The sequence below is a fragment of the Lysobacter sp. M15 genome (assembly GCF_022662515.1).
Lineage (GTDB): Bacteria > Pseudomonadota > Gammaproteobacteria > Xanthomonadales > Xanthomonadaceae > JAKPBU01.
Window position 1 is genome coordinate 112,748 of sequence record NZ_JAKPBV010000012.1, and the last position, 57,671, is coordinate 170,418.

Consider the following 57,671-nt stretch of genomic DNA (forward strand, 5'->3'; position numbering starts at 1 on the left):
TTATGCCTCGAACACAGGACGAACGCGGACAGGGGAATGGGATGACGGTGGAGGAGTACACGTCCGGCGCAGCGATCGAGCCGGGTGGCCCCGATGCCGAAGATCCCTACCGCGTGCTCATCGTCGAGGACGACCGTAGCCAGGCGCTGTTCGCCGAGAGCGTGCTGCACGGTGCGGGCATACGCACCTTGTGGGTGGCCAAAGCCGATGAGCTGATTCCGGCCCTCGACGCCTTCGCACCGGACCTGGTGCTGATGGATCTGCACCTTCCGGATTCCAACGGCACCCAGCTGACCGCGGCCATTCGCGGCCAACCGGAGCATGCGCACCTTCCGATCGTGTTCCTGACCGGCGATCCGGACCCGGAAACCGAATTCCGCGCGCTCGATTGCGGCGCCGACGATTTCCTGAGCAAGCCGATCCGTCCGCGCCATTTGATCTCCGCCGTACTGAACCGGGTCAAGCGTGCGCGGGCCGCACGCCCCACCAAGGGCGACGGCCGCGATCCGTTGACCGGACTGTCGCGCCGCGACCGGATCCTGCCGCGACTTGCGCAGGCGCCCGGCGCCCTGCTGGTGGAAGTGCAGCACCTGGCCGCGCTGCAGCAGCGCCTGGGCTATACCGGCAGCGAGAACGCGCTGCGCGCAGCGGGCAAGCTGCTGGCCGCACTGGCGCCCGAGGCCGCACGCCTGAACGACGCCAGCTTTCTGGTCCTGAGCGATGAGGGGGGCCAGGACGCGCTGGCCGGGTTCGCGCGACGGATCCGCGACGGCCTGTCGCAACCGATCGAGCATGAAGGCCTGCCGCTGCGCCTGCGCGCCGCGGTCGGCTACGTGGCCCAGGCCGATTCGGGCGACGATCCGATCGACGCGCTGGAGCAGGCCCTGCGCCGTGCACGCAGCGAAGCTGCCGGCATCGCCGGCTTCCAGCCGCGCGAGGGGGTGATCGTCGAACCCGGACACGCCTCGGCGCTGCGCGATGCGCTGGAACACGACCGGTTCGAACTGGCCTTCCAGCCGATCGCTGCGGTGGCCGGCGGAGACGAGGCGCAGTTCCAGGTCCTGCTGCGTCTGCGCGACGACCACGGCGAGATGCTCACCGCGGGCCAGATCATCGCCCGCGCCGAGGCGGCGGAGCTGCTGGGCGCAGTCGATCGCTGGGTGATCGAACACGCGCTCGCGCTGCTCGCGCGGCCCGACGGGCCCAAATGCCTGTTCGTGTCGCAATCCCCGCAGGCGATCGCCGAGGATCCGCATGGCGAATGGCTGCGCCAGGCATTGAGCGACCGTGGCGTCGACCCGGGCGCGCTGATCATCGACCTGCGCCTGGACGATGCGCTGGTGCATGCGCTGGCGGTGGCCGAATTCTGCGAGCACCTCGCGCCGCACGGCGTGCGCTTCTGCCTGGGCCATTACGTGCATGGCGACGAAGCCGCGGCGCTGCTGCAACGCCTGCCGCTGGCCTATGTCCGGCTGGCGCCGCGCTATTCGCAGCTCGATGCCGATCCGGCCCTGCCCAGCGAATTGCACGCCCTGGTCGCCGCCGCACATGCCGCGGGCCTGCGCGTGATCGGCTCGCGGGTCGAAAGCCCGTCCGCGGCGGCCACCCTGTGGATGAGCGGCATCGACTACATCCAGGGCAATCTGGTACAAGGCGCAGGCAAGGATCTCGACTTCGACTTCCACCATTCGGTGTTGTAGCGGTGGGGTCCGGGCCGATGATGATCGTGGGGGACGATCATGTGGAGACACCCGGAAACGCGAAGCGCAATGCGGATGCGACGTCGATGACGTCGCCACGCACGAGCGCGCCATCGATGCCACGCACGCCGGCGCCCGTCGCACGGCCGGGCTGGCAACCCTGGCTCGCCTTCGCCGCGGCCTGCGGCGTGGGCGCGGCACTCCTGCTCGAACACAGCGGCCCCGCGGGGCCCTGGCAGCAGGCGGCGCTGTGGCTGGCCGGCGGCACCCTGCTGTGCCTGGCCGCCTATCTGGCGGTGTTGCAACGGCGCGAACGCGATAGCGTGACGCGCGCGCGGCATGGCGAAGCCACCGTGTCCGCGCTGCAGCGCGAGATCGACCGGCATACCGAGCTGGAGAACCAGCTGCTGCAGGCCAAGCAGGTGGCCGAAGCCGCGGCGATGGCGAAAGGCGAATTCCTAGCCACCATGAGCCACGAAATCCGCACCCCGCTCAACGGCGTGCTGCCGATGCTCGACCTGCTGCTGCACGCCCAGCTCGCGCCCGACCACAAGGAACTGGTGCGCACCGCCTTCGCGTCCTCGCAGCAGCTGCTGCGGATCGTCGACGACATCCTGGACTACTCCAAGCTGGAAGCCGAACGCCTGGTACTGGAGAGCACCGCCTTCAACCTGCGCGAACTGCTCGACACCGTGCTGGAGATGATGGAGCGTCCGGCCGAGGCCAAGGGCCTGCGCCTGCACCTGCAGATCGATTCGAACGTGCGCCTGCCGGTGCGCGCCGATCCGGTGCGGCTGCGCCAGGTGCTCGCCAATCTGGTCGGCAACGCGATCAAGTTCACCGAGCGCGGCACGGTCACGGTGGCGGTGCGCAAGCTGAGCGAGACCGCGGCGCAGCACCGGCTGCGCTTCGAGGTGCGCGATACCGGCATCGGGATCGAGCCGGCCGCGCAGGCGCGCCTGTTCCAGGCCTTCAGCCAGGCGGACGCCTCGACCACGCGCCTGTACGGCGGCACCGGCCTGGGGCTGGCGATCTGCAAGCGCATCGTGGAACTGATGGACGGGCGGATCGGAGTCGAGTCCGAGCCGCGGCACGGCTCGACGTTCTGGTTCGAGGTCCCGGTGCTCAAGGTGCACGGCGACATCACGGCGCCGGACGCCGCCAGCGCCGGCGAGCGCCTGATGCTGATCAGCAACGATGCGCGCCTGCGCTCGCGCCTGGGCATGCTGCTGCCCAACTGGGGCTTCCGCGTGAGCATGGTGGAAACCACCCAGGAAGCGCTGGACCGCCTGCGTACCGGGGCCAGCAAGGGCAGTCCGTGGTCTTACACCGTGGTCCTGGCCGATTTGACGGGCATGCGCAGCACCGCGCTTTCGCTACGCCGCAACCTCGAACGGCAGGCAGTTTTTGGCAACGTGCGCCTAGTGTGCCTGTACGGCGACGACGATGTGCCGGAGGAACTGCGGCGCAACACCACCCTGCTCAGCCGCCAGGCACCCGATCCGGACCTGCGCCAGGCGCTGTTGGCGCGCCCTGTCGCCGGCGCGAGCGAACACATTGCCGTGCCGCAACGTACCGGCGATGCCGCTGCATCGATCCGCAACGCGCGGGTGCTGCTGGTGGAGGACAATCCGGTCAACCTGATGGTCGGACAGCGCCTGTTGGGCGTGCTCGGTGTGAACTGCGACACCGCCGGCAACGGCGAAGCCGCGCTCATGCGGATGTCCGCCTCGCGTTACGACCTGGTGCTGATGGACTGCCAGATGCCGGTGCTCGACGGCTACGCCGCGACCCGGCAGTGGCGGGAGAACGAAGCCGCCGGCGGGCCTGCGCGGCGTCTGCCGATCGTGGCCATGACCGCGAACGCGATGGCCGGCGACCGTCAGAAGTGCCTCGATGCCGGGATGGACGACTACCTCGCCAAACCGGTCACCCGGGCCGAACTCGAGCGTTGCCTGCACCGCTGGTGCACCCCGCGGTCCGCGCCCGCCAATGACGCCAACGCCGGCCCGGCGAGCACGCACGTCCGCGGCGCAGGCGCCCAGGGGCTGATGGCCGCGATGCCACCCGCGCCCACGCCGATCTCACCCGCAGCCTCCCTGGAGCCTCCCGTGATGGCGCCCACATCCTCCCCGGAGGCTTCCGCGATGCCAACGCCCGGTTCGGACAACCCAGCGGATGCGGCACTGGATGTTGCGGTGCTCGACGAACTACGCGAAGTGCTCGGCAGCGACGTGCGGGCGTTGATCGATGTGTTCCTGGACGATGCCCCGCAGCTCATCGCAGACCTGGAAACCGCGGCGACACGGCCGGATTACCCCCTGCTTTATCAGGCTGCGCATTCGCTCAAGTCATCCAGCGCCAATCTGGGCGCGATGAGCCTGTCGGCCGCCGCGAAACGGATCGAACTGGGCGCGCGCGCCGAGGCGCTGGACCGGCCGGCTGTCGCGGTGACCCTGCTGGCGGGCGAATTCGAGCGCGCGCGCGATGCGCTGCGCGCATACCTGCACAGCGCATTCGCGTAACGACCTGGCGCTCAGTCCTCGAGCTTGGTCTGCAGGTAGTTCTGCTCGCCCAGGCGGGCGATCAGGCCGAGCTGGGTCTCGATCCAGTCGATGTGCTCTTCCTCGGATTCGAGGATGTCGGCGAACAGTTCGCGACTGACGTAATCGCCGACGCCTTCGCAGTACGCGATCGCAGCCTTCAGGTCGGGCACCGCTTCCAGCTCCAGCGCCAGGTCGCATTCGAGCAGCTCGCGCGGGCCTTCGCCGATCCGGAGTTTGCCCAGCGCCTGGAAATTCGGCAGGCCATCGAGAAACAGGATCCGCTCGGCGAGCTTGTCGGCATGCTTCATCTCGTCGATCGATTCCTTGTACTCGTGCTCGGCCAGTTCCTTCAGCCCCCAGTTCTTGAGCATCTTGGCGTGCAGGAAATACTGGTTGATCGCGGTCAGCTCGTTGTAGAGCGCCTTGTTGAGGTGCTGGATGACGCCTGCATCGCCTTTCATGTGCGCGGTTCCGTTGCGGCCGATGGCGCGACTCTAGCGAGTGCGCGCGCGCAATGGCGAAACGCGAATCGAATGCATTCGCGTGCAGGCGGATTCAATGGCCACCGGCGCAGCCGGCGGTCAGGCTGCGTGCGAGAGCACCGGCAGGGGCAGCGGCACGGTCCTGGCGCCGTGGACCTGCGCGAGCACTTCGCTCGCCGTATCCAGGCAACTGCCGCAGTTCGCCCCCACGCCGGTGCGCATGGTCAGCTCGGACACGCTGTGGCAGCCGGCTTCGGCGACTTCGCGGATCTGGCGTTCGGTGACGCCGTGGCAGAGGCAGACGTACACGGTGGTGGCAGGCCGGTAGGGAACTCGCCTAGTGTCGCCGTGAATGAGAATGATTGTCAATCACCCGCCTGAATGCCGGTCCGGCGCCGGTACCCGAAGACCGGCTCAGCCCTGATTGGAGTCGGACTGGTTCGGCCCGGACCGGCCCCCCGGGCGCCCGCTCGGGCGCGGCCGTCCATGCGCGCGCCATCGACGCGGGTCCACGCCACGGCGTTCCGGGCCCAGTGGCGGGATCGCCTGGCCGCCGGCCACCTGGCGGGCGAACGGCGCCAGATGCCGCAGCGCGCTCATGTAGACCCCGCGCTTGAACGTGACCACGTGCTCGAGCGGGTACCAGAAATCGACCCAGCGCCAGTGGTCGAACTCCGGCTTCTCGGTCAGGTCCAGGCGCAGGTCGCGCTCCTGGCCGGTGAACTGCAACAGGAACCAGACCTGCTTCTGGCCGATGCACAGCAGCTTCTCGTGGCGCCGGATCGCCCGTTGCGGCAGGCGGTAGCGCAGCCAGCCGGGGGTGACGCCGAGCACGGCCACGTGGTCCGGGAGTAGCCCGGTTTCCTCGCGCAGCTCGCGGTACATGGCCTCCAGCGGGGTCTCGTCGGTATTCATCCCGCCCTGCGGGAACTGCCAACCGTCGCGACGCACGCGCCTGGCCCAGAACACCCGACCATCCGGGTGCATCAACACGATGCCGACATTGGGTCGGTAACCGTCCGGATCGATCACGATGCGGACTCCGAAATCTACTGTGTCCGACTCTGCCACGGCCGGCGCGGGGGGACAAGCCATTACCCCGTCGATTGACGCAGCCGGAGGCCCAGCGCAGAATGCGCGGCTCGCCGAAGGCCGGAGCCTTCCGCAGCCCACGGCTATGTAGCTCAGCCGGTTAGAGCACAGCACTCATAATGCTGGGGTCGGTGGTTCGAGTCCACCCATAGCCACCACTGCCAGGCGACCTGACCCCGCGGACTTGCGGGGTTCTTTGTGCCTCAAGGCCGCAGTTTCCGATCAGGGTGGCCGCCGCCGGGCCCGCTCGTTCTCGATACGCGCCTCCCGGCCGCCACGCGTCCCGGCTGCGGACACGACGCCTGCTCGGGCACCGGCGCATTTGACGCCAGTCAAGGCGCGACCCGGGAACACGCCCTACCGTGCGGTCCATGGCAACCGACACCACCGGCCTCGATCCCGACCTGCTGCGCCGTTACGACCGGCCGGGTCCGCGCTACACCTCCTACCCCACGGCGCCGCAGTTCCACGCCGGCTTCGGCGAGGCCGCGCTGCGCGAGGCTGCCACCGCGAGCAACGGCGATCCCATCCCGCGCCGGCTGTCGCTGTACGTGCACGTCCCGTTCTGCGCCAGCCCCTGCTTCTACTGCGGCTGCAACCGCATCATCACCCGCGACAAGGCCCGGGGCGAAGCGTATCTGGCCCGGCTCTACCGCGAGATCGCGCTGACCGCGCAACTGTTCGACCGCGATCGGGAAGTGATCCAGCTGCATTTCGGCGGCGGCACGCCCAACTTCCTCACCCCGCAGCAACTGCGCGAGGTCGTGGACACCCTGCGCAGCCATTTCCACTTCTCCAGCGCGCGCGAACGCGATATCTCGATCGAGCTGGACCCGCGCTTCGTCTCGCCCGAGGACATCGCGGTGCTGGCCGACATCGGCTTCAACCGCGCCAGCTTCGGCGTGCAGGATTTCGACCCGGACGTGCAGGCGGCGGTCAACCGCATCCAGAGCGTGGAGGAAACCCGGGCGGTGGTGGATGCCTGCCGCGCCAACGGCTTCCGCTCGGTCAACGTGGACCTGATCTACGGCCTGCCCAAGCAGAACCACGAGGGCTTTGCGCGCACGCTGGACATCGTCACCGACATGCGTCCGGACCGGATCGCGGTGTACAGCTACGCGCACCTGCCGCAGCTGTTCAAGCCGCAGCGACAGATCGTGGCCGAAGACCTGCCGGATGCCGAAACCAAGCTGGGGCTGCTGCAGCTGGCGATCACGAAACTGACCACGGCCGGCTATGTCTACATCGGCATGGATCATTTCGCCCTGCCCGACGACGATCTGGCCACCGCCCAGGCGCGCGGTGGCCTGCACCGCAACTTCATGGGCTACACCACCCACGCCGACAGCGACCTGATCGGGCTCGGCGTGAGTGCGATCAGTCATATCGGCGACAGCTTCAGCCAGAACCCGCGCGACCTGCCGAGCTGGCAGATCGCGCTCGACGAAGGCCGGCTGCCGGTGTTCCGCGGCATGCGCCTGGACGAGGACGACCAGCTGCGCGCCGACCTGATCCAGGCGCTGATGTGCCAGGGCGAGGTGCCGGTGCGTGCGCTGGAACGGCGCTACGCCATCGACTTCGACGACTACTTCGCCGATGCCATCGCCAAGCTGCAGCCCCTGGCCGAGGACGGCCTGGTACGGCTGGAGCCCGACCGGATCGCGGTCACGTCGCGCGGACGGCTGCTGTTGCGTAACATCGCCATGTGCTTCGACCGATACCTGGACCAGCCTGCAGCCCCTGTCGCCTCGCCGCGCTTCTCGCGCGCGATCTGAGCCGACCCAGGAGCGTTGCTTGAACGACGCGGCGTTCCCGCGGAACGACTCGCGCACGCTGGCCGACGACGGCGACGCCCTGCACTTCTGTTCCACCTGCGCGTTCTCGCAGGCATGCCTGGCCGAAGGCATGGACAAGCGATCGCTGATGGACCTGCATGTGCTGGTCGAACACGTGGGTCCGTTCCATGCGGGCGAACACATCTTCCGTGAAGGTGATCCGTTCGAAGCGATCGCCGCGGTGCGCGCGGGCACAGTGAAGACCTATGTGATCGATCGCGACGGGCGCGAACACGTGCTCGGCTTCCATTTGCCGGGCGAGGTGATCGGCCTGAATGCGATCGATGGCGAGCACTATCCGTGCAATGCGATCGCGCTCGACACGGTGATGCTGTGCCGCTTCTCGTTCCCGAAGATCGCGGTGCTGGCGACACGCCTGCCCGGCCTGCAGCGACAGCTGTTCCGCCTGTTGAGCCGCGACATCGGCCGCGCAGCGCTGCTGGCGGGCGACTGGTCCGCCGACCAGCGCATGGCCGCCTTCCTGATCGGGCTGTCGCGCAGGCTGTCGGCACGCGGCTTCTCTCCCAACCGCTTCCAGCTGACGATGGCGCGCACCGACATCGCCAATTACCTGCGTCTGGCACCGGAAACGGTCAGCCGCGTGTTGCGCCGACTCCAGGAAGACGGACTGCTGCAGGTGGACCGGCGCGAGCTGCAGATCCTGCAGCGCGAGCAGCTCGAGGCGCTGGCGGGGCCGGTTCTACGAGACTGACCTGCGCGACTGACCTACTACGACGGCATGCGTACTTGACGTGCGTCACCGATCCGCACGATTGACCCGCAGCCGCCTTCCTCGACACGGCCGTTTTACACGGCTCGATGCACGGTCGAGGCACGCTTGATTTGCGTCAAGGCACCCGTCTACACGCGGACCGACCATACGCAGGACGCAATAGGAGTACCGACATGAGCAATACCAGGAAGCTTTGGCTTGGCTTGGGGGCCTTGCTCGTCATCTCGTTCGGGGTGCTGCTGTGGGCCGGAGGCGAGATCTTCCGCGCCGCGCCGCCCATGCCCGAACGCGTGGTGAGCGAGAGCGGCCAGCTGGTCTATACCCGTGCCGACATCGAGCGCGGCCGCCAGGTCTGGCAGTCGATGGGCGGCATGCAGCTGGGCTCGATCTGGGGCCACGGCGGCTACGTCGCCCCGGACTGGAGCGCGGACTGGCTGCATCGCGAGGCGGTCGGCGTGCTGGACCTGTGGGCGCGCAGCGAAGGCGCACCGACCTATGCGCAACTGCCGGAGGAGCGGCAGGCCGCATTGCGCGGGCGCCTGAAGCAGGTCATGCGGACCAATACCTACGATGCGGACACCGGCACGATCACGCTGCCGCAGGACCGCGTCGCCGCGCTGTCGAACGTGGCCGCGCACTACGAAAGCCTGTTCGGCAACGATCCGGCCACCGCCGAGCTTCGCGAAGCCTACGCGATGAAGAACAACACCGTTCCCGACGCCGACCACCGGCGCGCGCTGACCGGCTTCTTCTGGTGGACGGCATGGGCCGCCGGCACCGAGCGCCCGCACGAAGCGGGCGATGCACTGGTGCCGGACAAGACCGGCGAATCCGACAACCAGGTGACCTACACGAACAACTGGCCCAGCGAGCCGCTGATCGGCAACACGCCGCCGGCACCGCTGTGGCTGTGGTCGGCCTTCAGCGTGCTGTTCCTGCTCGCGGGCATCGCCCTGCTTGGTTGGCATCACGCGCGTGCGCATGCCGCCGGCGAGCCACCGCACCAGATCCCGGCGAGCGACCCGATGGCCACCCTGCGGGTGACGCCGTCGATGCGCGCCACTGCGAAATACTTCTGGGTGGTGCTGGCGCTGTTCCTGGTGCAGATCCTGCTGGGCGCGATCACCGCGCACTACCAGGTCGAAGGCCAGAAGGCCTACGGCTTCATGCTCTCCGACGTGCTGCCCTACTCGATCACGCGCACCTGGCATACCCAGCTGGCGGTGCTGTGGATCGCGGTGGCATGGCTGGGCACGGGCCTGTACATCGCACCGGCCATGTCCGGGCACGAACCGAAGTTCCAGCGACTCGGCGTCAATTTCCTGTGGGTCTGCCTGCTGGTGATCGTGGTCGGCTCGTTCGCCGGACAGTGGCTGGCGGTGATGCAGAAGCTCGGCCTGGAACACAACTTCTGGTTCGGGCACCAGGGCTGGGAATACGCCGACATGGGTCGGTTCTGGCAATGGTTCCTGTTCATCGGTTTGTTGCTGTGGCTGACCCTGGTCGGCCGCGCGCTGTGGCCGGTTCTGCGCGGTCCGCAGACCGATACCAAGACGATCGTCGGCCTGCTGTTCCTGTCCACGGTGTGCATCGGCCTGTTCTTCGCCGCGGCGCTGATGTGGGGCGAGCACACCCACATCTCCGAGGTCGAGTACTGGCGCTGGTGGCTGGTGCATCTGTGGGTGGAGGGCTTCTTCGAGGTGTTCGCAACCGCGGTGATGGCATTGATCTTCACCCGCCTGGGGCTGATCGAAACCAAGACGGCCTCGGTCGCGGTGCTGTTCGCCACGATCGTGTTCATGGCCGGCGGCGTGCTGGGTACGCTGCACCACCTGTATTTCGTCGGCACACCGACCGCGGTGGTGGCGCTGGGCGCGAGCTTCAGCGCGCTGGAGGTGGTACCGCTGGCCTATATCGGCTTCGAGGCCTATCACACCTACAAGCTGGGCAAGGCCACGCCCTGGATGGTGCGCTACCGCTGGCCGATCCTGTTCTTCATCTCGGTGTCGTTCTGGAACCTGGTCGGCGCGGGCCTGTTCGGCTTCCTGATCAATCCGCCGCTGTCGCTGTACTTCATGCAGGGCCTGAACCTGACCCCGCTGCATGGCCATACCGCGCTGTTCGGCGTGTACGGCATGCTCGGCATCGCGCTGGTGCTGTTCTGCATGCGCGGGTTGCGTGGACAGATGCTGTGGGACACCCGCGCGCTGAAGGTAGCGTTCTGGTCGTTCAACATCGGCCTGGCGATGATGGCGCTGCTGACCCTGCTGCCGCTGGGGACGATGCAGCTGCTGGCCGCGATCGAGCACGGCTACTACTACGCGCGCTCGGCGGAATTCATGCAGAAGCCGATCGTCGACATGCTCATCTGGATGCGCGTGCCGGGCGATACCGTGTTCAGCGTGGGCGCGTTGGCGCTGGCCTGGTTCATGCTGCGGCTGTGGGTGGCGCCCCGGCGCGATCCGGCGCTCGCAGGCCAGACCGAAGGCATCGAACGCTGAACCTGACGACGGCCCGGCGCCGCCGGGCCGCTCCCCACCCACACGGGCCAAAGACCATGCAATTCACCCTACGTATCCACGGCGAGGCGCCGGACCTCGCGGCGATCTCGCGCGAACTGGCCACGCTCGATCCGGCCGCACTGGTCGATATCGACGCACGCGGGCAGGCCGTGCGCATCGCCACCTCCGCAACCGAAGCCGAGCTGCGCAGCAGCCTGCGGCGGGCCGGCATGCCCGCAGCGCCGCACGATCTCATCCAGCTTCCGTCGGAATGCTGCGGCGGTTGCGGCGGCTGACGGGTGGCGTCTTCGGTCTCACCGCGCCTGCTGGCGCAGGCACCGCACCGGCTGATGTTCTTCGTCGGCGCCAGCAACGTGCTGCTGGCGATGCTGTGGTGGGCGGCCTGGCTGGTATCGGTACGGTGGCCGCAGTTCCAGATGCCGCAGCCGCAGCCCTATGCGGGTTGGCTGCATGCGTTCGTGATGCAGTACCAGGTGCTGGCGAGCTTCATCTTCGGTTTCCTGCTGACGGTCTTTCCGCGCTGGATGGGCCTGCCCGAATTCGAGCGCTGGCGCTACGTGCCGGTGGGTCTGGGGCTGTTCGGCGGGCAGCTGGCAACGCTGCTGGGCGCGATGGGTTGGGAGGCCGGCATCACGGTCGGGCTGCTGCTGACCCTGGCCGGATGGATCGCCGTGCTGGCGACGCTCGCACCGCTGCTGTGGCGGGAAACCGGCACCACCTGGCACGCACGCTCGTGCTTCGCGGCGCTGGCGCTCGGCCTGTTCGGGCTGCTCGCCTGGATCGCGTTCGTGCTGGGCGCTGCGCCGATCTGGGCCTTCGCGGCCATCAAGATCGGCAGCTTCGGGCTGCTGCTGCCGGTGTACTTCACCGTCGCGCACCGCATGTTCCCGTTCTTCGCCGGTAGCGCGGTGCCTGGCTACGTGGCATGGAGGCCATTGTGGCTTCTCGCCGGGTTCTGGACACTGGCCCTGCTGCATCTGGTGCTCGAAATCGCGCACGCCTACACCTGGCTCTGGGTCGCCGACGTCCCACTGTTCGTGCTGCTGTTGACCGTGCTGTGGCGCTGGTGGCCGCGCGGACCGGCGCCGGGCATCCTGACCGTGCTGTTCCTGGGCCTGACCTGGCTACCGCTGGCCTTCGCGCTGTACGCCTTCCAGAGCATCGCCTATCAATTGACGGGCGAGTTCCTGCTCGGGCGCGCGCCGGCGCATGCGCTGTTCGTCGGCTTCTTCGGCAGCATCCTCGTGGCGATGGTCACGCGGGTCACGCAGGGACATTCCGGCCGCAAGCTGGTCATGCCGGCGGCGGCGTGGTTCGCATTCGTCGCGATCCAGCTGGTGGCGGTGATGCGGGTGTTCGCCGAAGTGATGCCGGACGGCATGGCCTGGCAGGCGGCCGCGGCGATCGGCTGGGTGGTGGCGCTGACGCCGTGGCTGATCCGCATCGGGCGGATCTATCTCTCGCCACGCCTGGACGGGAAGCCGGGATGATCGAGTTCTATCCGCAGATCAAGCAGTTCCACATCATCGTCGCGCTGCTCAGCGGCGCGTTGTTCTCCCTGCGCGGCGCGTTTGTGCTGGGCGGCGCACGCTGGCCAATGGCATTGCCGGTGAAGTGGCTCAGCTACGCCATCGACACCGCACTGCTCACGGCGGCGCTGATGCTGCTCACCATCCTGCCCGGCGCGATGTTCGCCAACGGCTGGCTGACGGTGAAGGTGACCCTGATCGTGGTGTACGTGGCGCTGGGTGTGTTCGCGCTGCGGCGGGGTCGTACCCGGCGCATGCGTGCGCTTTGCTATGTGCTGGCGCTCATGGTGTTCGGGACGATCTACAGCATCGCCCGCGCCCATCACCCGATGGGGATCCTGCTGCGCCTGTCCGGCTGAGCGTAGGCGCAGTCCTCCGCGCATCCGCATCCGTCCGTCGACCCGGTGCTGGCCGCACAGCCGGCACCGCTGTCCAGGCCTGCCGCGTCCAGGGCTTCGAGCAGGCGCCCCGCACACTGCGGGCAGCACTCGAGTTCGGTCATTTCCGCCCGCATTGCGCACATCGCCGCGTCTCCTCCAGTTTCGATGCCCTACCGTGCACGCGTCGAGGCGGCACGGCCCTGATCCTGGTCAAGCACGCGGCCGCACAGCGCTCCTGCCCCAAGGCGCGCATCTGACTCAGATCAATGCTCCGGGGCGGCGGGTGCCGGAGCATGGCGGCATTCGGACGCATCGTCCGCAACCGTCGTCCGGAACCGCCATGCGCGCTCCGACGGAGCCACGCACATGAGCACCGGCCAGGTTCCACTCGACCGCCACGCACTCGATGCGTGCTTCCTGGGCCCCTACGGCGAGAACGACACACTGCTGGAAAAGCTGGTGATCGAGTTCCTGCGCGACCACGTCTACTGGCGGCGCAACTTCCATCCCGAGGATCCGCCTGCGATCCCCACCCGCGCCACCCAGCATCCGTCGTACCAGGCGTTCGAGGCGCGCATGCGCCGGGAGCTGCATGCGCTGTCGGCGGCGCTGAAGAAGTCGGTGCCGTTCCACAGCCCGCGCTACATCGGGCACATGGCCTCCGACCTGCTGCTGCCGGGGCTGGTGGCGCAGATGCTGACCCTGCCGTACAACCCGAACAACGTCAGCGAGGACGCCGCGCCCGTCACGGTCGAGATGGAAGTGCGGGCCGGGCTGCAACTGGCACGCATGTTCGGCTACGTCGATGACCCGACCCGCCCGGACTGCGCCTTCGGCCACCTCACCTCCGGCGGCACGCTCGCGAACTACCAGGCGCTGCGGCTGGCGCTGGCGTTGAAGGCGTTTCCGGTCGCACTGCGCGCCGCGCGGGTGCCACTGGAACTGCCGGACGACGACTGGGCGGCGTTCAATCTAGGCCGCGATGGCGCGATCGCATTGCTCGATCGCTGGCATGCATGGCTGGGCACCCTCGCGCCGCGCGAGCGAAGACTGTGGCAGACCCTCGTGCAGGCCGAACGCCTGGAGCATCTGGGCCTGGTCGACTTCTTCGCCCGCCGCCCCCGGCTGCAAGCCCCCAAGGTGCTGGCCCCGGTCACCGCGCACTACTCCTGGAGCAAGGGCATGAAGCTGCTCGGCCTGGGACGGGCGCAGCTGGAACTGCTACCCGAGTGCGGCATGCGCCTGGATATCGACGCACTGCACGACGCGCTCGAACGCTGCCTGCGCGAGCGCCAGCCCGTGCTGCTGGCGGTCGCCGTGCTCGGCACCACCGAATACGGCACCGTCGATCCGGTCGATGGCGTCGTTGCCGCACGTGCGGCGATGCAGGCGCATGGCCTGGGCTTCGGCGTGCACGTCGACGCCGCCTGGGGCGGATATCTGGCGACCCTGTTCCGCAATCCGGACGGCAGCCTGCGCACGCGCGACGAAGTCGGCGCCGGCTTCGCCCGTTTCCCGCAGCCCGAAGTGCATGCCGCCTTCGCCGCACTGGGCGCAACCGACTCGATCACCGTCGATCCGCACAAGCTCGGCTACTTGCCCTACGGGGCCGGCGCGTTCGTTTGTCGCGACCAGCGCGCGATGGCACTGCTGGCCGAGGAAGCCGACTACGTGTTCGACGGCGCGGCGGCGCCCGATTACATGGCGCGCTACCGACGCCTGGGCCAGTTCATCCCGGAAGGTTCCAAGTCCGGCGCCGCAGCCGCCGCGGTGTATGTCATGCACCAGGTGCTTCCTCTGGATCATCTGAACTTCGGCCAGTTGCCGCGGCAGACGGTGCTCGCGGCCGAGGCCTTCGCCGATCGCGCCCAGGTCTTCGCCACGGAAGTCGCGGACGTGGCCCACGCCTGCGTCCCTTTCGCGCCGGACAGCAACCTGGTGTGCCTGGCGCTCAATCCGGCAGGCAATCGCGATGCGGGCGCCGCCAGCGCCTTCGTGCGCCGGCTGCACGAAGAGCTGCGCTGCGATCCACGGCAACCGCTGCAGCTGAAGGAGTTCTTCGGTTCGATCACTACCCTGCGCGCCGAGGCCATGGGTGAGGATGAGCTGGCGCGCATCGCGACCACGCTCGGCCTCGACTCCAGCGGGTTCGACGGAGAGCGTCTGGTGATCCTGCGCCACACGCTGATGAATCCGTACCTGCTCGATGGCGAGAACGGCATCAGCTACATCGACCGCTATTTCGAGTTCCTGGCGACGCGCGTACGCGCGTTACTGGCACCCGCGGTGCGCGCGGCGTGAGCGCAACGGCGATCGATGCGTCGATCCGCGGCGGCGATGCGGCGCGCGACTGGACGCTTGCGGCGCTGGCCACGTTGCGCCAGGAAGCCGCGCGCTCTGCCGACACCCACCTGCTGCGGCTGGACTTCCCCGGATTCCCCGGCATCGCCTTCTACTTCAAGGACGAAGCCTCGCATCCCACCGGCAGCCTCAAGCATCGTCTCGCGCGGTCGCTGTTCCTGTACGCGCTGTGCAACGGCCGGCTGCATGAAGGCCAGAGGGTGGTCGATGCCTCCTCCGGCAGCACCGCCATCTCCGAAGCCTGGTTCGCGCGCCTGCTCGGCCTGCCGTTCGTGGCGGTGATGCCGGCCTGTACCGCACCGCGCAAGATCGCGGACGTCGAAGCACTGGGCGGCACCTGCGATCTGGTCGGCGATCCCGCCCAGGTGCACGCGCGCGCAGCGTGGCACGCCGCGCGCGGCGCCTGCCACCTGGACCAGTTCGGCCTGGCCGAGCGCGCCACCGACTGGCGCGGCAACAACAACATCGCCGAATCGATCGTCGGGCAGATGGCGCAGGAGCCCGCCCCGGAACCTGCATGGATCGTCTGCGGAGCGGGCACCGGCGGCACGTCGGCGACGATCGGGCGTTACCTGCGCTACCGCGGGCTGCGCACGCGGCTGTGCGTAGCCGACCCCACCGGCAGCGGCTTCGCCAACGGCTGGCGCACGCGCGATCGCGCTGCAACCGCAACCGGGTGCACGCTGATCGAAGGCATCGGCCGGCCGTGCGTCGAACCCGGATTCGTGTTCGAAGTGGTGGACGCCGTGGTCGAGGTGCCGGACGAACATTCGATCGCCGCGGCATGGCTGCTCGAAGACCTGTTCGGGCGCCGCTACGGCGGATCGTCCGGCACCAACCTGATCGCATGCCTGCAGCTCGCGGCCGCGATGCGGGCGCGCGGCGAGCATGGCAGCATCGTCAGCCTGCTGTGCGACCGCGGGGAGCGTTACGAGGGCACGTTGTTCGATCCGGCATGGCTGCGCGGGCGTGGGGTCGATCCGTCCGGCGCGCTCCAGCATTTGCGCGCGTGCCTGCGCAGCGGCGAGCCGCCGTTGTCCGCATAAGCAGGTGGGGCGCGGCGGCCGTCCTGACCGGTACCCGCATTGGGGCCCGCCCGTTGGATCCAGGCATGGGCAACCCCGCTGCTCTTGACGCGGATCAACCGCCAGGCGCGCCGGCCGGCTCGTTCGCATGCGGTTGACCCAGATCACGTCGGTCGCGATTGCGGGGGCTCAGACTGCGCGACATTGAAAGTCCGTCCATGCTGCAGCGCCAGGAACCCACAATGAAAGCCGTCACTCCACACCAACGCCTGCTCATCACCGCCGTGCTCGCGGCCGTGCTGGCCGCCGTGATCACCGTGCATGCCGGAACCTCCGGCAGCACTCCTCCACTCGTCGCGGGCGCGCAATCCGCGGGGATGTCCGTCCCGTTCTGAACGCAAGGGAGTTGGCAATGAAAGCTGTGATCGGGAATCCTCGTTCGTTGTTCCTCGCCGCCGCACTTGCTGCGTTGGCCCTTGCCGGTTGCGACCGTCAACCGGGCGAGACGGCCACGGCAGCCACATCGCCGGCTGCCGATTCCGGCGGCTCGCAAAAGGGCGATTTCGGTCCGCCACAGGGCCCGGAGATCAAGGCCGTGGTCACCAGCCCGCCGATGGTCCCACCTGCAACCGGCCGCAAGGCGCCGGCCAAGGTCATCGTCCAGCTCGATGTGGTCGAAAAGGACATGGCGATTTCCGAGGGCGTCACCTACACCTTCTGGACGTTCGGCGGCACGGTGCCGGGCAGTTTTATCCGCGTACGCCAGGGCGACACGGTGGTGTTCCATCTGCGCAACATGCCCGACAGCAAGATGCCCCATAACATCGACCTGCACGGCGTTACCGGCCCGGGCGGCGGCGCGGCATCCAGCTTCACTGCGCCCGGCCACGTCAGCCGCTTCACGTTCAAGGCGCTCAACGCCGGCCTGTACGTCTACCACTGCGCGACCGCGCCGGTCGGCATGCACGTGGCCAACGGCATGTACGGTCTGATCCTGGTCGAGCCGCCGGAAGGCATGCCGCCGGTCGACAAGGAGTACTACGTGATGCAGGGCGACTTCTACACCACGGGCAAGTACCGCGAGAAAGGCCACCAGCCCTTCGACATGGAGAAGGCGATCGAGGAGCACCCGACCTACGTGCTGTTCAACGGCCAGGAAGGCTCGCTGACGGGCGACAAGGCGCTCAAGGCCAAGGTCGGCGAGACGGTGCGCCTGTACGTGGGCAACGGGGGACCGAACCTGGTGTCGAGCTTCCACGTGATCGGCGAGATCTTCGACAAGGTCTGGTTCGAGGGCGGGACGCGCTTCCAGGAGAACGTGCAGACCACCCTGATCCCCGCCGGCGGCGCAGCGATCATGGACTTCCACCTCGAGGTCCCGGGCAGCTATGTGCTGGTCGACCACTCGATCTTCCGCGCCTTCAACAAGGGCGCGCTTGCGATCCTCAAGGCCGACGGCCCGGAGAACAAGGCCATCTACTCGGGCAAGGAGGTCGATGCCGTGTACATCGGCGATCGCGCGCAGCCGAACATGGAGGCGGTGGCGACCGCCGCCGCGGCCGCAAAGACCGGCGAGCTGACCGTGGAAGAGCAGATCGACGCCGGCAAGGCGCTGTTCGCCGGCACCTGCTCCACATGCCACCAGCCGGAAGGCCAGGGCATGGAAGGCGTATTCCCGCCGCTGGCCAAGTCGGACTACATCGCCGCCGATCCCAAGCGCGTGCCCAATGCGATCCTGCACGGACTGGTCGGGCCGGTGACGGTCAACGGCAAGGACTACAACTCCAACATGCCGCCGATGAGCCAGCTCACCGACGACGAAGTGGCCAACATCTCCACCTACGTGCTCAACAGCTGGGGCAACCCGGGCGGCCGCGTGACCAAGGAAGAGGCCGCCGCGATCCGCGCGCAGAAGCCGGCCAACGCGTCCGAAGGCCACTAGCCATGCGTGCGGCCTGGCTTGCCCTGCTGATCGCGCTGCCCGTCGCCGGCCTTGCCGGCGACGTGGCCTCGCGTTACGCGGGCATGCCAGGCGGTCTGTTCCAGTCCGCACTGAGCTACGAGGATGCCAAGGACGGCGTGCGCGTCGCGCCGTTCGCGCTGATGCGCAGGCCGGTGACGAATGCGCAGTTCCTCGCCTTCGTGCGCAGGCATCCGCAATGGCGGCGCGACCGCGTCGCCGGGATCTTCGCCGAGCAGCGCTATCTCTCGCACTGGCTGTCCCCGGTCGAACTGGGCCCCAGGGCGCAGCCGCAACAGCCGGTGGTGTGGGTGAGCTGGTTCGCCGCCAATGCCTATTGCGAATCGCTCGACGCGCGCCTGCCGACGTGGTCGGAATGGGAATACGCAGCCGCGGCGGACGAAACCCGCACCGACGCGCGCCAGGACCCGGCCTGGCGCGCGCGCATCCTGTCCTGGTATTCGCGCCCGTCGAACACCGCGCTGCCGCGCGCCGGACTGCAGGCGCCCAATGCCTATGGCGTGCAGGACCTGCATGGCCTGGTATGGGAATGGACCGACGACTATTCCTCGCTGCTGGTCTCCGGCGACAACCGCGAGCAGGGCGATCCGGACACCATGAAGTTCTGCGGCGCCGGCGCGCTGTCGATGGACGACCGCGAGAACTACGCCGTCCTGATGCGGGTGGCGATGCTCTCGTCCCTGGAAGCCAGCCATGCGACCGCCAACCTCGGCTTCCGCTGCGCCAGGAGCGCGCCATGAATCTTCGAACCGTGTTGCTGACCGCGTGCGCCGGCATCGCGCTGACGCTGTCCCAGGTCGCACTCCCGGCGGCGCCTGCCGCCCTGCCCGCCGACTCGGTCTACCAGCTGCCGCTCAGGCTCACCGACCAGGCAGGGCGCAGTTACGACTGGTCGACGCGCCGCGGCAAGCCGCAGCTGGTCTCGATGTTCTACACGTCCTGCCAGTACATCTGCCCGTTGATCGTCGAGTCGGGCAAGGCGATGGAAAAACACCTGACTCCGGCGCAGCAGCGGAATCTGGGCATCCTGTTGCTGAGCATGGATCCCGAGCACGACACGCCCAAGGCGCTGCAGGCCGTGGTCGACAAGCGCCGCCTCGACACCGCGCGCTGGACGCTGGCATCGCCGCCGCCCGGCCAGGTGCGCGCGCTCGCCGGCGTGCTCGGCATCCGCTACCGCCAGCTCGCCGACGGCGAGTTCAACCACACCAGCGCGCTGGTCCTGCTCGATGCCAACGGCCGCATCCTCGCCCGCACCGAGCAGGTCGGAAGCCGGCCCGACCCGGAGTTCCTGGCCGCCGTGCGCAAGGCGACCGGCCCCTAGGGCCTGTCGATCCGGCACTCAGCCCCACCGCGCGGCCGCGGCAAAGGCCGCGACCATGCCCAGGATCCCGGGCATGAGCCGCAGTGCGTAGGCGCGTCCCCCGGTGAGGAAGGCCAGTACCAGTTTGCTCACCGAGTTGGCCAGCAGCGCGAGCGCGATGCCGGGCACCGCGGTGTGCGTGTCGATGCGCCCCACCGCGACCAGCTGCGCAGCCGAAGCCGCGGCGGCATGCGCGTCGGCCAGGCCGGACGCGGCCAGCGACCATTCCAGACCGGCATCGCCCAACCAGGCCAGCATGGCCGCCGACAGCAGCATCACCGCAGCGACCACGGCGACGAACACCAGCGCATGCCGGGGCTCGAACGCGCGCCCGGCCAGGCTGGTGCCCTGCGCGTCGACCTTGTGCGTCGCCCGCGCGGCCACCAGCGCGAAGCCAACGATCACCGCGCCGGCCGCGGCCAGCGGCAGCCACAGCGCCTGGAGCAGCGGTAGCGACAGGGCGCCGGCGATCACCGCCAGCTGCACGATCGTGCTCACGTTGGACACCACGCCCGCGCCAGCACAGGCGGTCGCGAGTTCCGGGTGTTCGCGCGCGCGCGTGCCCATGCTGGCGATCGTGGCGGTGCTCGAGGCGAAGCCACCCGCCAGTCCCGCCAGCAGCAGGCCGGTGCGTGCGCCGAATGCGCGCAGGGCGACGTGGCCGGCGGCATTGATCGCCATCACGATCACCGCCAGCAGCCACAGCTTGCGCAGGTTGAGCACCTGCCAGGGATCGATCGCGCGGTCCGGCAGCAGCGGCAGCACGATCGCGGCGGCGGCTGCGAGCAGCAGCGCATCGTGCAGTTCCTGTTCGGTCAGCACGGTCCGGGCGAAGCGGTGCACGCGCGACTTGGCCGAGAGCAGCAGCGTCACCGCCACGCCCAGCCCCGCGGCGAGCGCGACTTCGCGCATCGCCAGCACGCCCAGCAGGAACACCACCAGCATCGCCACTTCGGTGGTCAACCCCGGGTCCCGCGCCCGGCTGGCGCGATAGCTGGCCAGCGCGGCCAGGGCCGTGAACGCGCCCGCCACCGCGATGCCGACCCCACCCACGCGCTCGGCCACCGCACCGGCGAGCGCGATCAGACCGAAGGTGCGTACACCCGCAGCCCCGCGCGTAACGCCCTCACCCTTGCGCCGCTCGCGCTCGATCCCGACCAGCAGGCCGATACCCAGCGCGGCGGCCAGGCCGAAGAAGCTGTCGATGTCCGCCATGGCGGCAGCTTCGGCGACACGTCCAGGCAGCGCAAGCCACGATTGAACGGCAGCGCCTGCACTCCCAACGGGGCAGTTTGATCTGGATCAAGAAGCCCCGGGACCCCGCACCCAACACTACGCGGCGTCGAACCGAGCCCTTGCCCATGACTCCCAATGACGCGATTTCATCCGACCGCCTGAGCGGCACGACGCTGGGCGATGCACCACCGCCGGCCTTCGGCGCCTACAACGACAAGGTGGTGTTCCAGTTCACCATCGCCACGGTGGTCTGGGGCATCGTCGGCATGCTGGTGGGCGTGCTGATCGCGGCCCAGCTGTACTGGCCGACGCTGTTCGAGGGCATCCCCTGGCTCAGCTACGGGCGCCTGCGCCCACTGCACACCAATGCGGTGATCTTCGCTTTCGGCGGCAGCGCGCTGTTCGCCACCTCGCTGCACGTGGTCCAGCGCACCTGCCACGTGCGCCTGCTCAGCGACCGGCTCGCGGCATTCGTGTTCTGGGGCTGGCAGGCGGTGATCGTGGCGGCCGCCGTCACCCTGCCGATGGGCCTGACCCAGGGCAAGGAATACGCCGAGCTCGAATGGCCGGTCGACTACCTGATCACGGTCGTCTGGGTTTCCTACGCGGTGCTGTTCTTCGGCACCATCGCCAAGCGCCGGGTCAGGCACATCTACGTCGCCAACTGGTTCTACGGCAGCTACATCATCGCCGTGGCGCTGCTGCACATCGTCAACAACATCGCGATCCCGGCCGGATGGGGCAAGTCGTACCCGGTCTACAGCGGCGCGGTCGATGCGATGGTGCAGTGGTGGTACGGGCACAACGCGGTGGGCTTCTTCCTGACCGCCGGCTTCCTCGGGATGATGTATTACTTCGTGCCCAAGCAGGCAGGGCGCCCGATCTATTCCTACCGCCTGTCGATCGTGCACTTCTGGGCGCTGATCGCGGTGTACATGTGGGCCGGTCCGCACCACCTGCACTACACGGCTCTGCCGGACTGGGTGCAGTCGGTGGGCATGGTGTTCTCGCTGGTGCTGCTGGCACCGTCGTGGGGCGGCGCGCTCAACGGGATCATGACCCTCTCCGGGGTGTGGCACAAACTGCGCACCGACCCGATCCTGAAGTTCCTCATCGTCGCGATCAGCTTCTACATGATCGCCACCTTCGAGGGGCCGATGATGTCGATCAAGACGGTCAACTCGCTCTCCCACTACACCGACTGGACCGTGGGCCACGTGCATGCGGGCGCGCTCGGCTGGGTGGCGATGATCTCGATCGGCTCGATCTACGCGCTGCTGCCGCGCCTGCTGGGCCGCGAAGGCATGTACTCGAGCAAGTGGGTGGACTGGCACTTCTGGATCCACACGCTCGGCGTGGTGTTCTACATCGCCTCGATGTGGATCGCGGGCGTGATGCAGGGCCTCATGTGGCGCGCGACCAATGCCGACGGCACCCTGACCTACAGCTTCGTCGAGTCGCTCAACGCGACCTATCCCTACTACCTGGTGCGCTTCGGCGGCGGCGTGCTGGTGGTCGCCGGCATGCTGCTGATGGCGTGGAACACATGGAAGACCTGCGCCGCGGCGAGGGTGCCCCTGGGCCAGGCGGTGCTGCCCCCCGATCTGGCCGATGCGCGTGCCTGAGGAAGCGAGATGAGCGAGAACAAGACCAAGCCGAATCCGCACGAGAAGATCGAGAAGAACGTCGGCCTGATGGCGGGGCTGATCGCGATCGTGGTGGCCTTCGGCGGCCTGGCCGAGATCGTGCCGCTGATGCACCAGGCCGAGGCGATCGAACCGCTGCCCGGGGTGAAGCCCTACCCCGCGCTGCAGCTGGCCGGACGCGATGTCTACGTACGCGAGGGCTGCTACAACTGCCACTCGCAGATGGTGCGCACGCTGCGCTTCGAAACCGAACGCTACGGCCATTACTCGCTGGCGGGCGAATCGGTCTACGACCGTCCGTTCCAGTGGGGCTCCAAGCGCACCGGGCCGGACCTGGCGCGGGTGGGTGGGCGCTACTCCGACGACTGGCACCGCGTGCATCTGATCAATCCGCGCGACGTGGTGCCCGAATCGAACATGCCCTCGTTCCCGTGGCTCGCCGAGAACGGCCTCGACGGTCACCAGGTCACACGGCATATGCGCGCCCTGCAGCGATTGGGCGACCCCTACAGCGACGCCGAAATCGGTCGGGCGGCGCAGGACGTGGCCGGCAAGACCGAACTCGACGCCGTGGTCGCCTATCTGCAGGCGCTCGGCAAACAGGCACCGCGGGGAGACTGAGCCATGGTTTCGGGAATCGTCACGGCCACCTTGCTGGTGGTGTTCATCGCCGGATGGGCCTGGGCGTGGAGCCCGCGCCGGCGCCGCGACTTCGAGGAAGCGGCGCGCCTGCCGCTGGATGACGGCAACGGGGAGGATGCGTGATGAGCGGCGCCTGGTCCTGGTACGTGATCGCGCTGATCGTGCTCAACATCGGCGGCTGCGCATGGCTGCTGTGGTGGACGGCGAAGCGCCGCCCCGGGGATCCGCTTCCGGAAGACACCAGCCATGTGTGGGACGGCGATCTCACCGAATACAACAAGCCGTTGCCCAAGTGGTGGATCAACCTGTTCTGGATCACCATCGTGTTCGGGCTGGCCTACCTGGCCTGGTATCCGGGCTTCGGCGCTTTCGCCGGTTACGGACGCTGGTCGTCGCAGGCCGAACACGACAAGCAGAAGGCCGCCGACGATGCGAAGCTCGAATCCACCTTCGCACCGTACAAGGGCCGGCCGATCGACCAACTGGCCGGCGACCCGGCCGCACTGAAGCTCGGCCGCTCGATCTTCAACAACACCTGTGCGACCTGCCACGGCTCTTCGGCGCAGGGCGCGATCGGCTACCCCAACCTGGCCGACGATATCTGGCACTGGGGCAGCACCCCCGACGCGGTGCTCACCACGGTGCTGGACGGCCGCGAGGGCGTGATGCCCGAATGGGGCACGGTCCTCACCGGCATCGGCGGCGAAAACGCCGTCGACTACGTGGTGGCCTACGTACGTACGCTTTCGCAGCCACAGGGCTCGCTGCACAACGACTACATGGCCGCGCAGGGCAAGTCGCTGTACGAGGGCGTGTGCGTGGCCTGCCACGGCGTAGAGGGCAAGGGCAACCCGGCCATGGGCGCACCAGACCTGACCGACGACTACTGGATGTACGGGGACAGCAAGGAATCGCTGCACCAGACCGTGGCCACGGGCCGCCGTAGCTCGATGCCCGCGCATCGCGCCCTGCTCGGCGAAACCCGCGCGCGCCTGGCGGCGGCCTATGTCTGGTCGCTGTCGAAGGGCCAGGCTCGCGGCGCTGCGGGCGCGCAGCCGGGTGGCCGATGATGGACGCTGGGCGCGCATGAGCGCATCGATCCCGCCGCGCGTTCCGGAAGCTGCGCCCGTTGCCGCGCCCGGCTTCGACCATCCGCGCCGGCCGCTCGCGCAGCGGCTGGGCGCGATCCTGTGGCCGAGCTTCTTCGCCGCGGGCGTGGCGACCATGGTGTTCTTCGCCTTCGTCGATCCGCTGGCGCTGCGCGACCTGACCTTCCCCACGCTGCCGCTGACGCGCGGGCTGGGCTATACGGTCGGCTTCTTCATGTTCTGGCTGGCGACCGCGTCTTCCAGTCTGTTCACCTGGTGGCTGCTGCGGCCGGCGAGCCGCTTCAACCGCGCGCTGCGCTGAGCGCGGGTTTCGTGCCGAACTGGAAACACCGGTGACCAAGTCCATCGACATCGCATTGGCAGACGAGGCCGGCTCGTTCTACGTCAGCGAACGCAAGGTGTATCCGCGCGACGTGCACGGCCGCTTCGACCGCCTGCGCACGGCGGCGGTGATCTGGCTGCTGGGCATGTTCTACGCGTTTCCGTGGCTGCGCTGGGACGGCCGCCAGGCGGTGCTGTTCGACCTGCCGGCGCGCAAGTTCCACGTCTTCGGCCTGACCTTCTGGCCGCAGGATTTCCCGCTGCTGGCGCTGCTGCTGATCATCGCGGGCGTCTCGCTGTTCTTCTTCACCGCCCTGGCCGGACGGCTGTGGTGCGGGTATGCCTGCCCGCAGACGGTATGGACCGAGACCTTCCTGTGGATGGAACGCTGGACCGAAGGCGATCGCAACGCGCGCATGAAGCTGGACGCCGCGCCATGGTCGGCGCGCAAGCTGCTGCGCAAGGCGGCCAAGCACTCGCTGTGGGCGGTGTTCGCGCTGTGGACCGGCTTCACCTTCGTCGGTTTCTTCACTCCGATCACCGAACTCGGTGCGCGCCTGGTGCCGTTCGCCGGCTCTGGACCCGCGTGGAGCGGCTGGGAGACGTTCTGGGTCCTGTTCTACGCATTTGCGACCTGGGGCAATGCAGGCTTCCTGCGCGAGCAGGTGTGCAAGTACATGTGCCCGTACGCGCGCTTCCAGAGCGCGATGTTCGACCGCAATACCCTGCTGATCGCCTACGACCCGATGCGCGGCGAACCGCGTGGGCCGCGCAGGCGCGGACTGGGCGATGTGCTGCAGCGCGGGCGTGGCCTGCTCGACAAGATCACCGCTTACGACTACGTGTTCCGCGCGAGCCGTCACCCCAGCGCCGCGGATGCGCGCGCGCACGCCAAGGGTACGATCACCTTCGACCGGACCGAAGCCGAACCGCTGCCGGCCTTCACCAGCGAGCAGCTGGGCGACTGCATCGACTGCACCATCTGCGTGCAGGTGTGTCCGGTCGGCATCGACATCCGAAATGGCCTGCAGTACGAATGCATCGCCTGCGGCGCCTGCGTGGATGCCTGCGACGAGGTGATGGACAAGATGGGCTTCGCCCGCGGACTGGTCCGCTACACCACCCAGAACGCGCTCGACGGGGAACCGACCCGGGTCCTGCGCCCACGCGTCTTCATTTACGGGCTGCTGCTGCTGGCACTGCTGGGCGCGTTCGCCTGGGGCGTGGGCACGCGCACGCCGCTGATCGCCGAGGTCCTGCGCGATCGCAACGCGCTGTACCGCGAGACCGCCGGCGGCATCGAGAACAGTTACACGCTCAAGCTGGTGAACAAGACCGAACGCGCCCAGCGCTATCTGGTCGAGCTGCGCAGCGACGATGCCGGGCTCGCGCTCAAGCCGATGTCCGCGATCACCGTGCCCGCCGGCGATGTCGCTGCCGTGCCGCTCATCGTGACCGCGCCAGCCGGTGCTTCGGGCCGACACACCGTGCATTTCGACGTGCGCGCAGCCGATGGCAGCGCCAGCCAGGCGATCGAGAGCAGTTTCTTCGGACCCGTACGATGAGCCCCCGCATCCACCCAACTGCACCCGACTCCGGATCCGACCCCAAACCCGGCAAGCGCCCGGCGTGGCGCGAACCCATGGTCTGGCTGGTGGTCGCGATTCCGGTCGCGGCGATCGCCGCCACGATCACCATGCTGGTGGTGGCCTCGCGATCCTCGGGCACCAACGATGTCGTCGACGACACGGTCCGGCGCACCGCCCAGGTGCAGGTGGCCGACCTCGGGCCCGATGCCGTGGCGCGGCAGATGCGGCTGAGCGCGATCGTGCGCGCCGATACCCGCGGCACGGGCGCCGTCGAGGTGCTGCCGGTGCAGGGCGGTTTCGATCGCAGCGCCACCCTCGCGCTCACCCTGCACCATCCGTCGCAGGCCGGCCTCGACCGCAGCTTCGTGCTTGCGCCTACCGCCACCGGCTGGCGCGCGCAGGGCGCCGTGGACCTGTCGCACGACTGGAACATCCAGGTTGCGCCGCCCGACCGTCGCTGGCGACTGCAGGGGCGCTGGACGGCCCGGCAACGGGCGGCCTATCTGCAGCCTGCGATCGCCGGGAACTGAACGTGGCCACGATCTCCGCAACCGGAAGCCTGCTCGATGCGCGCGGCGCCGCGCTCGCCGCGCGGGTCTGCTTCCACTGCGGCGAGCCGCTGCCCCCCGCTGCGGCGCACGCACGCATCGACGGTGCCGAACGCGCCTTCTGTTGCGACGGCTGCGCCGCGGCGGCGCTATGGATCCGCGATGCGCAGCTGGGCGACTACTACCGCCTGCGCAGCGAACCGGGCATGCGCGTGTCCGCCGACGATGCCGGCCTTGAACTGTGGGATCGCGAGGAAATACTGGCCGCGCATGCGCGCGCGATCCCCGGCGGGTGCGAGCTGACCCTGCTTGCCGACGGCATGCGCTGCGCCGCCTGCGCCTGGCTCATCGATCGCGCGCTGGCGCGCGAACCCGGCGTGCTCGAAGCCAGCGCGAACGCGGTCACGGGGCGGATCCGCATCGCCTGGGATCCGGCGCGCACGCGACTGTCCGCGCCGCTGCGCCGGCTGATCGCGCTCGGTTACCAGCCGTACCTCGCCACCGGCGAGGCGCGCGAGCGCGCACGCCGCAGCGAGCGCAATCGCTGGCTGCTGCGCCTGGGAGTCGCGGGGCTGGGCGCGGTGCAGGCGATGATGTTCGCCGAGGCCCTGGTCTGGGGCGGGGCGTCCGCTGATTCAGCCGCGAACATGTCGCTGGCGATGCGCGACTTCCTGCGCTGGGTCACCTTCCTCGTGTCGACGCCGGTCGTGTTCTATGCGGGATGGCCATTCCTCGCTGGCGCGGCGCGCGAGCTTCGCCAGCGGCGCCTGGGCATGGACACGCTGATCGCCAGCTCCACCCTGTTCGCCTACTTCGCCAGCCTGATCGAAACGCTGCGTGGCGGTCCGCAGGTCTGGTACGACGCGGCGGTGATGTTCGTGTTCCTGCTGCTCGCCGCGCGCATGCTCGAGCAGCGGGTGCGTGGCATCGCCACCGCCCAGGTGGATGCCCTCGCCCGTGCGCGCCCCGTCTTCGCCACGCGCGAGCGCGCCGACGGCAGCCGCGAACAGGTGCCGCTGGAAATGCTTGCCGAAGGCGACATCGCCCGCATCGCGTCCGGCGAATCGGTACCGGCCGACGGCGTGCTGCTGGACTGCGAGGCCTGGTTCGAGGAAGCCCTGCTGACCGGCGAATCGCACGCGGTGCACAAGCGCGCCGGGGCGCCGGTATTCGCCGGGACGGTGTGCCGCGACCGGCCTGCCCGCATCCAGGTTAGCGCCACCGGCAGCGCCACCCGGCTATCGCAGCTCGCGCGCCTGGTCGAACAGGCGCAGGCGCATCGCCCGCCGTTGGCGCGGGCGGCGGATCGGATCGCGGCGTGGTTCGTGTTCGGGTTGATGCTGGCGGCCGTGGCGACCTATCTGGCATGGCGCGCCTACGATCCGTCGCGCGCGTTCGAAGTGACCCTGGCCCTGCTCGTGATCAGCTGCCCGTGCGCGCTGTCGCTGGCGATCCCCGCTGCGCTGGCCGCGGCCAACGGTGCGCTCGCCCGCCTGGGCGTGCTGCCGGTGCGTGCCGATGCGCTGGATCGGCTCGCGCGCGCCACCGATGTCGTCTTCGACAAGACCGGCACCCTGGGGGACGGCCGTCCGCAGATTGCGGAAATCGAGTCGTTCGGGCCTCTGCAGCGCGACCAGGCGCGGCGCATCGCCGCGGCGTTGGAGCGCGACAGCCGGCATCCGCTGGCGCGGACGTTCCTCGACGTGGACGGCGCGGCGCATGGCCTGGTCGCCAGCGAGGTCGTTGCCGTTGCCGGTCGCGGCATCGAAGGCCGGGTCGATGGCATCCACTGGCGCATCGGCACCGCGGGATTCGCCTGCGCTCGCCAGGACGATGGCGCGATCTGGCTCGGAGATGGCCACCAGGCGGCCGCCCGTTTCGTGGTGCGCGAGCGCGAGCGCGACGACGCCCGCGCGGCGCTGGCCGCCCTGCGCGGGGAAGGCCTCGATCTGCACCTGTCCAGCGGCGACGGGCACGCGGCCGTTGCCCGGATGGCCGCGCGCCTGGGGATCGACGCCGCGCACGCGCGGCAGACGCCCGAGACCAAGCTGGCCTACGTACGTGAGCTGCAGCGTCAGGGACGCGTGGTGGCGATGGTCGGCGATGGCATCAACGATGCGCCCGTGCTCGCGGGCGCGGATGTATCGATCGCCATGGGCGAAGGCGCGGCGCTGGCCCAAGGCACCGCCGATCTGGTCCTCGCCTCGCCCGCGCTGATGCGCCTTCCTGCCGCGATCGGCCTGGCACGGCGCACCCGGCAGATCGTGCGCCAGAACCTAGCGTGGGCGCTCGCCTACAACCTGCTCGCGCTGCCGCTGGCAGTGGCGGGTCTGGTGACGCCGTGGCTGGCCGCATTGGGCATGACGGCTTCTTCGCTCGTGGTGACGCTCAACGCACTGCGGCTCGCGCGCTCCACACGCTCCGACACCGTACCCACTGCCGCCCCTGCCCAGGTGCGCGCATGAATATTCTCCTGCTGCTGGTGCCGCTGAGCGTGCTGCTGCTGGCCGTGGCCGTGTGGGCATTCGCCTGGGCGGTGCGGCGCGGGCAGTTCGACGACCTCGATACGCCGGCGATCGATATCCTCGCCGACGACCGCGCGCCAACGCCGCCAGCCGCGGAGCACGCCGATGCCGATTGACTGGCTGGTGATCGGTGGCGCCCTGCTCAGCGGGCTGCTCGGTGGCGCGCACTGCGCGGCGATGTGCGGCGGCATCGCCACCGGCCTGTCGCTGCAGCAGCGCGGCGGCTGGTGGATGGCGCTGCAGCCCAATCTCGGCCGCATTGCCGGCTACGTCCTGGCCGGAGTCGCGGTGGGCGGGATCGGCCATGGCCTGCTCGATCTGGCCAGCCTGCCGCCGCTCACAACCGCGCTGCGCGCCGCGGTGGGCGCGGTGCTGATCGTGGCGGCGTTGCGCCTGCTCGATCGCCGCGGCCGGCTGTCCTTCCTCGGCGCCTCCGGCGGACGTCTCTGGCAGTGGCTGCGGCCACTGCAGCGACGTTTCCTGCCGGCCGATAACGTGGGCAAGCGCATCGCGCTGGGTGTGCTGTGGGGCTGGATGCCGTGCGGGCTCAGTACCACCCTGCTCGCAGCGGCCTGGCTGCAGGCCAGTGCGCTGCATGGCGGACTGACGATGGCCGCGTTCGGGTTGGGCACGCTGCCGGTGATGCTGCCGCTCACCTGGGCCGGGGCACGCGTGGGACAACGATTGCAGCGCGGTGGCTGGCGTACCGCAATGGGCCTGTGCGTGCTGTTCGCCGGCGTGCTGACCCTGGCCGCGCCGCTGCTGATGCAGACGCCCGCGCTGCACGGCGTGCTCGCGGCACTGGGCTGCCGCAGCCTGCCGGCATAAAGACCTCGAACAATCCGTTCGTCCAGCGTTTGCGGGGCCTAGTCGCTGGCTCAGGCGCGACCGCGGCGCCTGGGTTCGTCGTGCTCGGCGCTGTGCGCGCGTCGATCGAGCTCTTCCGGACCGATGATGTCGATCCGGCGGCCGACGACTTCGATCACCCCGTCCTCCTGCAGCCGGGTGAAACCGCGGCTCACCGTTTCCAGCGCCAGGCCGAGGTAACGCGCGATGTCCTCGCGGCTCATGGGCAGCTTGAACCGCGTGGGCGACAGGCCAATGTTGCGATATCGCTCCGACAGCCCGTGCAGGAACAGGGCGATGCGCTCGCCGGCCTGACGGCGCACCAGCATGCCCAGGTGGTCGTGGTCGCGCCCCACGCTCTGGCCGATGATGCGCAGCAATTGCTGCTGCAGACCGGGCAACTGCGTCGCCACTGCGGCGAGCTGCTCGAAGGGCACCTCGCACACGTTGGCCGCGGTCAGCGCTACCGCCTCGCAGCGATGGGTACCTGCGGCCAGCGCGTCCAGGCCGACGAGTTCCCCGGCGAGATGGAAACCGATGATCTGCTCATCGCCCTCCTCGCTGATGCTGACGGTCTTGAACGCGCCATCGCGGGCCACGTACACCGCGCTCAGTGGGTCGCCGAGCCGGTAAAGCCGTTCACCCGGGGCCACCGGCCGGCGTCGGCGGACGATGTCGTCGAGCTTCCTCAGCTCGTCCTGGCTGATGCCCGCCGGCAGGCACAGCTGCTGCAGCGAGCAATGCGCGCAGCCACGCCGGAGCGCTGCAAGATCGAGAACGGGAGCGTCCGGCATGCCGATATGGTGCCATGGCCGGTCGCGCAGAGCGGAACCACGGTCGTCGGCCCATGCTCGCCCATGCGCCTGGTCGTTTCGGCCGCGTGTACCATGCAGCGCCTCATCTGCTCCGGTTCGCCGTCCTGGACGGGCGCCGGAGTTCAAGTTTCGCGGTTGCACGGCGCCGCCCGGGTCGTCCATGGACATCTTCAAGATCTTCACCATCGAAGCCGCACACCGGCTGCCCAACGTGCCCGAAGGGCATAAGTGCGCGCGCCTGCACGGGCATTCGTTCCGGATCGAACTGCATGTCGCCGGCGAGCTGGACCCGCACACCGGCTGGGTGATGGACTTCGCCGACGTCAAAACCGCCTTCGAGCCGCTGTATCGCCAACTCGACCATCACTACCTCAACGACATCCCGGGCCTGGACAATCCCACCAGCGAGCGCCTGGCGGTGTGGATCTGGGAGCGGCTGAAGCCAGCCCTGCCCGGGCTGGACGAGGTGGTGGTGCACGAGACCTGCACCGCCGGCTGCCGTTACCGCGGCCCAGGGCGCGTTTAACCGGCTGAATCCCAACGGCTTCTGAATCCGCCGACGAACGGTCGCGGATAATGTTGCACCGCAACATAGACCCCGGTATGCTGCACCGCACAAAACCGGCATTCCCTGCCGGGCACCGCAGAGGACCCGCCATGTACCAGTTCGACAACACCGCTTTCAGCGGCGCGCAGTCGCAGTTCAACGCCGCCACCCGCCAGTTCGCCGACGTCGCCGGCCAGATCAACCGCCTGGCCCTGGAAAACGCCGAGAAGGCGTTCGGCCTGCAGCTGGCCACGTTCGAAGAGAACATCGCCGCCGGTTTCGCCTTCTGGAGCGAAGTAGCTGAAGTGCGCGATTTCGACGGCCTCAAGGCCGTTTGGCCGAAGGGCGTGCAGGTTGCGCGCGAGAGCGTCGAGCGCAGCGTCAGCGCCGGCCAGGAAGTGTTCGGCCGCACCGTGAAGACCAACGAGGCCATCGGCCAGATCGCCAAGGGCCAGTTCGAGGCCGCCACCGCCAAGGCTTCGGCCGAAGTGGAAAAGGCGACCCAGACGGCCACCAAGAAGGCTACCCGCCGCTAAGCCGCACCGGCACCCGGCCTACGGGTGTCTGCAAGCAGATCGCGCGCTTCTCTCTCCCGCGCGCACAAGGAACCCGGCAGCCCCCTGCCGGGTTTTTTGTTGCCTGACGCGGGCGTTGGTCAGGCGCCGTCGCGCGTCAGGATCGCCTGCAGCGTCTCGTGTGCGATGGGTGCGGACGTGTGCTCGTGGAAGATCTCCCACTCGCCGGCCTGCCGGCGCAGCGCCAGGGTGATGCGGTTATCCAGCGTGCGCAGCGTCTGCCCTGCGGCCGACACCGCGGTGTAGGTCAGGGTCGCGTGGCCGATGGCGAGCGCATCGGCAACACTGGCCTGCAGGGCGCTCCAGGTGACGACTACCTGTTCGTCGCCGAGCGAATCGAACCAGCTGCCGGCCATGTCGCGCCAGGCCTCGATGCCGTGCAGCGACCATGCGCCCCACATGTCGAAGACCCGCACGTCCTCGGCGTACAGCGCGGCGAACGCATCGACGTCCTTGTCCCGCACGGCCTGCGCATAGCGTGCGAGCACGGTTTCGACCGGGCCATCGGCCGCACTCACGCGGTATCGGCCTCCAGTCGCGGCGGTTCGTCCAGCTTGTCGCCCAGGATGCGCCGCACCACCACATAGAACACCGGAATCAGCAGCAGCCCCAGGAAGGTCGCGAACAGCATGCCGCCGATCACGCCGGTGCCGATCGCGTGGCGGGCATTGGCGCCGGCGCCGCTGGAGATCGCCAGCGGGAACACGCCCATGATGAAGGCGAACGATGTCATCAGGATCGGCCGGAAGCGCAACTTGGCTGCCTCGATCACCGCGTCGCGCAACGGCTTGCCCAGTTGCCGTTCGGCGATGGCGAACTCCACGATCAGGATCGCGTTCTTGGCCGCCAGGCCGATCACCGTGATCAGGCCGATCTTGAAATAGATGTCGTTGGGCAAGCCGCGCAGCAGCGACAGCGCCACCGCGCCGAGCACCCCCAGCGGCACCACCAGCAGCACCGCGACCGGCACCGACCAGCTCTCGTACAGCGCCGCCAGGCACAGGAACACCACCAGGATCGACAGCACCATCAGCATCGGTGCCTGGCTGCCGGACAGGATTTCCTGGTAGGACTGCCCGGTCCAGTCGTAGCCGAAGCCGTCGGGCAGGTCGTTCTCGACGATCTGCGCGATCGCATCCATCGCCTCGCCCGAACTGCGGCCGGGTGCGGGCTGGCCGTTGATGTTGACCGCCGAGTAGCCGTTGTAGCGGGCCAGCGACGGCGGCGCGCTGATCCAGCTGCCCGTGACCACGTTGGACAGCGGGATCATCGCCGCATTGCCGTCGGCGGCGGTGGCCGTGCTCGGGGTATAGAAGCGCGACAGCGATTCGGGTCCGGTGCGGAACGGGGCGTCGGCGCGCATGTTGACCCGCTTGACCCGGCCTTCGTCGACGAAATCGTTGACGTAGACCGAAGCCAGCATCAGCTGGATCGCGTTGTAGATATCGCCCACCGACAGGCCCATGGCCTGCGCCTGCACCCGGTCGACCTCGAGCTTGAACTGCGGTGCATCGGCCAGGGTGTTGGGGCGTACCTGGGCCAGCGCCGGATTGCGACCAGCCGCGCCGAGCAGTTCGCCCATCGCCTGGCCCAGGGCCTGCCGGCCCCGCCCGGTGCGGTCCTGCAAGTACATGTCGAACCCGCCGAACTGGCTCAGCCCGCGCACCGTGGGCAGGTTGACCACGAAGATCTGCGCGTCGCGGATGCCCTGCAACGCGCCGTTGGCCTGCTGGATGAACTCGGTCGCGGTGTTCTCGCGCTCGTCCCAGTCCTTGAGCCGGACGAAGGCCATGCCCACGTTCTCGCCCTGGCCGACGAAGCTGAAGCCGACGACCTGCATCATGCTGTCGTAGCCTTCGATCTTCTCCATCCTGCCGCGCACCTGCTCGAACACGCGCTGGGTGCGTTGCAGCGTGGCACCGGGCGGCAGCTGCACGATCGTGAGCGCATAACCCTGGTCCTCTTCCGGCAGGAAGCTGCCAGGCATGCGCATGAACAGGAAGCCGCACAGTACCGCCAGCACCGCGAATACCAGCATCCAGCGCGGGGCATGGCTGACCGCGCTGCCGATGTGGCCGACATAGGTCCTGACGGTGCGATCGTAGACCTTGTTGAAGGCCCGGAAGACGATGTTGCGTGAGGCGTGATGGCCGCTGGGCTTGAGCATGCTCGCGCACAGCGCCGGGGTGAATCCCAGCGCGAGGAAGGCCGAGAAGCCCATCGCCATCGCGATGGTCACCGCGAACTGCTTGTAGATCGCGCCGGCGCTGCCGCCCTGGAACGCGCTGGGGATGAACACCGCCGCCAGCACCACCGTGATCGCCACCACCGCGCCGGTGATCTGGCCCATGGCCTTGCGCGTGGCTTCCTTGGGCGAGAGTCCCTCCTCGGTCATGATCCGTTCGACGTTCTCGATCACCACGATCGCATCGTCCACCACGATGCCGATCGCCAGCACCATGCCGAACAGGCTGAGCTGGTTGATGCTGAAGCCGAACGCGTACATGCCCAGGAAGGTGCCCATCAGCGCGACCGGGATCACCAGGGTCGGGATGATGGTGGCGCGCAGGTTCTGCAGGAAGATCAGCATCACCAGGAACACCAGCGCGATCGCTTCGAGCAGGGTCTTGACCACCTCCTCGATCGAGATCCGGACGAAGGTGGAGCTGTCGAACGGCGAGAACCAGGTGACGCCTTCGGGGAAGGTTTGCTGCAGCTCGTCCATGCGTGCGCGCACTTCCTCGGCCACCCCCAGCGCATTGGCGCCGGGCGCCAGGATCACCGCGAACCCGGCTGCGGGGATGCCGCTCCAGCGCAGGTCGAAGCCGTGGACCGAGGTGCCCTTCTCTACCCGCGCCACGTCGCGCAGGCGCACGGTGGTGCCATCGCTGTTGGCACGCAGGACGATGCCGCCGAACTGCTCGGCCGTGCTGTAGCGTCCTTCGGCGGTGACCGTGGCGGTGAAGGCCTGTTCCTCCGGCGACGGGGCCGCGCCCACCGAGCCGGCGCGAACTGCACGTTCTGACCGCGCACCGCGGCGAGCACCTGGCTGGCCGACAGGCCATAGCCCTGCAGCTTGTCGGGGTTGAGCCAGATGTTCATCGCGTATTCGCCGCCGAACAGCCGGGTGCTGCCGACGCCGGGGACGCGCGCGATCTGGTCGAGCACGCGCGAGGCGATCAGGTCCGACATCGCCGCCCGGTCGTAGGCTGGGTTGGTGGATCGCAGTGCCGCCACCATCAGGAAGCCGGTGCTGTTCTTTGCCACCACCACACCCTGCTGGATCACCTCGGTCGGCAACCGTGGCGTCGCCAGCGAGACCTTGTTTTGCACCTGCACCTGGGCGATGTCCGGATCGGTGCCCGGCCTGAAGGTCAGGGTGATCGACGCGCCACCGCTGGCGCTGGACGAAGAGCTGAAATATTCGAGGTTGTCGATGCCGGTGAGCTGCTGCTCGATCACCTGGGTGACCGCGCGCTCGGTGGTTTCGGCGCTGGCGCCCGGATAGGTCGCGTTGACCGTCACCTGCGGCGGGGCGATCTCCGGATACGACTCGACCCCGAGATTGAGGATGGCGAGCACGCCACCCAAGGTGATCAGGATCGCGATGACCCAGGCGAACACCGGGTGGTTGATGAAGAACCGGGACATCGTTGCTCAGCTCTCGTCCGCGGCGGACGTGTCGTCCTGCTTCGCGGAGGGCTGCGCAGCGGGTTGCGTATCCGGCTTCCAGGGCACGGCCTTGGCCGGCTGACCGGGTTGCGCCTTCTGCACACCGGAGACGATCACCTGGTCTCCGGCCGCAACGCCGCTACTCACGACCCAGTTCGCGCCCTGCGCCTGCTCGGCGGCGATGTCCTTGCGCGCGACCTTGCTGTCCCTGCCGACCACCAGCACGTAGGCGCTCTTGGTATCGCGCTGGACCGCTGCCTGCGGCACCAGGAAGACGCCGCGCTGTTCGCCCATCGTGGCCTTCAGCGTCACATAGGTGCCGGGCAGCAGGCTGCGGTCCGGGTTGGGAATGCGTGCGCGCAGCGAGATCGCACCGGTGGCGGGGTCGACCACGTCGCCGGAGAAATCCAGCGTGCCCATGCGCGCGTACGGCGTGCCGTCGGGCAGGATCACCTGCACGTCGGATTCGCTGCCTGCGCCAGCGGCCTGTCCCCTGCGAACCTGCTCCAGCTCGGACACGCCAAGCGAGAAATTCACGTACAGCGGGTCGATCTGGTCGACCGTGGTCAGCAGGGTCGCGCTGCCCTCCCCGACCAGGGCGCCTTCGGTCACCTGCTGCTTGCCGGCGCGGCCATCGATCGGTGCGCGCACGCTGGCATAGCCCAGATTGATTTGTGCCGACTGCACCGCGGCCTTCGCCGACTGCACCGACGCCGACGCCGTGCGTTCCGCGGCCAGCGCATTGTCGTAGTCGGCCTGCGAGATGAACTTCTGCGGCAGCAGACCACGCGCACGGTCGGCAGCCGCCTTCGCGTTGACGTAGCTCGCCTGCGCCTGGGCCAGCGCGCCCTGGCTCTGCGACAGCGCCGCCTGCAGCGGCGCAGGATCGATCACGAACAGCAGCTGGCCCTTGCGGACGTCGCTGCCTTCCTCGTAGACCCGACGCTGCAGGATCCCGGCCACGCGGGCGCGCACATCCGCGCTGCGGAACGGGGCAAGACGCCCGACCAGATCCTTGGTGATGGCCACGTCCGCGGGCTGCAGCGTCACCACCCCGACTTCTGGCGCTGGCGTCTGCCCGCCTGCCCCCGCAGCCTTGTCTTCGCCGGAACATGCGGCGAGCAGCGCCAGGGCCAGGCTGAGGACGACCGCGGTGCGTGCGCGCATGGATGTTTCCGTTCGCGAAGAATTACTATACTGCGCAGTCTAGCTTTGACGCCCCATCCCGCCCGTGCCGGAAGTCAGGCTCCAGCGGCAGCCAGCGCACACCCCCTTCCGTTCGAACGACGATTCCAAGGATCCCCCGCATGTCCACCCCCAAGCCCAAGCGCCCCGCTTCCACGCGCAAACGCATGATCTGGATGCTGATCGGCGCCCTGGTGGTGTTCGGCGGCGTGTTCGGTGTCAAGGCCATGATGAGCGCCGGCATGAACACGTTCTTCGACAACATGCCGCAGCCGGCGGTGGCGGTGAGTTCCTACGTGGCCAAGACCCAGCGTTGGAGCGACGACGCCGAAGCGGTGGGCACCTTCGTGGCGATCAACGGCACCGATGTCACCACCGAGGCCGGTGGCGTGGTGCGCTCGCTCGAGTTCGAAGCCGGTCAGCCGGTGCAGGCGGGCGACGTGCTGCTGCGGCTCAACACGGCCAACGAGGAAGCCACCCTGCGCTCGCTCGAGGCCGCCGCAAAGCTCGCCGCCGTGCAGCGCGACCGCTGGCAGCAGCTCGCCAGGGACCAGCTGGTGTCGAAGGACGAAGCGCAGACGCGCGCCACCAATGCCGCCACCGCCCAGGCCCAGGCCGAGGCCCAGCGTGCGCTGATCGCGCAGAAGACCATCCGCGCGCCGTTCTCCGGCGTGCTCGGCATCCGCAAGGTGAACCTGGGCCAGTTCGTCAACCCCGGCGATCCGATCGTGAGCCTGCAGGCGCTCAATCCGATCTACCTCGATTTCACCCTGCCCGAGCAACACATGGGCAAGGTGATGGAAGGCACTCCGGTGCGCGCCACGGTCGATGCGATCCCCGGGCAGGTCTTCGAGGGTCGGATCACCGCGATCGAACCGCTTGTCGACTCGAACACGCGCAACTTCACCGCCCAGGCCACCTTCCAGAACCCCAATACGGCACTGCGCCCGGGCAGCTTCGCGCACGTGAGCTTCGACCTGGGCGGCGAACGCGACGTGGTGGTGATCCCGCAGACTGCCGTCAGCTTCAATCCGTACGGCAATGCGGTGTTCGTGATTTCCAAGACCAAGCGCGCCGAAGGCGAGAAGGACATGCAGGGCAAGCCCCTGACCGGCGACAAGCTCATCGTCAAGCAGCGCTTCATCAAGACCGGCGCCACCCGCGGCGACCTGATCGCGGTCACCGACGGCCTGAAGGCCGGCGAACAGGTCGTGACCAGCGGCCTGCTCAAGCTGCGCAACGACGCCGAAGTGACGATCAACAACAAGGTGCAGCCGGCGGCCGATGCGCGGCCCGAAACCCAGAACCGCTGACCGGCCCTTCCCCCACCCGGCCCACCGCCGCCAGCGGCGGTGGGAGCGAGTCGCACGATGAAATTCACCGACATCTTCATCAACAAGCCAGTGCTGGCGATCGTCGTCAGCCTGTTCATCCTGATCTTCGGGATGCGCGCGTTCACCGAGCTCAACGTGCGCCAGTACCCGGAGCTGCGCAACGCGGTGGTCAACATCAGCACCGTGTACTACGGCGCCGACGCGGACCTGATCCAGGGCTTCATCACCACGCCGCTGGAACGCGAGATCGCCAGTGCCGAGGGCATCGAGTACATGAGCTCGACCAGCTCGGCGGGCGTGAGCTCGATTCAGGCCTACATCCGCCTGGACCAGGATCCGAACGAAGCGCTCACCCAGATCGCGGCCAAGGTCAACAAGATGCGCGGCCAGCTACCGCCGGAGTCGGAGGATCCGGTGATCGACCTGCAGCAGGGCCAGCAGATCGGCGCGATGTATCTGTCCTTCGCCAGCGACACCCTCGACAACAACCAGATCACCGATTACCTGACCCGGGTGATCCAGCCCAAGCTGGTCACCGTGCCGGGCGTGCAGCGCGCCGACATCCTCGGCGCGGGCACGTTCGCGATGCGCGTGTGGCTGAAACCCGACCGCATGACCGCGCTCAAGGTGACCGCCAGCGACGTGAACAACGCGCTGCAGTCCAACAATGTGCTCTCGGCCGTGGGTTCGACCAAGGGCCAGATGGTCGCCATCGACATGACCGCGCGCACCGACCTGCGCACCGCCGAGGAATTCCGCAAGCTGGTGATCCGCGAGCAGGACGGCGCGATCGTGCGCCTGGGCGACGTGGCCGACGTGGTCCTGGGTTCGGAAACCTACGGCACCTCGGTGCGCATCAACGGCGAGGCGGCGACGTTCGTGGGCATCTTCGTCGCGCCCGATGCCAACTCGCTCGACGTGATCAAGAACGTGCGCAAGCTGTGGGACGACCAGATCGTGCCGCAGCTGCCACAGGGCATCAAGGGCACGATTCCCTACGACAGCACCGAGGCGATCCAGGACGCGATCAACGAAGTGATCACCACGATCGTGGAAGCGGTGATCATCGTGATCGTGGTGATCTTCCTTTTCCTGGGCTCGCTGCGCAGCGTGCTGATCCCGGCGGTGACCGTGCCGCTGTCGCTGATCGGCTCGCTGTTCCTGATGCTGCTGATGGGCTTCACCATCAACCTGCTGACCCTGCTGGCGATGGTGCTGGCGATCGGCATCGTGGTGGACGATGCGATCATCGTGCTCGAGAACATCCATCGCCACATCGAGGAGGGCATGAAGCCCTACGACGCCGCGATCAAGGGCGCGCGCGAGCTCGCCTGGCCGGTGGTGGCGATGACCACGACGCTGGTGGCGGTGTATCTGCCGATCGGCTTCCAGGGCGGCCTGACCGGCATCCTGTTCACCGAGTTCGCCTTCACCCTGGCCGGGAGCGTGCTGCTGTCGGGCGTGATCGCGCTGACCCTGTCGCCGATGATGAGCGCCAAGATCCTCAAGCCGCATGGCGAAGGCGGCAAGGGCAGGCTCGAGGCGTGGCTGGACGAGAAGTTCGACTGGCTGCGCCACGGCTACCAGCGCAAGCTGCACGGCGCGCTGGAAACCAAATCGGTGATCGCCGTGTTCGGTGCGATCGTGCTGGTCAGCTGCGCGTTCCTGTACATGACCGCGCCCAAGGAGCCCGCGCCGCTCGAGGACGAGGGCTTCATCTTCTCGATCGGCAGCGCCGACCCGTACTCCACGCTCGACTACGTCGAACGCTACACCGAGGAGATCACCAAGCTCGCCAAGACCGTCCCCGAGGTCCAGGACTACTTCCTGTTCAACGGCGGCTTCGGCGGCAGCGGTGGCGGGGCCAGCCCCAGCGCCATGGCCGGCTTCGTGCTCAAGCCCTGGAGCGAGCGCGACATGTCGACCAAGGCGGTGCTGGAGCAGAAACTGCAGCCGCAGATGTCGCAGGTCACCGGACTGAACGTGTTCGCGCTGGTGCCGCCTTCGCTGCCCAGCGCCGGCGGCGACGGCGGCGGCGAGTTCATCATCGGCGGCGTGGGTGAGCTGAGCCAGCTCAGCGAGCTCGCCGACGCGATCCTGGCCAAGGCGATGGAAAGCAAGCGCTTCATCTTCCTGGACAAGGACCTGAAGATCGACAAGCCACGGATCGAGGTGAACATCGATCGCGACAAGGCGGCTTCGCTCGGCATCGACATGCGCACCCTGTCCGCGGACATGGCGGCGATGCTGTCGGGCGGCTATACCAACCGCTTCGCGATGCAGAACCGGTCCTATCTGGTGATCCCGCAGGTGCAGCGCAGCGACCGGCTCAACGCCAGCGCGCTGGAGAACTACTACACCCGCACCCGCGACGGCGAGCTGATCCCGCTGTCCACGATCGTCACCCTGAAGGAAAGCGCGCAGCCGCAGTCGCTCAAGCGCTTCCAGCAGCTCAATGCGGTGTCGATCACGTTCGCGCCGCGGCCGGGCGTGAGCAAGGGCCAGGCGCTGGAGATCCTGGACCAGGCGGCGAAGGAAGTGCTGCCGCAGGGGTTCACCGTGGACTACGCCGGTGAATCGCGCCAGTTCAAGCAGGAAGGCTCGGCCATGCTGGTGACCCTGGGCCTGGCGCTGCTGGTGATCTTCCTGGTCCTCTCCGCCCAGTTCGAGAGCTTCCGCGATGCGCTGATCATGCTGCTGACCGTTCCGATGGCGATCTGCGGCGCCCTGCTCACGCTCAACATCCTGGCGATCCTCAGCGGCATCCTGGGCATGAGCGGGATCGAGGCCTTCCCCGGCATGAGCATCAACATCTACACCCAGGTCGGCCTGGTGACCCTGGTGGGCGTGATCTCCAAGCACGGCATCCTGATCGTGGAGTTTGCGAACAAGCTGCAGATCGAGCAGGGCCTGAGCAAGCGCGAGGCGATCGAGGAAGCGACCGCCATCCGCCTGCGCCCGGTGCTGATGACCACAGCAGCGCTGGTGTTCGCGATGATTCCGCTGTTGATCGCCAAGGGTCCGGGCGCTGCGTCGCGCTTCTCGATGGGGACGGTGATCGCCTCGGGCATGACCATCGGCACGATGTTCACCCTGTTCGTGCTGCCGGCCTTCTACCTCTACCTGGCGCGCGACCACGCCCACGATCGCGATCACGAAAAGGCGGCCGAGGCGGAGGCGGGCCACCTGCCGCCGCCGGAACCACAGCACGGCTGAGGGTCCGAACCAATCCGCGGGATACGAACGGGCGCAGCAATGCGCCCGTTCTGTTCTGGGGCGAGAACCAGTCTGCTGGACGAACGGCCTTTGTAGGAGCGCCGCTTCGGCGCGACCATGGCCTCCGGGACGTCTCTGTCGCGCCGAAGCGGCGTTCCTACAACAGCAGCGATACGTCGAGGTGAGATGCCAGCCGCACGGCGTTGGCGCCATGCGGCAGCATGCCCATGCACGGAACCGGCAACGCATCCTCCAACAGGTGGACATACTCGTCCGCGCGATCGAACGCCGGATCGACCGCGCTGCCGATCCATCCCACCAACCGACAACCGTCGCCTTCGATCGCCCGCGCGCTGAGCCGCGCGTGACTCAGACAGCCCAGCCGCAGCCCGACCACCAGCACGACCGGCAGCGCGAGCGCACGCACCAGCTCGGCCTGGTCCAGGCCATCGGCGAGCGGCGCGGCCCAGCCACCCACGCCCTCCACCACCACGTTGTCGGCTTGTGCGGCAATCCGGCGATACGCTTCGAGGATCGGCGCAAGCGTGACCGTCATCGCCGCATCGCGCGCGGCCAACTGTGGTGCGGTCGCAGCCGGCAACGCGTAGGGATTGTGCAAGGAATAATCGAAGCGCTCAGAACCCGCTTCGATCAGCGCCAGCGCATCGGCATTGCGCCACGCACCGCCGACCCGCTCGCAGCCGCTGGCGACCGGCTTCATGCCCACGGCGGTCCGGCCTTGCGCGCGCAGCGCATGCAGCAGTGCGCAGCTCGCGACGGTCTTGCCGATGCCGGTGTCGGTACCGGTGACGTACAAGCCCTGGTTCATTGCGGCCGCGACGCAGCGGCCGACGGCGCCGCCCGGCTCCGCATCGGCGGGAGGCCATGGATGATCGCAAGCCGCGGCGGCGGACACGGCAATGCCGCACCGGGCATGCCGACGGCGCGCATGAACGGGCGTCCACACAACCGGAGACCGTGTTCATACCGCTTTGCTTGATCGCCAGGCACCCTGCCCCCAGTACGGAACATCCGCATCGCCTACACTTCGTCCATGTTCACTGCTTCCTCGCTTACCGGCAACAAGGCCGAGCAGTACGCCCAGTTGTTGCAGCAGGCGCGCGCGCTGATGGCCGGCGAATCCGACCGGGTCGCCAACGCCGCCAACCTGGCAGCCCTGGTCTACCATGCGCTCCCGGATCTCAACTGGGTCGGGTTCTATTTCTTCGATGGTGTCGAGCTGGTGGTCGGTCCGTTCCAGGGGCTGCCGGCCTGCGTGCGTATCCCGCTGGACAAGGGCGTCTGCGGGGCAGCCGCGAGTACGCGGCAGACCCAGCGTATCGACGATGTGCACGCATTCCCGGGACACATCGCCTGCGACTCGGCGTCCAATTCCGAGCTGGTCGTGCCGCTGGTCGCGGCCGACGGCAGCCTGCTCGGCGTGTTCGATCTCGACAGTCCGAAGCATGCACGCTTCGATGCCGACGACCAGGCTGGCCTCGAAGCGCTCGCCTTTGCGTTGATACAGTCATTGCCATGACTTCCACCGCCGACAAGCTCCGCAATGTGGGACCCAAGAGCGCCGCCTGGCTGCGCCAGGTCGGTCTGCGCACGCGTGCGGACCTGGAGGCGGCCGGCACCGTGGATGCATTCATGCGCGTGAAGCGCGCCGGCTTCAAGCCCAGCATGAACCTGCTCTATGCGCTGGAAGGCGCCCTGCTCGACTGCCATTGGCAGGAGGTGCCGCACGCGCGGCGCGAACAGCTGGTGGCCGAAGCCGAGGCGGCGATCGCCCTGCTGCCGCCGCCACGCGGACGCCCGGCGGCCGGTCCGGTCACGACCACGCATATGGAGCAGGATGAGGCCCCGATGCCTGCCTTCTTCGACGAGCCGGACGCGCAGGATCACTGAGTCGGCCCCGTGGGAGCGAGCTTGCTCGCGATCGCCTTCCCGCAAAACCACCCAAAGCATTCGCACCGGAGGCCGCTCCGGCGACACTGTCACGCTCCCGCGGACAGATCCGCGTGCAGTAGGCGGTGGAACAGATGCTCGCCGGCTTCGCGTCGCGCGGACAGGCGACCGGTCGAATACGCGCGCGAGCGCAGACCGCGCTGCACCGAATGGCAGATCGCCATGTCCTCGTCCTGGACCACGTCGCCGACCGCGATGCTCGCCAGGTTCTGCCCGCGTGCAGCCTCGGACACGTCGGCGAACCAGAAGTCGAAGATCACCTCGGTCCGGTCCACGCCGAGCGGGCGCACGATGTTGGTATCGAGCTTGCCCTCGTACCAGTTGAGCATGAAGTTGGGGTGGAACCAGTAGTACAGCGCGCGATCGCCGCCGCGCACCGCGGAGAACGTCGCATCGTCGCCCTGCACCACCGGGCTCGACTGCAGGCAATGGCGCGGACCGTTCTCGATGGTGTAGCGCTTGAAGTCCAGCACGCTGTTCAGCCCCTTGTGCAGGTGCGGGACGTGGTAGCCGCCGTCGAGGTAGTTGTCGACGAACACCTTCCAGTTGCAGTCGAAGATGTAGTGACGGCGCTCGAACCAGTGCAGCGTGTCCAGCCGCAGCGCGCGCAGCTCGGCCATCACCGTCTCGCCGAAGTACTCCGCCAGCGACGGGCCGCCGCGCTCGAGCCGCACGAACACCCACTGTTCCCATTCCTCGACATCCACCGGCACCAGGCCGTGACCGGCGCGGTCGAAATGGCACTCTTCGAGGAATCCGGGCGTGCCCTTGAGCGCACCCTCTAGGGTGTAGGTCCAGCCGTGATAGGGACAACGCAGGTTCTTCGCGCAGCCCTGCTCGGCGGTCATGACCGCGGCGGCATGGTGCCGGCAGACGTTGAAGAAGCCGCGCAGCACCCCGTCCTCGCCGCGCACCACCAGGATCGGTTCGCCGGCGATCTCGCAGGTGGCATAGTCGCCCGGCGCACGGACCTGGTCCGCACGCGCGGCAAACTGCCAGGTGCGGGCGAAGGTGGTCTGCTTCTCCAGCGCGTGGATCCGCGGATCCACGTACCAGGAGGCCGGGATCGTGCTCGCTTCGGCCAGCGGCAGCGTCGGGTCGTACGCGTCGATCAATCCGGCGACCGAAGTGGACATGCAGGGCTCCTGGCGTGAGGTGCACGCCAGTTTAGCCCGCCGCGCAGGTCACTCCACGGTCACCGACTTGGCCAGGTTGCGGGGCTTGTCGACGTCGGTGCCACGCGCCAGCGCGGCGTGGTAGGCGAGCAGCTGCACCGGGATCGCGTGCACGATCGGGCTGAGGATGCCGACGTGGCGCGGGGTGCGGATCACATGCACGCCTTCGGATTCGCTGAAATGGCTGTCGGCATCGGCGAACACGTACATCTCGCCGCCGCGCGCGCGCACTTCCTGGATGTTGGATTTGACCTTTTCCAGCAGCGCGTCGTTGGGCGCGATCACCACCACCGGCATGTCGCTGTCGACCAGTGCCAGCGGCCCATGCTTGAGCTCCCCGGCGGGGTAGGCCTCGGCATGGATGTAGGAGATCTCCTTGAGCTTGAGCGCGCCTTCGAGCGCGATCGGGTAGTGCACACCGCGGCCCAGGAACAGGGCATGCTGCTTGGGCGCGAATCGCTCGGACCAGGCGATGATCTGCGGCTCCAGGTTGAGCGCGTGCTGGACGCTGCCGGGCAGGTGCCGCAGCGCCTCGATCAGTTCGGTTTCCTTCGCATCGTCCAGCCGCCCGCGCAGCTTGGCCACGGTGCCGGCCAGCGCGAACAGCGCCACCAGCTGGGTGGTGAAGGCCTTGGTCGACGCCACGCCGATCTCGGCGCCGGCGCGGGTGTAGAACACCAGCTTGCTGGCGCGCGGAATCGCGCTCTCTGGCACGTTGCAGATCGATAGCGTGCGCGCATGGCCCAGCGCCTTGGCGTACTTCAGCGCCTCCATCGTGTCGAGCGTCTCGCCCGACTGGGAAATGGTGACGACCAGCTGGTTGGGGTTGGCGACGACTTCGCGGTAGCGGTACTCGCTGGCGATGTCCACCGCGCACGGGATCCCGCACAGGGCCTCGATCCAGTAACGCGCGGTCAGGCCGGCGTAGTAGCTCGTGCCGCAGGCGAGGATCTGGATCGCCTCGATGCCGTCGAACACCGATTCCGCGTCGGCTCCGAACAGCGCGGGGTCGAATGCGTTGCGGTCGGCAATCGCCTCGATCGTGTCGCCGATCGCGCGCGGCTGTTCGTGGATCTCCTTCTGCATGAAGTGCCGGTACGGCCCCAGCTCCAGCGATGCCAGCGACACGTCCGAGACATGCACTTCGCGCTCGACCGGCTGGTCGTCGGCACCGAAGACGCGTACCGCTTCGCGCGTGACTTCGGCAGTGTCGCCTTCCTCGAGGAAGATCACCCGGCGCGTGGCCTGCACGATCGCCGACACGTCCGAAGCCACGAAGTTCTCGCCATCGCCCAGGCCGATGAGCAGCGGACAGCCCATGCGCGCGCAGACCATGCGTCCGGGCTCCTTGCGGCTGACCACGGCCAGCGCGTAAGCGCCATGGAGTTCCTTCACGGTCTTCTGCAGCGCCGCCAGCAGGTCGTTGCCCTGCTGCAGGTGATGGTGGATCAGATGCGCGATGACCTCGGTATCGGTCTGCGACTCGAATGCGTAACCCAGCGCGCGCAGGCGTTCGCGCTGCTGCTCGTGGTTCTCGATGATGCCGTTGTGCACCAGCGCCACACCGTGGCTGATGTGCGGGTGCGCATTGCCTTCGGTCACCCCGCCGTGGGTCGCCCATCGGGTGTGGCCGATGCCGAGGCTGGAGTGAAATGCCTCGCTGGTTGCCGCCGCTTCCATTTCGGAAACGCGGCCAGTGCGGCGCACGCGGCGCACGTCGGGACCATCCGCGGCCCCGGCATCGACGATGGCGATGCCCGCCGAATCGTAGCCCCGGTATTCGAGCCGTTTCAGGCCCTCGATCAGGACGGGAACCACATCGCGATTCGCGATCGCGCCGACGATGCCGCACATGGAAGAAGCCCTTTGTTTGTCGTTTGCAGTGTAAACGGCGAAACCCGGCAACAGCGTCCGCGCGGACGCTCCGACCGTCCGGACGGACACTTCGTTCCGGATTATTTTCCATATAAATCAATCTGTTGCGATTGGCACGCCGATTGCTTTGTACCTGGGTAATCCCCAGCAGAGCCCGCATCGCATGGAACAACGCGCCCGCATCCGCGACACCGCCGGCCAGGACACGGTACTGGCCGCGCCGCGTGCCAGCCGCCAGCGCAAGGCCTGGTTGGCCGGCGCCATCGGCGGGGCGCTGCTGCTGGCGCTGCTTGCATGGGTGGTCAGCGGCTGGGCAAGCGGCGGTCGCTCCTTCGATGCCGAGCGCCTGCGCGTTGCCGAGGTGAAGCGCGGCGACCTGGTGCGCGACCTGTCGGCGGACGGCCGCCTGATCGCGGCCAACAGCCCGACCCTGTACGCGATCGCCGCCGGTACAGTCGCGCTGAAGGTGGTGGCCGGCGACCGGGTCAGGAAGGGCCAGGCGCTGGCGGTGATCGACAGCCCAGAACTGCGCAGCAAGCTGGTGCAGGAGGAATCCACCCTCGCAAGCATGGAAGCCGAGGCCAGCCGAGCGCTGCTCGATGCGCAGCTGTCGCGTTCGAATGCACGCAAGCTGCTCGACCAGGCGCAGATCGACCGCACCGCTGCGGAACGCGACCTGCAGCGCTTCCAACGCGGGTTCGATGGCGGCGCGGTGCCGCAGGTCGACCTGTCGGCCGCGCAAGACACCATGAAGAAATCCGAACTGGGTCTCTCGGCGGCGCAGCGCGAGTTCCGCCTGCAGTCCGAAGGCGCGGGCCTGGACGCGCGCAACAAGCGCCTGCTCGCCGACCGGCAGAAAGCGGTGGTGGCCGAGCTGCGCCGCCAGGTCGACAAACTGACCGTGCGCGCACCGTTCGACGGTCAGGTCGGCCAGGTGCAGATCGCGCAGGGCACCAATGTCGTCGCCAACGGCCCGGTCATGAGCGTGGTCGACCTGTCCATGTTCGAACTGGAAATCAAGGTGCCGGAAAGCTTCGCCCGCGATCTGGGCATCGGCATGCCGGCCCAGGTCGTCAGCACCGGCACCGCCTATGCGGCCGAGGTCTCGGCGGTGTCGCCCGAAGTGGTCAATGGCGAGGTCAATGCGCGCCTGCGGTTCGCCGAAGGCAAGCAGCCGCCCGGCCTGCGCCAGAACCAGCGCCTGTCCGCGCGCATCGTGCTCGACACGCGCCGCAACGTCTTGATGGTCGATCGCGGTCCGTTCCTGGAACAGGACGGCGGCCGCTTCGCCTACGTCGTCGACGGCAGCCAGGCCGTGCGTCGCCCCATCCGCACCGGCGCCAGCAGCCTGTCGTCGGTGGAAATCGTCTCGGGCCTGCAGGCGGGCGACCGCATCGTGGTCTCGGGCACCGACTTGTTCGACAACGCGGACCGGGTCCGCATCCACGGAGACTGACCATGGCTGTCCAATCCAAGCAAGACTTCCTCGCCTTCCCCGCGCAGCTGCACTGGAGCGCGCAGGACCTCGCCGACGCCGTGCCGCTGCGCCTGTTCGAGCTCTTCGCCTTCGATCCGGCCGACGCGATGCCCAGCGCCAATCGCACACCCGCGCGCACGCATCGCCGCGGCTACCTGCCTACCGCGCCGCTGTCCACGCTGTTCCACGTCCGCGGCTGAACCGCCGCCGGCGTTCCCGCCTTCTTCCTGGAGTCTCCCATGCTGCAGATGCAATCCGTCGCCAAGGTCTACCGCACCGAGCTGGTCGAAACGCATGCGCTGCGTTCGCTCGATCTGCACGTGGCCGAGGGCGAGTTCGTCGCCGTTACCGGTCCGTCCGGTTCGGGCAAGACCACGTTCCTCAACATCGCCGGCCTGCTGGAAACCTTCACCGGCGGAACCTACCTGCTCGACGGCGCGGACGTGCGCGGCCTGTCCGACGATGCGCGCAGCCGGCTGCGCAACCAGAAGATCGGCTTCATCTTCCAGAGCTTCAACCTGATCCCGGACCTCAACCTGTTCGACAACTGCGACGTCCCGCTGCGCTACCGCGGCATGCCCGCGGCCGAACGCAAGCTGCGGATCGAGGATGCGCTTGGACTGGTGGGCCTGGGCTCGCGGATGAAGCACTTCCCGGCCGAGCTGTCGGGCGGACAGCAGCAGCGCGCTGCGATCGCACGCGCTCTGGCTGGAAGTCCACGCCTGCTGCTCGCGGACGAACCCACCGGCAACCTGGATTCGCAGATGGCGCGCAGCGTGCTGGAGCTGCTGGAGGACATCAATGCGCAGGGCACCACGATCGTGATGGTCACCCACGATCCGGAGCTGGCTGCGCGCGCGCAGCGCAACGTTCACATCGTCGACGGCATGGCCACCGATCTGTCGGTGGAACCCGGCCTGGCGCGCGTCGCGCGCGAATCGCGGATGTCCTCGGCGATCGCGACCGAATCCTGACGCGCCGCGCCCGCCGTACAGCCCGACCACCCGATCGACTCGCTTTCCGCCCCCAGAACCACGGCCCACGCGCCCACGGAGCCCGCCATGTTCGGCTACTACCTCAACCTCGCCATGCGCAGCTTCCGGCGCAACAAGGTCCTCACTGCATTGATGGTGCTGGCGATCGCGCTGGGCATCGGCGCGGCGATGACCACGCTCACCGTGTTCTACGTGCTGGCGGGCGATCCCATCCCGCAGAAGAGCGACAAGCTGTTCTACCCGCGCATGGATCCGCGCTCGATGAACGGCTTCACCCCCGGCGACGATCCGGAAGAACAGATGACGCGTTTCGATGCCGAAACGCTGCTGCGCGACAAGCGCGGCGATCGCCAGGCGATGATGACCGGCGGCGGTCTGGCGGTGGAAGCGCAGGACGGCAAGCTTGATCCGTTCTCGGTCGATGCCCGCTACACCTCGTCCGACTTCTTCCCCATGTTCGATGCGCCCTTCCGCTTCGGCTCCGGCTGGAGCGCGGCCGATGACGAGGGACGCGCGCGGGTCGCCGTCATCTCGCGCGCGCTCAACGACAAGCTGTTCGCGGGCGGCAACAGCGTGGGCAAGACCTTGCTGGCGAACAGGGTGCAGTTCCGCATCGTCGGTGTGCTCGACGAATGGCGGCCGACGCCCAAGTTCTACGATCTCACCAACGACCGCTTCACCGAAGTCGAGCAGGTGTTCGTGCCGTTCCAGACCTCGCGCGCACTGGACCTGGGCAGCCAGGGCAACATGAGCTGCTGGGGCGACAGCGGCTCCGACGAGGAAGGCTCGCAGGGCCTCAATGCGCCCTGCACCTGGCTCCAGTACTGGGTGGAGCTCGGCAGCCCGGAAAAGGTCGCGGCCTATCGCCAGTACCTGGAGAACTATTCCAACCAGCAACGCGCGGCCGGACGTTTCGAGCGGCCCACCAACATCCGGCTGCACAGCGTCATGGAATGGCTGGACGAGCGCGAAGCGGTGCCCGGCGACGTGCGCCTGCAGATGTGGCTGGCCTTCGGTTTCCTGCTGGTCTGCCTGGTGAACACGGTCGGCCTGCTGCTGGCCAAGTTCCTGCGGCGTTCGTCCGAGATCGGCGTGCGCAGGGCATTGGGTGCATCGCGGCGCGCGATCTTCGCCCAGTGCCTGATCGAATCGGGCGCCGTGGGTCTGGCCGGTGGCATCGCCGGCCTGGGCCTGGCCCTGCTCGGCCTGTGGGCTGTCCGTCAACAACCGGCCGACTACGCCGAACTCGCGCACCTGGATGTGCCGATGCTGCTGACCACGTTGGCGCTGGCGCTGGTCAGCAGCGTACTGGCGGGCCTGCTGCCCGCATGGCGCGCCATGCAGGTAACGCCGGCCATCCAGCTCAAAACGCAGTAGGTCGGGGCTACGCCCCCCGACGCCCAGCAATTCGGAACTTTCGCACCGCCTGGGATATAGGCCCCACCCACAGGACACGCCCATGGACATCCGCCCCATCCTTTCCACGTTGAGCCGCCACAAGACCGCGGCTTCGCTGATCGTGCTGGAGATCGCGCTGTCGTGCGCGATCATCTGCAACGCGGTCTTCCTGATCAGCCAGCGCCTGGAGCGCATGCAGCGCCCCACCGGCATGGCCGACAGCGAACTGGTGCGCATCAACGTCGCCGGCATCGGCGAGGACGAGAACGCCGGCGCGCTGGTCAAGCAGGACATCGCCGCGTTGCGCAACCTGCCCGGCGTCGAGGCGGCGACCAGCCTGAACCACGTACCCTTCGACAATTCGTCGTGGAACAGCTCGATCAGCCTGCAGCCCGAGCAGCCCATGCCGAACCTCAACAGCGCGGTCTACCTGGGCGAGAACCTGGTGCACACGCTCGGGCTTCGGATCGTCGAAGGCCGCGACTTCAAGCCCGACGAGTATGCGGACTGGGAGGCGCTCAACGAGCCCGATTCCAAGCTGACCGTACCGGCCGCCATCCTGACCCGCGAAGTGGCCGAGAAACTTTTCCCCGGCGAGAGCGCGATCGGCAAGAACATCTACAGCTGGAACTCCAACGACGCGCCGCACCGCGTGGTCGGCGTGGTCGAACGGCTGATCCGCCCCAACGACAACGGCGGACCGGCCGAGAGCGGATATTCGATGCTGCTGCCGGTGCACAACGTCACCATGGGCCGCTTCGCGCTGCGCACCGAACCCGGGCGTCGTGCCGAGGTGCAGAAGGCCGCGGTCGCGGCACTGGAGCGCAACAGCGCGCGCCGCATCATCCTGCGCGAGGGACCCTTCACCGAGGTCATCGAGACCTATTACCGGCAGGATCGCTCGATGGCCTGGCTGCTGGTGGCGGTGTGCATCGCGCTCCTGGTCGTGACCGCGCTCGGCATCGTCGGCCTGGCCAGCTTCTGGGTGCAGCAGCGCACCAAGCAGATCGGCGTGCGCCGTGCGCTGGGGGCCACCCGCGCCCAGATCCTGCGCTACTTCCAGACCGAGAACTTCCTGCTGGCCACGCTCGGCATCGTGCTGGGCATGCTGCTGGCATATGCCATCAATCAGCTGCTGATGGGCAAGTACGAGCTCCCACGCCTGCCGCTGCTGTACCTGCCCGTGGGCGCGGTGGCGCTGTGGCTGCTGGGGCAGATCGCGGTGTACTGGCCCGCGCGACGCGCGGCGTCGGTGCCACCAGCGCTGGCTACCCGCAGCGTTTAACCTGTGCGCGCCGGGGCTGCGCCCCCGGCGCGGCGCGCACATGTTCCTTCGAGCCGCCGGGCGCGTAGGCCCGGCCGACGGTAGCCATGCCCACCATCCTGATCATCGACGACAACCCCGCGGTCGCCACCGCACTGGAAACGCTGTTCTCGCTGCACGATTTCGACACCGCCAGCGCGCAGTCGCCCGAGGAGGGATTGGCGCGACTGCGGCGCGGCGACATCGACCTGGTGATCCAGGACATGAACTTCCATGCCGATACCACCTCCGGTGACGAGGGCGTGGCGCTGTTCCACGAGATCCGTGGCGAGCACCCCGACCTGCCGGTCATCCTGCTCACGGCGTGGACCCATCTGGAAGCGGCGGTCGACCTGGTGCGCGCCGGCGCCGCCGACTATCTGTCCAAGCCATGGGACGACCGCAAGCTGCTGGCCACGGTCAACAACCTGCTCGAACTGGGCGAGTCGCGCCGCACCCTGATGGCCGAGCGGGCCGGAGAGCGCCAGCGCCGCGATGCGCTGCTGCGCGACTACGACCTGCGCGGAATCGTGTATGCCGACCCGGGCAGCGAAGCGGCGCTGATGCTCGCCTGCCAGGTGGCACGCTCGGACCTGCCGGTCCTGATCACCGGCGCCAATGGCACCGGCAAGGAACGTTATGCCGAGATCATCCACGCCAATTCCGCGGTGCGGAACGGGCCGTTCGTGCCGCTCAACTGCGGCGCACTGCCGGCAGACCTGATCGAAGCCGAACTGTTCGGCGCCGAGGCCGGCGCCTACACCGGAGCCAACAAGCCGCGCGAAGGCAAGTTCGAAGCCGCCGACGGCGGCACCTTGTTCCTGGACGAGATCGGCACCCTGCCGGCCGCCGGCCAGGTCAAGCTACTCAGAGTGCTGGAAACCGGCCGGTTCCAGCGCCTGGGCAGCAATCGCGAGCGCACGGTCAAGGTCCGCGTGGTCAGCGCCACCAATGCCGACCTGGCGGCCATGATCGCGCAGGGCACGTTCCGGGAGGATCTGTACTACCGGCTCAATGCGATCGAACTGCGGTTGCTGCCGCTGGCGCGGCGGCCACGCGACATACTGCCGCTGGCGCGCCATTTCCTGCCGGCGGACAAACATCTGCACGAGGGCGCCGAACGCGCGCTGTTGCGCCACGCGTGGCCCGGCAACGTGCGCGAGCTGCGCAATGTCGTGCAGCGCGCGGCGCTGCTGGCCCAGGGCGACACGATCCGCGAGCAGGATCTGCATCTTCCGGTCGCCGCGGCCGCGCCGGTGTCCGGCGACGAGCCGGACCGCGCCACGATCGAGGACGCGCTGGCGCGCAACGGCGGCGTGCTTGCCCAAGCGGCCGCCGACCTGGGCCTGTCGCGGCAGGCGCTGTACCGGCGGCTCGAGCGGCTCGGCATCGGCCGCGGCTAGGGCTGACCGCGCATGCGCTGGCGTACACGAGTCCCATTGGGTCTGCTCTACGCGCTGATTGCCGCGGCTTACATGCTGGCGGCGGCGACGCTGACGCTGGTCTTGCAGCGCTGGCTGGTGCCGTGGGCGGCCGTGGTCCTTGCTGCGGGCGTCCTGTTGCCGCTGTTGACCTGGCACGTGCATCGCGCGTTTGCGCCGATGCGTTCGCTGTTCCGCGCGCTCGCCGGCAGCGTGGCCAGCTATCGCGACGGTGACTACAGCTTCGGCCTGTCCTGGAACGGCCACGGCGATCTGCGCGAACTGGTCGACGCGCATCGCGCGCTGGGCGATGCTCTGCGCGAGCAGCGCCTGTCGCTGGTCCAGCGCGAACTGCTGCTCGACACCATGGTCCAGAACACGCCGGTGTCGATGGTGCTGGTGGATCCGTCGCGGCGCGTCGTGCATGCCAACCTGGCTGCGCGCCGGCTGCTGGGCGAAGGTCGCAAGCTGGAAGGCCAGGACTTCGACGTCCTGCTGGAACGGACCGACCCAGCGGTGCGCGAGGCCTTCGCACGCGGTGGCGACGGCATGTTCACCGTTGGCGAGGGCGAGGAAGAAGACATCTACCACCTCTCGCGCCGCAGTTTCCGTCTCAACGGGCGCCGCCACGAGCTGGTGATGCTGCGCCAGCTCACCGCGGAACTGCGGCGCCAGGAAGTACAGACCTGGAAGAAAGTGATCCGTGTGATCAGCCACGAACTCAACAATTCTCTCGCGCCGATCGCCTCGCTGGCGCATTCGGGCGCGGAGCTGCTGCGACGCGGCCAGCTCGAACGGCTACCGACTGCGCTGCAGACCATCGAGGAACGCGCGCGGCACCTGGAAGGCTTCATCCGCGAGTACGCGCGTTTCGCCAAACTGCCGGCACCACGTACCGAACCGGTGGAATGGGGGCGCTTCGTCGACCAGCTACGCGACCAGGTCGAATTCGCCCACGACCTGTCGCCCGCCGATGGCGTCGCGCGCTTCGATGTCGCGCAAATGGAACAAGCCCTGCTCAACCTGGTACGGAATGCACACGAATCCGGCTCGCGCCCGCAAGACGTGCGCCTGCACGTGCGCCGTGCCGCGGACGCATGGCGGATCGACGTACTCGACCGCGGCAGCGGCATGAACGAGGCGGTGCTGGCGAATGCGCTGCTGCCGTTCTATTCGACCAAGCGCAACGGCACCGGGCTGGGGCTGGCGCTGGCCCGCGAGATCGCCGAGGCGCACGGCGGCCGCATCGCCCTGCTCAATCGCGAAGGTGGAGGCCTGTGCGTGAGCATGGTGTTGCCGGACGTGTAGGTCGGCCCTATGCGGCCGACATCGCGGACATCGGGGAAGTCGTGGAGGACATACGTCGGGGACGTAGCCCCGACCTACTTCTTCTTCGGCCGGTTCCAGCCTTCGATCGCGGTCTGTCGCGCGCGCGCCACCGAGAGCCGGTCTGCGGGCGCGTCGTGGGTGATGGTGGAGCCTGCGCCGATGGTCGCATTCCTGCCGATGGTGACCGGCGCGACCAGTGCGGCATTGGAGCCGATAAACGCGCCGTCTTCGATGGTCGTGCCGAACTTGTTCACGCCGTCGTAGTTGCAGGTGATGGTGCCGGCCCCGATGTTGACGCCCGCACCGACCACCGCGTCGCCGAGGTAGGTCAGGTGGTTCGCCTTGCTGCCCACGCCGAGCCGGGCATTCTTGGTTTCGACGAAATTGCCCACGTGCACGCCGTCGGCGAGCACCGTACCCGGGCGCAGGCGCGCATACGGGCCGATCTGCACCGCACCTTCGGTGCGCGCGCCGTCCAGGTCGCAGTGCGCCCGCACTTGCGTACCGGCTGCCAGATGCACGTCCTTGAGCCGGGTGAACGGACCGATCCGGACGCCGTCGCCAAGCACGACCTCGCCTTCCAGGATCACATCGATGTCGAATTCCACGTCCCGGCCGACGCTGACCCGGCCGCGTACGTCCGCGCGGGTCACGTCCGCGAAGCGCGCGCCTGCCACGCACAACGCGCGCACGGCACGGCGCTGGAAGGCGCGCTCGAGTTGTGCCAGCTGCCAGGGGTCGTTGGCGCCCTCGGTTTCGATCGGGTCAGCCACCAGCACCATTTCGGCGGCGCTGTACTCGTCCGCCGCCTGCGAGAAGATGTCGGTCAGGTAGTACTCGCCCTGCGCGTTGTCGTTGGAGAGCGCCGCCAGCCAGCCCTTCAGCGCGGTCGATTCGGCGGCGATGATGCCTGTGTTCACGGTGCGGATGCGTCGCTGCTCGTCGTCGGCATCCTTGTGTTCGACGATCGCGGCCACCCGCCCTTCAGCATCGCGGATGATGCGGCCGTAGCCGGCGGGATCGGCGAGTTCGGCGACCAGCACCGAAAGCCGGGAGCCCGACGCCAGCAGCCGCTGCAGGCTGTCGGCCGTGATCAGCGGGACATCCCCGTACAGCACCAGCACCTGCGCGCCATCGGGCACCTGCGGCATCGCCTGCTGCAGCGCATGGCCGGTGCCGAGCTGCTGCGCCTGCTCGACCCAATGCAGGTCTTGCTGTTCGGCGAATGCGGCTTGCACCGCGTCGCCGCCGTGGCCATGGACCACATGAATGCCGTCGGGTGCGAGCGCGCGCGCGGCCTCGATGACATGGGCCAGCATCGGCCGTCCCGCGATCTTCTGCAGCACCTTGGGCTGGGTCGAGTTCATGCGTTTGCCCTCGCCGGCGGCGAGGATCACGACGTGCAGGGGGGCGGGCATGGTCGTCCGGCTCGTGGAAAGCGCCAATTCTACGGTTGACGGCCTTGTTAGCATGTCGCCGATGACGCGCGATGGCGACGCCACCCCTGCGATGCAACACGATCGCCCGCGCCGGCCACCCGCCTTCGCCATGGCATTGCTCTGGGCCGGGCCGGCGGCCTGTGTGGCGGGGCTGGGTATTTATCGCCTGTGGGAACACTGGCGCCCCGGACGCTTCGGCGAACTGCTGCTGATCGCGCTGGCGGTCGCCGGGCTTGCGTGGGGACTGCGACGCGTGACGCGCTGGTCCCAGGCAGGCTGCCAGGTGCTGGTGCTGGTGGCGGCCCTGGCCGTATTCGCGGGCCCACTGCCCCTGCTGGCGGCGGGCCTGCTGGGCTTGGCGGCTCTCGCGGTGGGAGGCCTGCTTGCCGGTCCAGTGGCGGCGCGCTGCGTCTACGGGCTGGCATTGCTCGCGGGCGTCGTGGGTTGGCTGTTGCCTCTGCCGATCCACTCGCGATGGAGCTATCTCGCCCTGTGCCTGGCGACCATCGCCTGGAGACGCCACGCCGTGCTCGATGCGTTGCGCGACGCGCGCGTCGGCTGGCATGACACGATCGCCACTGCGCCCCGCGCCGCCGCCTGGGGCGTGCTCGCGCTGGGTCTTGCGGCGACTGCCACCTGGCTGCCGACCCTGCAGGCGGACGATCTGGGCTATCACCTGCGCCTGCCCTGGGAACTGCAGCTGCGGGGGCGCTATGCGCCCGACCCCTGGCTGCATGTCTGGGCAGTGGCGCCATGGGCATCCGACGTGCAGCACGCGGTCGCGCAGTTGGTGGCGGATCGCGAAGCGCGGGGCGCACTCAACGCCCTGTGGATCGCGCTCACGGCGGCCGGCGTATGGCGGCTGTGCAGACTGGTCGGCGGCAGCCAGCGGCAGGCGTGGATCGCCGTTGCCCTGTACGCCAGCCTGCCGCTGACCGCTGGCCTGGCCGGCGGCATGCAGACCGAAACCGCCGCGACTGCATTGCTCGTCTGGCTCGCCTGTCTGGTACTCGATCCCACCGGCGACCCGAAGGGACGTGCGCTCTTCGCCGGCGCCGTCATCGTGGGCGGCCTCTTCGGCCTGAAGCTCCTCGCCGGGATGCAAGGACTGCTGTTGATCGTGTGGGCGGCCTGGCTGCGCCGTCCGTGGCCCGCCCCCGGAAAACTCGTGGCCGCATCCGCGCTGGCGCTGATTGTCGCCGGTTCAAGCTACGTGTACGCGGCGACAATTGCCGGCAACCCGTTTCTGCCGCTGTTCAACGCCTGGTTCCAGTCGCCCTACTTCGACGCGGCGAATTTCGACGACGCCCGCTGGCATGCGGGTTGGTCGCCGTGGCTGCCCTGGACGCTGACCTTTCGCAGCGCCGACTATCACGAGGGCTTCGCCGGCGCGGCCGGCTTTGCGCTCGTGGCCTGCGCCGGCGCCTGGCTGCTGGCCCTGTGGCACCGGCCCACGCGTGCGCTGGCCACGGCGAGCCTCGCGATGCTGGCGATCACATTGCTGCCGTTGCAGTATCTGCGCTATGCCTTTCCCCCGTTGGTCCTCGTGTTGCCGGCGCTGGTATCCGCAGCGACCCACTTCGCGCCACGTAGCGGAGCGCATCTGCTGGTCGCCGTCTGCGTGGTGAACTTCGCCTTCCAGGCCAATGCCCAATGGATGCTGCGGACCGGTGCGCTGAAGCAGACGGTGTTGCATCCTGGCGATCCGTCGCCGTTGTATGCGCAGTACGCGCCCGCGCGCGAAGCCATCGCCGGGCTACGCGAACAGGGGCACCGCAACGTGCTGCTGATCGCTGACGACGCGCCGTGGATCGCCGAACTCGGCAGCCGTGGCCGGACGACCTCGTGGTACGCGCCCGCCTTGCAGCGCGCCGCGGCTGCCGCCGAACGCGACCCGAGCGGCGCGGCGTGGAGGCGGCTGTGGCGCAAGGAA

General features: G+C 68.4%; 48 protein-coding genes, 1 tRNA gene and 2 pseudogenes (1 of these 51 cut by a window edge). 39 read left to right on the forward strand and 12 right to left on the reverse strand.

Features of this window, described 5'->3' with window-relative positions; translation table 11 throughout:
* Nucleotides 1-41 precede the first annotated feature (41 nt).
* Both MC380_RS12135 and MC380_RS12140 read left to right on the forward strand, forming a co-directional pair.
* Nucleotides 42-1,700 (forward strand): EAL domain-containing protein, encoded by a 1,659-nt coding sequence (locus MC380_RS12135; RefSeq protein WP_242101626.1) that lies wholly within the window; start codon nt 42-44, stop codon nt 1,698-1,700.
* Nucleotides 1,701-1,816: 116 nt separating this feature from the next.
* Nucleotides 1,817-4,225: a hybrid sensor histidine kinase/response regulator gene (locus MC380_RS12140; RefSeq protein ID WP_242165054.1), complete on the forward strand. Its 2,409-nt coding sequence runs from the start codon at nt 1,817-1,819 to the stop codon at nt 4,223-4,225.
* Between the two features lie 11 nt (nt 4,226-4,236).
* On the opposite strand, the gene bfr is transcribed toward MC380_RS12140, so the two are convergent.
* The 3 genes and pseudogenes from bfr to MC380_RS12155 all read right to left on the reverse strand — a co-directional run.
* The gene (bfr, locus tag MC380_RS12145) at nt 4,237-4,707 is read right to left on the reverse strand and encodes a bacterioferritin (RefSeq protein WP_242165056.1); all 471 of its coding nucleotides are present in this window, start codon (nt 4,705-4,707) and stop codon (nt 4,237-4,239) included.
* A 120-nt stretch (nt 4,708-4,827) separates the two neighbouring features.
* On the reverse strand, nt 4,828-5,037 hold the full coding sequence (locus MC380_RS12150; RefSeq protein ID WP_242165058.1) for a bacterioferritin-associated ferredoxin: 210 nt from the start codon (nt 5,035-5,037) through the stop codon (nt 4,828-4,830).
* A 210-nt stretch (nt 5,038-5,247) separates the two neighbouring features.
* Nucleotides 5,248-5,760, reverse strand: a pseudogene (locus MC380_RS12155) (RNA pyrophosphohydrolase); the annotation flags it as partial.
* A gap of 141 nt (nt 5,761-5,901) precedes the next feature.
* Between MC380_RS12155 and MC380_RS12160 the strand changes: the two are divergent.
* The 13 genes from MC380_RS12160 (at nt 5,902) to MC380_RS12220 (ending at nt 19,510) form a co-directional block, all read left to right on the forward strand.
* Nucleotides 5,902-5,978, forward strand: a tRNA-Met gene (locus MC380_RS12160).
* A gap of 213 nt (nt 5,979-6,191) precedes the next feature.
* Nucleotides 6,192-7,595, forward strand: coding sequence for an oxygen-independent coproporphyrinogen III oxidase (gene hemN, locus MC380_RS12165; RefSeq protein WP_242165059.1), 1,404 nt, complete (start codon nt 6,192-6,194; stop codon nt 7,593-7,595).
* A 19-nt stretch (nt 7,596-7,614) separates the two neighbouring features.
* Nucleotides 7,615-8,367, forward strand: coding sequence for a helix-turn-helix domain-containing protein (locus MC380_RS12170; RefSeq protein WP_242101630.1), 753 nt, complete (start codon nt 7,615-7,617; stop codon nt 8,365-8,367).
* A gap of 194 nt (nt 8,368-8,561) precedes the next feature.
* Nucleotides 8,562-10,889, forward strand: coding sequence for a nitric-oxide reductase large subunit (locus MC380_RS12175; RefSeq protein ID WP_242165062.1), 2,328 nt, complete (start codon nt 8,562-8,564; stop codon nt 10,887-10,889).
* 56 nt (nt 10,890-10,945) lie between these two features.
* Complete coding sequence (locus tag MC380_RS12180) at nt 10,946-11,185, forward strand: hypothetical protein (protein WP_242165064.1); 240 nt, start codon at nt 10,946-10,948, stop codon at nt 11,183-11,185.
* A gap of 3 nt (nt 11,186-11,188) precedes the next feature.
* Entirely contained in the window at nt 11,189-12,400 is a 1,212-nt protein-coding gene (locus MC380_RS12185; protein WP_242165066.1) for an NnrS family protein, read from the forward strand.
* Complete coding sequence (locus MC380_RS12190; protein WP_242165068.1) at nt 12,397-12,798, forward strand: SirB2 family protein; 402 nt, start codon at nt 12,397-12,399, stop codon at nt 12,796-12,798. The genes MC380_RS12185 and MC380_RS12190 overlap by 4 nt, the downstream gene beginning before the upstream one ends.
* A 387-nt stretch (nt 12,799-13,185) precedes the next feature.
* A complete protein-coding gene (locus MC380_RS12195) occupies nt 13,186-15,120 on the forward strand; it encodes a pyridoxal-dependent decarboxylase (RefSeq protein WP_242165070.1) in 1,935 nt (644 codons plus the stop codon).
* Between the two features lie 65 nt (nt 15,121-15,185).
* Nucleotides 15,186-16,226 (forward strand): PLP-dependent cysteine synthase family protein, encoded by a 1,041-nt coding sequence (locus MC380_RS12200; protein WP_242165355.1) that lies wholly within the window; start codon nt 15,186-15,188, stop codon nt 16,224-16,226.
* 221 nt (nt 16,227-16,447) lie between these two features.
* Nucleotides 16,448-16,600 (forward strand): hypothetical protein, encoded by a 153-nt coding sequence (locus MC380_RS12205; protein WP_242101636.1) that lies wholly within the window; start codon nt 16,448-16,450, stop codon nt 16,598-16,600.
* A gap of 17 nt (nt 16,601-16,617) precedes the next feature.
* Entirely contained in the window at nt 16,618-18,147 is a 1,530-nt protein-coding gene (gene nirK / locus MC380_RS12210) for a copper-containing nitrite reductase (protein ID WP_242165072.1), read from the forward strand.
* Nucleotides 18,148-18,149: 2 nt separating this feature from the next.
* The gene (locus MC380_RS12215; RefSeq protein WP_242165074.1) at nt 18,150-18,926 is read left to right on the forward strand and encodes a formylglycine-generating enzyme family protein; all 777 of its coding nucleotides are present in this window, start codon (nt 18,150-18,152) and stop codon (nt 18,924-18,926) included.
* On the forward strand, nt 18,923-19,510 hold the full coding sequence (locus MC380_RS12220) for an SCO family protein (RefSeq protein WP_242165076.1): 588 nt from the start codon (nt 18,923-18,925) through the stop codon (nt 19,508-19,510). The genes MC380_RS12215 and MC380_RS12220 overlap by 4 nt, the downstream gene beginning before the upstream one ends.
* A gap of 18 nt (nt 19,511-19,528) precedes the next feature.
* On the opposite strand, the gene MC380_RS12225 is transcribed toward MC380_RS12220, so the two are convergent.
* The gene (locus MC380_RS12225) at nt 19,529-20,764 is read right to left on the reverse strand and encodes a DUF4010 domain-containing protein (protein ID WP_242165078.1); all 1,236 of its coding nucleotides are present in this window, start codon (nt 20,762-20,764) and stop codon (nt 19,529-19,531) included.
* Between the two features lie 146 nt (nt 20,765-20,910).
* Here MC380_RS12225 and ccoN point away from each other — a divergent pair, with 146 nt between their 5' ends.
* From ccoN to MC380_RS12275, 10 genes are read left to right on the forward strand one after another with little or no spacing between them, the layout of a single operon-like run.
* Nucleotides 20,911-22,410, forward strand: coding sequence for a cytochrome-c oxidase, cbb3-type subunit I (ccoN, locus tag MC380_RS12230; protein WP_277929949.1), 1,500 nt, complete (start codon nt 20,911-20,913; stop codon nt 22,408-22,410).
* A gap of 9 nt (nt 22,411-22,419) precedes the next feature.
* Entirely contained in the window at nt 22,420-23,052 is a 633-nt protein-coding gene (gene ccoO, locus MC380_RS12235; RefSeq protein ID WP_242101641.1) for a cytochrome-c oxidase, cbb3-type subunit II, read from the forward strand.
* Between the two features lie 3 nt (nt 23,053-23,055).
* Nucleotides 23,056-23,196 carry a cbb3-type cytochrome c oxidase subunit 3 gene (locus MC380_RS12240; RefSeq protein ID WP_242101642.1) on the forward strand — a complete coding sequence of 47 codons (141 nt, stop codon included), beginning with the start codon at nt 23,056-23,058 and terminating at the stop codon, nt 23,194-23,196.
* Complete coding sequence (gene ccoP, locus MC380_RS12245; protein WP_242165080.1) at nt 23,196-24,143, forward strand: cytochrome-c oxidase, cbb3-type subunit III; 948 nt, start codon at nt 23,196-23,198, stop codon at nt 24,141-24,143. Before MC380_RS12240 ends, ccoP begins: the two co-directional genes overlap by 1 nt.
* A gap of 16 nt (nt 24,144-24,159) precedes the next feature.
* Nucleotides 24,160-24,483, forward strand: coding sequence for a hypothetical protein (locus MC380_RS12250; RefSeq protein ID WP_242165082.1), 324 nt, complete (start codon nt 24,160-24,162; stop codon nt 24,481-24,483).
* Nucleotides 24,484-24,514: 31 nt separating this feature from the next.
* The gene (locus MC380_RS12255) at nt 24,515-26,068 is read left to right on the forward strand and encodes a 4Fe-4S dicluster domain-containing protein (RefSeq protein ID WP_242165084.1); all 1,554 of its coding nucleotides are present in this window, start codon (nt 24,515-24,517) and stop codon (nt 26,066-26,068) included.
* Complete coding sequence (locus tag MC380_RS12260; RefSeq protein ID WP_242165086.1) at nt 26,065-26,622, forward strand: FixH family protein; 558 nt, start codon at nt 26,065-26,067, stop codon at nt 26,620-26,622. The genes MC380_RS12255 and MC380_RS12260 overlap by 4 nt, the downstream gene beginning before the upstream one ends.
* 2 nt (nt 26,623-26,624) lie before the next feature.
* Nucleotides 26,625-29,105, forward strand: a complete 2,481-nt coding sequence (locus MC380_RS12265) for a heavy metal translocating P-type ATPase (RefSeq protein WP_242165087.1) — start codon at nt 26,625-26,627, stop codon at nt 29,103-29,105.
* Nucleotides 29,102-29,281 (forward strand): cbb3-type cytochrome oxidase assembly protein CcoS, encoded by a 180-nt coding sequence (gene ccoS / locus MC380_RS12270; protein WP_242101648.1) that lies wholly within the window; start codon nt 29,102-29,104, stop codon nt 29,279-29,281. The genes MC380_RS12265 and ccoS overlap by 4 nt, the downstream gene beginning before the upstream one ends.
* Nucleotides 29,271-29,993, forward strand: coding sequence for a sulfite exporter TauE/SafE family protein (locus MC380_RS12275; RefSeq protein ID WP_242165089.1), 723 nt, complete (start codon nt 29,271-29,273; stop codon nt 29,991-29,993). The genes ccoS and MC380_RS12275 overlap by 11 nt, the downstream gene beginning before the upstream one ends.
* A gap of 50 nt (nt 29,994-30,043) precedes the next feature.
* Here MC380_RS12275 and fnr read toward each other — a convergent pair whose 3' ends face one another.
* Nucleotides 30,044-30,805, reverse strand: coding sequence for a fumarate/nitrate reduction transcriptional regulator Fnr (gene fnr / locus MC380_RS12280; RefSeq protein WP_242101650.1), 762 nt, complete (start codon nt 30,803-30,805; stop codon nt 30,044-30,046).
* Nucleotides 30,806-30,986: 181 nt separating this feature from the next.
* On the opposite strand from fnr, the gene queD reads away from it, so the two are divergent.
* Nucleotides 30,987-31,352 carry a 6-carboxytetrahydropterin synthase QueD gene (gene queD, locus MC380_RS12285; RefSeq protein WP_242101651.1) on the forward strand — a complete coding sequence of 122 codons (366 nt, stop codon included), beginning with the start codon at nt 30,987-30,989 and terminating at the stop codon, nt 31,350-31,352.
* A gap of 131 nt (nt 31,353-31,483) precedes the next feature.
* A complete protein-coding gene (locus MC380_RS12290; RefSeq protein ID WP_242101652.1) occupies nt 31,484-31,909 on the forward strand; it encodes a phasin family protein in 426 nt (141 codons plus the stop codon).
* A gap of 119 nt (nt 31,910-32,028) precedes the next feature.
* On the opposite strand, the gene MC380_RS12295 is transcribed toward MC380_RS12290, so the two are convergent.
* From MC380_RS12295 to MC380_RS12305, 3 genes and pseudogenes are all read right to left on the reverse strand, one after another.
* Nucleotides 32,029-32,466, reverse strand: a complete 438-nt coding sequence (locus tag MC380_RS12295; RefSeq protein WP_242101653.1) for a nuclear transport factor 2 family protein — start codon at nt 32,464-32,466, stop codon at nt 32,029-32,031.
* Nucleotides 32,463-35,599 (reverse strand): annotated as a pseudogene (locus MC380_RS12300) (multidrug efflux RND transporter permease subunit). Before MC380_RS12300 ends, MC380_RS12295 begins: the two are co-directional and overlap by 4 nt.
* A 6-nt stretch (nt 35,600-35,605) precedes the next feature.
* Nucleotides 35,606-36,787: an efflux RND transporter periplasmic adaptor subunit gene (locus MC380_RS12305; protein ID WP_242165091.1), complete on the reverse strand. Its 1,182-nt coding sequence runs from the start codon at nt 36,785-36,787 to the stop codon at nt 35,606-35,608.
* 140 nt (nt 36,788-36,927) lie between these two features.
* Here MC380_RS12305 and MC380_RS12310 point away from each other — a divergent pair, with 140 nt between their 5' ends.
* Together MC380_RS12310 and MC380_RS12315 are read left to right on the forward strand one after the other, a co-directional pair.
* The gene (locus MC380_RS12310) at nt 36,928-38,118 is read left to right on the forward strand and encodes an efflux RND transporter periplasmic adaptor subunit (protein WP_242101656.1); all 1,191 of its coding nucleotides are present in this window, start codon (nt 36,928-36,930) and stop codon (nt 38,116-38,118) included.
* A 57-nt stretch (nt 38,119-38,175) separates the two neighbouring features.
* Nucleotides 38,176-41,355, forward strand: a complete 3,180-nt coding sequence (locus MC380_RS12315) for an efflux RND transporter permease subunit (RefSeq protein WP_242101657.1) — start codon at nt 38,176-38,178, stop codon at nt 41,353-41,355.
* A gap of 157 nt (nt 41,356-41,512) precedes the next feature.
* Here the strand turns inward: MC380_RS12315 and bioD are convergent, their stop codons facing one another.
* On the reverse strand, nt 41,513-42,184 hold the full coding sequence (bioD, locus tag MC380_RS12320; RefSeq protein ID WP_242101658.1) for a dethiobiotin synthase: 672 nt from the start codon (nt 42,182-42,184) through the stop codon (nt 41,513-41,515).
* 225 nt (nt 42,185-42,409) lie between these two features.
* Here bioD and MC380_RS12325 point away from each other — a divergent pair, with 225 nt between their 5' ends.
* Complete coding sequence (locus tag MC380_RS12325; RefSeq protein WP_242101659.1) at nt 42,410-42,895, forward strand: GAF domain-containing protein; 486 nt, start codon at nt 42,410-42,412, stop codon at nt 42,893-42,895.
* A complete protein-coding gene (locus tag MC380_RS12330) occupies nt 42,892-43,266 on the forward strand; it encodes a TfoX/Sxy family protein (protein ID WP_242101660.1) in 375 nt (124 codons plus the stop codon). The genes MC380_RS12325 and MC380_RS12330 overlap by 4 nt, the downstream gene beginning before the upstream one ends.
* A gap of 89 nt (nt 43,267-43,355) precedes the next feature.
* Here the strand turns inward: MC380_RS12330 and MC380_RS12335 are convergent, their stop codons facing one another.
* Both MC380_RS12335 and glmS read right to left on the reverse strand, forming a co-directional pair.
* Complete coding sequence (locus tag MC380_RS12335) at nt 43,356-44,462, reverse strand: aromatic ring-hydroxylating dioxygenase subunit alpha (protein ID WP_242101661.1); 1,107 nt, start codon at nt 44,460-44,462, stop codon at nt 43,356-43,358.
* A gap of 48 nt (nt 44,463-44,510) precedes the next feature.
* On the reverse strand, nt 44,511-46,355 hold the full coding sequence (gene glmS / locus MC380_RS12340; protein ID WP_242101662.1) for a glutamine--fructose-6-phosphate transaminase (isomerizing): 1,845 nt from the start codon (nt 46,353-46,355) through the stop codon (nt 44,511-44,513).
* 184 nt (nt 46,356-46,539) lie between these two features.
* Between glmS and MC380_RS12345 the strand changes: the two genes are divergently transcribed.
* The 7 genes from MC380_RS12345 (at nt 46,540) to MC380_RS12375 (ending at nt 54,278) form a co-directional block, all read left to right on the forward strand.
* The gene (locus MC380_RS12345; protein WP_242101663.1) at nt 46,540-47,832 is read left to right on the forward strand and encodes an efflux RND transporter periplasmic adaptor subunit; all 1,293 of its coding nucleotides are present in this window, start codon (nt 46,540-46,542) and stop codon (nt 47,830-47,832) included.
* A gap of 2 nt (nt 47,833-47,834) precedes the next feature.
* Entirely contained in the window at nt 47,835-48,053 is a 219-nt protein-coding gene (locus tag MC380_RS12350; RefSeq protein ID WP_242101664.1) for a hypothetical protein, read from the forward strand.
* A gap of 39 nt (nt 48,054-48,092) precedes the next feature.
* Complete coding sequence (locus MC380_RS12355; protein WP_242101665.1) at nt 48,093-48,827, forward strand: ABC transporter ATP-binding protein; 735 nt, start codon at nt 48,093-48,095, stop codon at nt 48,825-48,827.
* 87 nt (nt 48,828-48,914) lie between these two features.
* The gene (locus MC380_RS12360; RefSeq protein WP_242101666.1) at nt 48,915-50,225 is read left to right on the forward strand and encodes an ABC transporter permease; all 1,311 of its coding nucleotides are present in this window, start codon (nt 48,915-48,917) and stop codon (nt 50,223-50,225) included.
* An 82-nt stretch (nt 50,226-50,307) separates the two neighbouring features.
* Entirely contained in the window at nt 50,308-51,531 is a 1,224-nt protein-coding gene (locus MC380_RS12365; RefSeq protein WP_242101667.1) for an FtsX-like permease family protein, read from the forward strand.
* Between the two features lie 86 nt (nt 51,532-51,617).
* The gene (locus MC380_RS12370) at nt 51,618-52,952 is read left to right on the forward strand and encodes a sigma-54 dependent transcriptional regulator (RefSeq protein WP_242101668.1); all 1,335 of its coding nucleotides are present in this window, start codon (nt 51,618-51,620) and stop codon (nt 52,950-52,952) included.
* Nucleotides 52,953-52,988: 36 nt separating this feature from the next.
* Nucleotides 52,989-54,278 carry an ATP-binding protein gene (locus MC380_RS12375; protein ID WP_343223576.1) on the forward strand — a complete coding sequence of 430 codons (1,290 nt, stop codon included), beginning with the start codon at nt 52,989-52,991 and terminating at the stop codon, nt 54,276-54,278.
* Nucleotides 54,279-54,352: 74 nt separating this feature from the next.
* Here the strand turns inward: MC380_RS12375 and glmU are convergent, their stop codons facing one another.
* Entirely contained in the window at nt 54,353-55,717 is a 1,365-nt protein-coding gene (glmU, locus tag MC380_RS12380; protein WP_242101670.1) for a bifunctional UDP-N-acetylglucosamine diphosphorylase/glucosamine-1-phosphate N-acetyltransferase GlmU, read from the reverse strand.
* A 61-nt stretch (nt 55,718-55,778) separates the two neighbouring features.
* On the opposite strand from glmU, the gene MC380_RS12385 reads away from it, so the two are divergent.
* Nucleotides 55,779-57,671: the 5' portion of a hypothetical protein gene (locus tag MC380_RS12385; protein WP_242165093.1), read on the forward strand. Its footprint extends 138 nt past the window's final position; 1,893 of the gene's 2,031 nt are visible here — the first part of the coding sequence; its start codon is at nt 55,779-55,781; its stop codon lies off the right edge, out of view.

Excerpts from the sequence above, each read along its gene's own strand:
- MC380_RS12190 (WP_242165068.1), top strand. The coding sequence starts at position 12,397 with ATGATCGAGTTCTATCCGCAGATCAAGCAGTTCCACATCATCGTCGCG.
- ccoO (WP_242101641.1), top strand. The coding sequence starts at position 22,420 with ATGAGCGAGAACAAGACCAAGCCGAATCCGCACGAGAAGATCGAGAAG.
- fnr (WP_242101650.1), bottom strand. The coding sequence starts at position 30,805 with ATGCCGGACGCTCCCGTTCTCGATCTTGCAGCGCTCCGGCGTGGCTGC.
- ccoP (WP_242165080.1), top strand. The coding sequence starts at position 23,196 with ATGAGCGGCGCCTGGTCCTGGTACGTGATCGCGCTGATCGTGCTCAAC.
- MC380_RS12330 (WP_242101660.1), top strand. The coding sequence starts at position 42,892 with ATGACTTCCACCGCCGACAAGCTCCGCAATGTGGGACCCAAGAGCGCC.
- MC380_RS12215 (WP_242165074.1), top strand. The coding sequence starts at position 18,150 with ATGCGTGCGGCCTGGCTTGCCCTGCTGATCGCGCTGCCCGTCGCCGGC.
- glmS (WP_242101662.1), bottom strand. The coding sequence starts at position 46,355 with ATGTGCGGCATCGTCGGCGCGATCGCGAATCGCGATGTGGTTCCCGTC.
- MC380_RS12140 (WP_242165054.1), top strand. The coding sequence starts at position 1,817 with ATGCCACGCACGCCGGCGCCCGTCGCACGGCCGGGCTGGCAACCCTGG.
- MC380_RS12345 (WP_242101663.1), top strand. The coding sequence starts at position 46,540 with ATGGAACAACGCGCCCGCATCCGCGACACCGCCGGCCAGGACACGGTA.
- bioD (WP_242101658.1), bottom strand. The coding sequence starts at position 42,184 with ATGAACCAGGGCTTGTACGTCACCGGTACCGACACCGGCATCGGCAAG.
- bfr (WP_242165056.1), bottom strand. The coding sequence starts at position 4,707 with ATGAAAGGCGATGCAGGCGTCATCCAGCACCTCAACAAGGCGCTCTAC.
- MC380_RS12335 (WP_242101661.1), bottom strand. The coding sequence starts at position 44,462 with ATGTCCACTTCGGTCGCCGGATTGATCGACGCGTACGACCCGACGCTG.
- MC380_RS12250 (WP_242165082.1), top strand. The coding sequence starts at position 24,160 with ATGAGCGCATCGATCCCGCCGCGCGTTCCGGAAGCTGCGCCCGTTGCC.
- MC380_RS12370 (WP_242101668.1), top strand. The coding sequence starts at position 51,618 with ATGCCCACCATCCTGATCATCGACGACAACCCCGCGGTCGCCACCGCA.
- MC380_RS12180 (WP_242165064.1), top strand. The coding sequence starts at position 10,946 with ATGCAATTCACCCTACGTATCCACGGCGAGGCGCCGGACCTCGCGGCG.
- MC380_RS12240 (WP_242101642.1), top strand. The coding sequence starts at position 23,056 with ATGGTTTCGGGAATCGTCACGGCCACCTTGCTGGTGGTGTTCATCGCC.
- MC380_RS12350 (WP_242101664.1), top strand. The coding sequence starts at position 47,835 with ATGGCTGTCCAATCCAAGCAAGACTTCCTCGCCTTCCCCGCGCAGCTG.
- MC380_RS12195 (WP_242165070.1), top strand. The coding sequence starts at position 13,186 with ATGAGCACCGGCCAGGTTCCACTCGACCGCCACGCACTCGATGCGTGC.
- MC380_RS12175 (WP_242165062.1), top strand. The coding sequence starts at position 8,562 with ATGAGCAATACCAGGAAGCTTTGGCTTGGCTTGGGGGCCTTGCTCGTC.
- MC380_RS12310 (WP_242101656.1), top strand. The coding sequence starts at position 36,928 with ATGTCCACCCCCAAGCCCAAGCGCCCCGCTTCCACGCGCAAACGCATG.
- MC380_RS12305 (WP_242165091.1), bottom strand. The coding sequence starts at position 36,787 with ATGCGCGCACGCACCGCGGTCGTCCTCAGCCTGGCCCTGGCGCTGCTC.
- MC380_RS12325 (WP_242101659.1), top strand. The coding sequence starts at position 42,410 with ATGTTCACTGCTTCCTCGCTTACCGGCAACAAGGCCGAGCAGTACGCC.
- hemN (WP_242165059.1), top strand. The coding sequence starts at position 6,192 with ATGGCAACCGACACCACCGGCCTCGATCCCGACCTGCTGCGCCGTTAC.
- ccoS (WP_242101648.1), top strand. The coding sequence starts at position 29,102 with ATGAATATTCTCCTGCTGCTGGTGCCGCTGAGCGTGCTGCTGCTGGCC.
- MC380_RS12135 (WP_242101626.1), top strand. The coding sequence starts at position 42 with ATGACGGTGGAGGAGTACACGTCCGGCGCAGCGATCGAGCCGGGTGGC.
- MC380_RS12355 (WP_242101665.1), top strand. The coding sequence starts at position 48,093 with ATGCTGCAGATGCAATCCGTCGCCAAGGTCTACCGCACCGAGCTGGTC.
- MC380_RS12275 (WP_242165089.1), top strand. The coding sequence starts at position 29,271 with ATGCCGATTGACTGGCTGGTGATCGGTGGCGCCCTGCTCAGCGGGCTG.
- nirK (WP_242165072.1), top strand. The coding sequence starts at position 16,618 with ATGAAAGCTGTGATCGGGAATCCTCGTTCGTTGTTCCTCGCCGCCGCA.
- MC380_RS12205 (WP_242101636.1), top strand. The coding sequence starts at position 16,448 with ATGAAAGCCGTCACTCCACACCAACGCCTGCTCATCACCGCCGTGCTC.
- MC380_RS12360 (WP_242101666.1), top strand. The coding sequence starts at position 48,915 with ATGTTCGGCTACTACCTCAACCTCGCCATGCGCAGCTTCCGGCGCAAC.
- MC380_RS12220 (WP_242165076.1), top strand. The coding sequence starts at position 18,923 with ATGAATCTTCGAACCGTGTTGCTGACCGCGTGCGCCGGCATCGCGCTG.
- MC380_RS12290 (WP_242101652.1), top strand. The coding sequence starts at position 31,484 with ATGTACCAGTTCGACAACACCGCTTTCAGCGGCGCGCAGTCGCAGTTC.
- MC380_RS12225 (WP_242165078.1), bottom strand. The coding sequence starts at position 20,764 with ATGGCGGACATCGACAGCTTCTTCGGCCTGGCCGCCGCGCTGGGTATC.
- ccoN (WP_277929949.1), top strand. The coding sequence starts at position 20,911 with ATGACTCCCAATGACGCGATTTCATCCGACCGCCTGAGCGGCACGACG.
- glmU (WP_242101670.1), bottom strand. The coding sequence starts at position 55,717 with ATGCCCGCCCCCCTGCACGTCGTGATCCTCGCCGCCGGCGAGGGCAAA.
- MC380_RS12260 (WP_242165086.1), top strand. The coding sequence starts at position 26,065 with ATGAGCCCCCGCATCCACCCAACTGCACCCGACTCCGGATCCGACCCC.
- queD (WP_242101651.1), top strand. The coding sequence starts at position 30,987 with ATGGACATCTTCAAGATCTTCACCATCGAAGCCGCACACCGGCTGCCC.
- MC380_RS12365 (WP_242101667.1), top strand. The coding sequence starts at position 50,308 with ATGGACATCCGCCCCATCCTTTCCACGTTGAGCCGCCACAAGACCGCG.
- MC380_RS12315 (WP_242101657.1), top strand. The coding sequence starts at position 38,176 with ATGAAATTCACCGACATCTTCATCAACAAGCCAGTGCTGGCGATCGTC.